The following is a 56,149-nucleotide window of genomic DNA, read 5'->3' on the forward strand; positions in this document are numbered from 1 at the left end:
CCGCAGTCTTCTGCCGGGTGTTCTCCGGCCTGCCGTCCCACCACGCTCCTGCTCATGACCCCGCAGCACTCGGACACCGCCCTGCCCCTCTCCGGCACGGAGCCCTCGCCACGCGAGAACGCCACACCCCTCACCGGCACGAGTGGCTGATGGCCAGGGCCACCGACGTCGCGCGCCACGTCCGGTGACACGCGGTGGTGGCAGGCGACACGGGCCGATGCCGGCCCGGGGAGTTCTCCGGGCCGGCACCTCCGGCGCCGACCCGCGGCGCCGATCTCCTGGAGTCCTCGGCGCCGTATGACCAGCCCCGATGGTCCGCGTCTCACTGAACGCGCGCGGCGATCCCGGTCGCCCTGCCCATCAGCCACTCCAGCGGTCCCCGTTGGAAGAAGCGGGACCAGAGGGTGGCGAGGACCGTCACGGTCGCGATGAAGCCGAGCAGGACGTAAAGGGGCTGGACGGTCGCTTCCCCGGTGTCCAGGAGCCAGATGGCGACGATGTGATAGACGTACGCGGTCAGCGACATCGAACCGACCGCGATGACGGGCCGTGCCAGGCGGCGCAGCCGGGGGAAGGCGTCCATGGCGGCCAGACACGCGGTGATCACCAGGATCGCCACACCGGTGTTGCCCACGATGGACAGGGTCGCCTCGCTGTGCGGGGAGGCGACCAGCAGCCCGGCCGGGCTGTCGCCGAAGACGCCGGCCATACCGGGTGACGGCGACGCCATCGACGACGCGGACGGCAGGGAGGCCATGGCCGATCCGGCCTCGTCCTCCCGGACGGCCGCGGCGGCCCCCGGCACGAGGCGCAGCGCCAGCCAGGAGCCGCCGTAGCCGGCGACGGCGAGCGCGGCACCGGAGAGGGCCAGGCGTATCCGGACCGCCGTGGCCGCCAGGTCGAGACGGGCGACGGCCATACCGGCGATGACGAACGGCACCCAGGTCAGGGCCGGGTAGCCGCCGGTGAAGAACAGCGAGACAAGGCCGTCGGCCTCGCCGACGGTGGGGAACGAGCGGCCGCCGACCACCGGCTTCAGCAGGTACAGCAGCGGCGGGCCGGTCAGGGCCCACCCCGCGGCGATCAGCGCCAGCGGCTTGGCGCCCAGCCGACGCAGCGGCAGCACGAGCAGGAAGAACAGGCCGTAGAAGGCGAGGATCGGCACGACCGGGGTGCCGGTCATCGTCAGGGCGGTGCCCAGGGCCACCAGGATCACGGCCCGGATGATCACCTTGGCGACGGCCTGTCGGCCGGCCCGGCCCGTCTTCGGTGTGCGGCGCCCGGTGATGAGGGCGACGGCGAAGCCGGCCAGAACGGCGAAGAGGGCGGAGGAACGGCCCTGCGCCAGCTCCATCAGGGAGTCGATGACAACGCCCTGGCCCGGAGCAGGGCCTACATGGACCGCGTACATGCCGAAGACGGCAAGGCCGCGGGCCAGGTCCAACCCGACCAGACGGCCGACGCCGGGCGCGTCCGTCGGGGGCTCGATGTGCTCGGACGCAGGTGACGGCGCGTCGGCCGTGGGCAGGGGGGTGTCGGGATGATGCGTCATGCGGCTCAGCCTCGAGACCGTGCCGAGCATGGGGTATCCGGCAGAAGGCTGTGACAGCCCTGCCGACCGGCGGGCAACACCCCGCCGTGTGGATGGAGTTGCCGCTCCCCGGGCCGCGGGGGCGCGCAGGGCTCACCCGTTGGTCGCCCGTACCGGGCCGCCAGGAGGCTCCGCCGATCGGCAGGGCGATACCCACCGACCGGCAGGGGCGGTCGCCTTCGTCGAGGTCGCCGGTCGTGTCATGCGCCCGACGACAGGAGGTTCGCCAGCTCCTGGGGGAGCGGGTACGGCCGCTCCGCGGGAATCAGCCGCTGCGCCCGGGCGGCGTGGCCGGTCCGGGCCAGTGCCGCCGCCTTGCGGACCTGGGGGGTGAGGTCGGTGAGGCTGACGATCCAGTCGTCGGTGAAGGCGCGGATCAGCTCGCGACCGATACCGACCTGGATGCTGTAGTGGTTCAACGCGGCTCCGCGCAGCGAGCGTTCCGGGTCCCACTGGACATGCACGGCCGCCCGGGCCACGGCTGCCGGATCCGCGGTCGTGAGCACGGCCCGCGACAGGGCCTCCTCCCAGCCCTGGCGGGTCATCCGCACGGCGAGCACGCGCTCCTGACCGGGTTTGCGGGCCCAGTTGCTGCGATGCATGAGCCACAGGAACGACGGCTTGATCCACGTCATCCTGTGAAACGAGAACGGCGTGACGAAGCGGCCCGCTCGCAGCGCCGCGTCTGCTATCGCGGGCGCGTAGGCCTGGTAGACCACGATCGTGTCGGCGTCGTGGTCCGCCCGGACCTGGTACTGGGGTGCCATGCGCCGTACCCTGCCATCCGGTACGCGCGCGTCGCGAAGGAATATCCCACCACCGGTTGCGGAACGTCCCGGCCCCAGCCACTGATCCACGGTCGGCGCGCGGCCCGGCCGCCCGACGGCGCTTGACCTCGGCGCCATCGTGGATCAAGGTCGAGGAAGTACGTCGGCCCGGCCGGCGTCGGCGACGGCTTCGTGGAGCGGGGTGGGTGGGTTGATCGGGATCTCCGGGATCCGGGCGGCGGCCGAGCGGATCGCGGATCACGTGGTGCGGACACCGACGGTACGGAGTCCGGGGCTCAGCGCGTTCCTCGGTGTGCCGGTGACCGCCAAGCTGGAGCTGTTGCAGCGCACCGGCTCCTTCAAGGCCCGCGGCGCCACCGCGAAGCTGCTGTCGCTGACCGAGGCGGAGCGGGCCGCCGGGGTGGTCGCGGTGAGCGGCGGCAACCACGGCATCGCCCTGGCCCACGTGGCGGCGGCGCTGCACATCAAGGCGACCGTGGTGATGTCCCGGACCGCGCCCAGGCGGTCCACGGACCTCGTCGAGGCGTCCGGCGCGTCGCTGCGGCTCACCGACGGCATGGCGGAGGCGTTCGCGCTCACCGAGCGGTTGCGGGCCGAGGGCCTCACCCTCGTCCACCCGTTCGACGACGAGGTGGTGATCGCCGGTCAGGGCACCGTCGGCCTGGAGTTCGCGGAGGACGCCGGAGAGGTGACGGACGTGCTCGTCAGCATCGGCGGGGGCGGTCTGATCTCCGGTGTCGCCGCCGCGTTCAGGGCGTTGCGGCCGCAGGTGCGTGTCTGGGGCGTGGAGACCGAGGGCGCCACCTGTATGAGCGAGGCCCTGGCAGCGGGCGGCCCCGTCACCGTCGACCTGTCCTCGATCGTCACCACGCTCAGCGCGCCCTCCGCCTCCCGCCTCACCTACGACCATGTGTCCGCGCTCGTCGAGGACGTCCTGGTGGTGCCGGACGCGGAGGCCGTCCGCGGTGTCCTCGACCTCGCCGAGCACGCCAAGGTGTGGGCGGAACCCGCCGCCGGCTGTCTGCTGCCCGCCGCCCGGCAGGTCGTGGAACGGGTCGGCGAGGGGGCCCGGCTCGGCCTGGTGGTGTGCGGCGGCAACACGACCCCGGCGGACGTCACGGAGTGGACGCGGCGCTTCGGGTTGTGACGCCGACCGTCGCCGTATGCCGGACCCCCGGGGACCCCTCGGCCGGTGGTCGGCGGCCGGTGGTCTGCGGCCGGCCGAGGGATCCGTGACACCGTGGTCGCTCAGTGGGCGTCGCAGCACCCGTCCCTGCGCATCAGTCGGCCCACCTCCAGCCAGTGCTCCTCGCTCTCGGCGGCCCTCGCCCGGCGTGCGGTCGGCCGGTACGCGGCCACCAGGTCCTCGGTGGTGTAGTGGGTACCGCCGCGGAGGACCGCCACCGTCCGCACGAGGCTGTCGAAGTCGGTGAAGGGGTCGCCGTCGACGACGGTCAGATCGGCGAGCCTGCCCGGTTCGACGGTGCCGAGGTGGTCGTCGAGACCGAACAGCCGGGCCGGCATGACCGTCGCCGTGCGCAGGGTCTCGGCGGGGCTGAGGCCCCCGGCGTGCAGGGCGCGCAGCGCGAGGTGGAGGAAGAGACCGACGGGGCCTAGCGGCTGATCGGTGCCGAGGGCCACCAGGCCGCCGGCTGCGAGTATCCGCCGGTACACATCGGTCTCGGTGCGCAGCGCGGCCAGTTGGGCGGGCGTCGGCGGAGTGGCCGCGGACTGCCGTACGGAGAGGGCGTCCCACGGGGGCATCACGACCGTGACCCGCGGGTCGTCCGCGAGGGCGGGGTCCGCGCCGAGGAGCGGGGCGGCGGTGAAGGGCGTGGCGATGAGGGAGAAGCCGACGCCGTGGGCGCTGTAGACCTCCTCCACGTCCTGGTGGGCCCGCCCGGTGGTGGTGATGGCGTGCCCGAACTCGGCGCGCTGGGTGGCCTGGAGATGGGTGGTGAGGTCCTGGCCGAGCTGGACTCCGGGGGACAGCAGATGGCTTCCGGTGCGCACGCCGAGCCGTTCGTGGGCGAAGCGCGCCGCCTCGCTCATCACCCAGCCGGGCGCCCGGACGTAGGTCTTGACGAAGTCCCAGTCGAGCGCGGCGCCCCGCTCCAGCGAACGCCTCAGGCCCGCCTCGGTCCGGTGGGCGCGTCCCATGCTGTACGCGACGCGCGCGCCGTCGAGGAGTTCCCCGGTGGTGAGCAGCCGGGGTCCGGCGAGGCGGCCTGCGGCGACCTCCTCGCGGATGCGGACCTGTTCGTAGGCGAAGCCGCCGAGGGAGACGGCGGTGGTGACGCCGTAGGTGAGCTGCCCGGCGGCCTGGCGGCTGCCGTAGGTGCTGTGCCAGGGGTGGGTGTGGGTGTCCCACAGGCCGGGGAGCACGGTGTGGGTGGAGGCGTCGACCCGGCGGAGGGTGGCCCTGCGGCCGGCCCGGTGGGGTTCCACGGCGGTGACGCGGCCGCCGCGGACGACGATGTCGACGTCCTCGCGGACGGTGTCGCCGGTGCCGTCCCAGAGCCGCCCGGCGTGGACGACGGTGTCGGCGGGGGTGGTCCGGGAGCGGTCGAGGGGCACAAGGACGGTGCGGGCGCGGCCGTCGGCGATGTCGAGGAGGCGGAGCCGGGTGCCGGACAGGTGCAGGAGGGTCCTGGAGTCGCCGGACCAGGTGGGGTGGTCGGCGGCTTCGGTGGTGAGGGTGCGGAGTTCGCCGCGCGGGGTGCCGTCGGCGGCGACGGGCAGCAGGCACAGCGCGGACTCGACGATCACGGCCATCCAGCGGCCGTCGGGCGACCAGACGGGCCCGGAGTCGTAGCGGTCGGCGACGGAGGTGTGCGGGGCGACGGCGTGCAGCCGGTCGGCGCCGGTCGTGGTGTCGACGACGCGGATGAGGTTGTAGCCCTCCCGGAAGCGGGCGCCGAGACGGTTGCGGTCGCACAGGGCGAGGTACCTGCCGTCGGGCGACCAGGACGGCCTGCCGGGCAGCCCACCCCCGCCGAGGGGGGTGGCCAGGACGCGTTCCTCGCCGCTTTCGAGGTCGCGGACGACGAGGCGTCCGGTCAGGTCGAGGCAGGCCAGCCGGCGTCCGTCGGGTGAGAGGGCGGGCATGACGCGGCCGCCGGTCGCGAGGGCGGTCTCCTCGCCGGTGGCGAGGTCGTGGCGGTACACGCCGAGCAGGCCGTCACGGTCGTCGGCGTACACGAGGGAGCGCCCGTCACGGGACCAGGAGGGCGCGAGGAGGTAGCGGGTCGGCGGGGACGTCCGCAGCCGCTTCGGGGGGCGTCCGCCCGAGGTGCCCGCCAGCCAGAGCGCGTTGAGGGCGGCGAACGCGACGCTCCGTCCGTCGGGCGACAGGGCGGGCAGGTGGATGCCGCGCACGGGCCGGACCCGGGCCTCCCCGAGGTCGTACTCCTTGACGCGGTAGCGCGGCCGGTCGACGGGGAGGACGGCCTCGAAGGGGATGGTGTCGGGCTCGTCGGGGTGGTCGGGGCGCAGCAGGGTGAACTGTCCGTCCAGGGTGATCAGCAGGGCCCCGTCGGGTGTCCAGCGCGGCGGCACGGGAGCGAGGTCGCCGCCGACGCGGACCGGCCGGCCGTCGACGACGAGGGTGCACGAGCCGCCCGGTGAGGCGGTGGTGCGCAGGTAGGCGAGACGGCGGCCGTCCGGGGCGAGGGCGGGCGTCATGACCTGCGCGGCCTCGGTCTCGGTGTGCTCGACGGTGACCGGGCCGGTGCCGTCGGCGGCCACGGCGGCGACGGTCCGGGACTCCACGCCGGTGCCCGCGGCGGAGGTGACGACCCTGGCCCGGACGAACAGCAGGCGGGTGCCGTCGGGTGACCAGGTGGGGTCGAAGTCCTCCCAGGCGCCGTCCTGGAGCGGGCCGTCCTGGCCGGGGAGGCCGGTGACGCGGGTGATGTCCCCGGTGGCCAGGTCGAGGACGTGGACCCGGTACGGGCTGCCGGTGACGGGGTCGCCACCGCGTTCGGAGCCGAAGGCGATGCGGGTGCCGTCGGGTGACCAGGCCGGGCCCCGGTCGTCCCAGGGGCCGTCGGTGCGCTGCCGCAGGCCGGAGCCGTCGGGGCGCATGGTCCACAGGTGGAAGCCGCCGTCCCGGTAGGCGCAGAACGCGACGAGGGACCCGTCCGGGGAGTACGTGGGCCGGTTGGGTTCCAGTCCCGCCGGGGTGAGGGGGACCGCCTTGCCGCCGCCTCGTGGCAGGGACCACAGCCCGCTCTGGACCTCGGCGATCAGGGTGTCGCCGCCGGGCGCGAGGGTGGCCGAGCCGTTGGTGGCCCGCGTGAAGGTGAGGGCGGTGGCGGCGGCCGCCGAGCGGTCTCGGGCGTCGGCCGGGGTGGTCGTGGCGGCGGCGCCGAGGACCGCTGCGGCGCCGCCGGCGGCGAGGAGTTGACGGCGGGTCAGGGAGGGGGTGGAGCTGCTGTGGTCAGGGTCCATGACAGGTCACGCTGGCGCACCACGCGCCCCAGCGGCAACACCACCATTCGCGCCAGTCACGATGTCACCCGCCGGAATGACGGCGGCGGATCCAGGCCGGCAGCGCGAACCAGCACAGCAGGTACCAGACGAGCACGCACGCCACCAGCCAGGGCACATAGCCGTCGTCGGTGGCCACGCGCAGGATCAGCAGCAGTGCGGCGGTCATCGTGGCGAGCAGCAGGATCAGGCCGATCACGGTCAGCCGGGCCGCCCACAGCACGGCGGCCGGTTTGATGCGGCGGCCGGCGACGATCCGGTGGAAGGAGACGGGGCCGATGAGGGCGCCGGTGGCGGCGGCGCCGAGGACGACGGTCACGATGTAGATGGTCTGCTCGGTCTGTTCCAGCTGTGCGTAGCGCGGGGTGAACACGACGGTGAGCAGGAAACCGAAGAGGATCTGCACGCCGGTCTGGGCGACCCGGACCTCCTGGATGAGTTCGCCCCAGCGGCGGTCGGCACGCTCGTCCGCCGTCTCGTCACGGCCCCGCTCGGGAGTGGCGTATCCGTTGTCGGTGCCGGGCACGGCGTCCTCCAGGCTCGGTCGGTGTCCCCTCTTCTGGATGGCGCCCGGCCCGGCACCGACAAGCGGGAAGATCCGCCGCTTCACTCGCACGAGTGGATCCACTGAGCCGAGCGGTCATATGTGCGACCCTCCTGCCCGGCGTGATCGCGTGATCGCGTGACCACCGGCCTGCCGGCCTGCCGACAGACGCCGTCGCCCCCGAGCCCGAGCGGCCCACGCCGGGGCCCGCGCCGGGGCCCGCGCCGTGGTCCCGCCGCGGGTTCCTCCTCGGCAGTGCCGCGTTCGCGCGGAGGCCGCGGTTCGTCCGCCAGGACCCGGCCTCGACGGTGGCCGAGCTGCCCGGCTTCGCCGTCCCGGCCTCGTACGACCGGTGGTTCGCGTGAGCGAATCTCAGACCCGGCGCCAGCGCGCCATCGCGAACGAGAAGAGCCCGAAGAGGACGAGGCCCGCCGCGACACAGGCGAGGAGCGCGGGGCCGGCGGGCGTGTCGGCGAAGGAGCGCAGGGTGTCGTCGAGACCCTTGGCCTTGTCCGGCTCGTAGTCGATGGCGGCGCGGACGGCGAAGACGCCCGCCGCGGCGAAGACCAGGCCCCGTGCGAGGCCGCCGCCCACCCCGGTGACGTCGACGGCCCGGCGGGTGCGGCGCGACATCTCACCGAGCCGCAGGTGCTTGTGGTACGAGCGCATCAGGGCCCGTACCGCGATCCAGACCCCCGCGACGATCACGCCGATCCCGGCCGCGCCCACCAGCCACTGGCCGGCGGGGAGTTCCAGGGCGCGGGCCGTCACGTCCTTGGACTGCTCGTCGCTGGAGCCCCCTCCCCCACCGCTCCCGCCGCCCGAGCCGGCCGCGAAGGTCAGCACCGAGTAGGCGACGAAGGTGTAGAAGACGAACCGGGCGGCCGAGGCCAGCCGCTTGGTCCACTTGCGGCCGTCCGGGCCCGCCGCGCCGAACACCGCCTCCGACAGCCGCCACAGGGCCATTCCGACCACGCCGATACCGAGGGCCCACAGCAGGACCGACCCCAGCGGCTTCTGAGATATCTCCTCCAGCGCGCCCTGCCGGTCCGCCTGCTGCCCGCCCTCGCCGAAGGCGATCTGCAGGGCCAGCGCCCCGACCAGCAGATAGATCACGCCGCGCGCCGTGAGCCCGGCCCGGGCGGCGCCCTCCGTCACAGAACCGCGGGCCGCGCGCCCGCTGCCCACCCCCACTGCCGTCATCAGCTCTCCTGTCGTCCTTCGAGCCGCAGTTGCAGGCTCACTTCCTGGTCACCGGCGTCCACACCCACCTGACGCACCGAGTAGCTCTCCTCCAGGGCCGCCCGCAGCGTCCGGACGGCGGGCGGACTGCCCTGCACGTCGACGGTGACGGGGCCGGACAGCCGTGCGGGAGGTTCCTCGGCGCCGGAGGGAACGGCCGCCGTGTCGTAGGTGCCGGTCCACATGGTGGGGCGGCCGCCCGCGGTCTCGTGCGGCGGGTCCTCGGGACGCCGGTCCGACTCGAAATGGGCGCACAGGCACGCGAAGACGCGCTCGGCGTCCTGTGCGGAGCAGTCGCAGAGCACGACCTCGACCTGTGACACGGGCAGACGGGGCAGAGTCACGAGCCTTCTCCCTGGTGTGGACGACAGGGTGCGTGTACCCCCATGGTGGGCCCGAAACGGGGGGCCCGCAGGTCGCGCGGCGGCTGCCGTGCCGAAGTGGTTCGCGAGCGCACCGGCCGACCGCCCCCGAGCGGTTTGCTCGCGCACCGGGCCGCGGGCGGGACGGCTGCGCCCCGCACCGGCCGCGCCCCGCCGCCGAGCGGTCCCGCCCGCGCCCGGCGTCCGGCCCGGAAGGGCTGCCGGGACGCGCCCGTGACCGCGCTGACCGTGGGCTATGTTGAGTGGTCGTGGGAGACGAAGAAGGCACGCGGGTGCCATCGCCGCAACAGGCACGCGCGCAGGCATCAGCGATCACGTCCGGGCGGACCGCCGAGGAGACCGAACCGTCACCCACGGCCCGGCTCAGGGAGCTGTTCGACGGGCCCCGCCTCTCCCCCGGGCAGCGGCGCATCGCCCAGTACCTGATCGAGCACATCACCGAGGCCGCGTTCCTGTCGATCACGGACCTCGCGGACCGCGTCGGTGTCAGCCAGCCCTCGGTGACCCGGTTCGCCGCCGCCGTCGGCTTCAGCGGCTACCCGGCGCTGCGGGAGCGGCTCCAGGCCATCGCGCTCGCCACCCTCGGCAGCGCGCCGGGCGCCCCCGCGGCGGACCGCAGCAACGAGCTCCAGGCCGCCGTGGACGCCGAGATCGAGAACCTGGAGAACCTCCGGCGCGACTTCGCGGACCCGGACCAGGTGATCGAGGTGGGCCGCGCCCTGTCCCGCTCGACCCCGCTGACCGTCCTCGGACTGCGGATCTCGGGCGCCCTCGCCGAGTACTTCGCCTACGCCGCCCGCCGTATCCACCCCGACGTCCGGCTCGTGACCAAGGGCGGCACGGTCGCCTACGACGCGCTGTTGCAGTCCCGTGAGGCGGGCGGCACCTGGCTGCTGGCGTTCTCCATGCCCCGGCACGCCCAGGAGACGCTCACCGCGCTGCGGGTCGCGCACACGGCCGGGCTGAAGGTGGCTCTCGTGACCGACCTGGGGCTCGGGCCACTGGCCGACGAGGCCGACGCCGTCTTCGCCACCGGCACCGGCTCACGCCTGGTGTTCGACTCCTACGCCGCCCCGGTGATGATGTCCTCGGCGCTCCTCCAGGCCATGACGGACGCCGACCCGGAACGGACCCAGGCCCGGCTGGAGGCGTACGAGCAGGTCTCCGAGCAGCATCAGTTCTTCCTCAGGGACTGAGTCCCGGCACGTCCTGCCGGCACGGGATTATTCAGAACTTTTCCGGCATGAATTTTTTCATGCCCTTGCAAACTCATCGGTATATATAAATACTGCTCCCGGATCGCGGCCCGGTGGGACTCCGGGACGCGTCGTCCGCCCGGGACCGTCCGCTCCTACCCGCCACGGCGCCCCGGGTGCGGCGGCCCCGGCCATCCCCTAGACCGGGGCCGCCCAGACTCCACCCGCAGGACTTCTTTCTCGTGTCGATGCAAGACCGGAGCGTTGAACATGGCCCTCACCTCCTCGCCGATCCGCACGGACTGGCCGTGCCAGGTCAAGACACCCGGTAGCTACGACTGGGAGCGGTCTGCGGCCAAGTGGTTGCGCGAGCTGGTGCCGGCGCGTTACGGCAGCTACCCGGCGATGCTGCGGCACCCCGTCCTGCTCGCCCGGCACGCCCAGATCCAGGTCCAGCACGAGATACGGGTCGCCCGCACGGCCCTGCAGACCGCCCGCTCCGAGCTGCCCGGCCTCGGGATGTCCGAGTCGGTCATCGAGCACACGATCAAGATGTACGCCGCCGAGGTCATGCAGCTGAGCCACATCGCCCGCTCCATCCGGGCCGTCAGCCAGGCCCTCGTGGACCACAACCACGCCCGCGCCTCCCACTGACACGTGCGACGTTCGCGATAGGCGACGCCCGTGCCGGGAACACGATGAGAAGGTACGGGTAGAGGTACGGACGAACGAGGGGCGGGACCGATGGACTCCTGGACCTGGGGTGTGATCGTCGCGATCGTGGTGGCCGGGGCCGCCGTCCTCGGCGTGGCCGTATGGCTGCTCCTGCGCCTGGTGCGCACCCGGCGCGACCTCCAGCGGGCCGGACTCCCCACCGGCCCCAAGTGGATCTTCTGGGGCGCTGTCCTCTATCTCGTCCTCCCGACGGACGTGCTGCCCGACCCGGTGTACCTCGACGACATCGGCGTCCTGCTGCTGGCGCTGAAGTCGATGCGCTCCGGACGACAGGACGCCCTGGCCGCCGAGCGTGGAGACGGCACGGGAACCGCCCTGCGGGGGTGAGACGTTGTCGGGCTGACGGTCACTGCGACGGACGGCCCCGATGAGCGAGCTGGTACCCGGGGGCAATGTGCCCCTGCCGCACGGCACCCTGACGATCAGGGTCCCCGGTCCCTTCGACGTCTCCGCCCTCGTCACCGACGACACGGGCCGGGTCGGCGGGGACGCCGACTTCGTCTTCTACAACCAGCCGGTGGCGCCGGGCGCCCGCCTCGCCGGCGGGACCCTGACGGTGGATCCGCCCCGGCTGCGCACCGGAGCGACCCGGCTCACCGTCGTGATCAGCCCGGCCGAACCGGGCACACCCCTCGGCGGCCTCCCGGCCCCGACCCTGTTCGTCACCGGCGCCGACGGCCGCGCCCTCGCCCGCTTCACCCCGCCGCGCCCCAGGGCGGAGACGGTCCTGCTGCTGGCGGAGCTGTACCGCCGGGGGCCGGGCTGGAAGCTGCGAGCCCTGGGACAGGGGTACGCCGACGGACTCGCGGGTGTGGCGAGGGACTTCGGCGTGGACGTCGAGGAGGACGCGACCACCGCGCCGGGCGGCGGCCCCGGAGCGGTGCCCCCTGGCGGACGTGGCACGGCGGCCACCGGCGGGCGCGGCGCCGCACCCCGTCCCGCTCCGCCTCCCGGGCGCGCCCCGTGCGCACCGGCCCGCACCACGCCCATGACCACGGCGGCGGCCCCCGACGGCTTCCTCGGGCTGGTGAACTCCGCCCGGGCCGCCACCGGTTCCCCCGCCGTCTCGCTCAGTCCCTACCTCATGTCGGCGGCCGGGGCGCATGCCGCCGCCATGGCGGCGCAGGGGCGGCTCGACTCGGAGGGGGCGGACGGGCTCTCCGTCCATCAGCGGGTCACCGCCGGGGGCTACCGCTATCTGACCGTCGGCGAGCACCTGGTGTCCGGTCCCCGAACCCCGGCCGAGTTCGTCGACTACTGTCTGTCCGACCCGCAGGCCCGGCGCACCCTCTGCGAGCCCGCGTGCAGCGAGGCCGGGCTCGGGCAGGCGACCGACCCGCGCACGGGCACCGTCTACTGGACCGCGCTGTGGGCCCGGCCCTTCTCCGCCGAGGGACTGCGGCGGACGGCGGACGAGGTCATCGCTCTCACCAACGCCCGGCGGACCGCAGCCGGGCTACGCCCGCTGGCCCTCGACCCGCTGCTCACCGTCGCGGCCCAGGCGCACTGCGACGACATGGTGGCGCGGGCGTTCTACGCGCACACCTCCCCCGACGGCGGGGAGCCCTGGGACCGCGCGGCGGCGGCCGGATCCACCCGGCGGACGATCGGGGAGAACATCGCGTGCGGGCAGCGTTCCGCCGCCGAGGTGGTGGAGGGCTGGATGAACAGTCCGGGCCACCGCGCGAACATCCTGAAGCCCGACTTCACCCATCTGGGCGTCGGATTCACCGGAGGCGGCGGCGCGGGCACCTACTGGACCCAGCTGTTCGGCGGCTGAAACCGAACCTCCGTGCCTTTCCTTCTTTTGAGTCGCTCAACTCGGCACCCCCACCAGCTACTTGACTGCCCGTGATCACTGGTCTCCAATGCACCCTGTCGATGGACAGAAGGCAACGGGAGACGAATCAGATGGTTTCAAGAACGGTGGGCGCCGGCGCGGTTGCCCTGGGCGCGGTCGTGTTGTCCCTGCTGACGGTTCCCGCGCAGGCGGCGACCCCGCCCCCCGCACCCGACACCGGGGGCCCGGACCCCACCGTGGTCACGGCCCCCCTGGCCGCCCCGGACACGGCGGAGCTGCGCAAGGCGCTGCGTACGGCACTGTCACAGGGCGCGCCGGGGGCGTTCGCGCGGGTCGACGACCACGGCAAGACCATCCATCTGGCGGAGGGTGTCGCCGACCGGGGCACCGGGCGGGCCATCGGCACCGGGGACCGGATCCGCGTCGGCAGCGTCACCAAGACCTTCACGGCGGTGGTCCTGCTGCAGTTGGTCGACGAGGGCAAGCTGAAGCTCGACACCTCGGTGAACACCTATCTGCCGGGGCTGTTGCCCGACCGGCGGATCACCGTGCGTCACGTGCTCAGTCACCGCAGCGGTCTGTACGACTACGCCAACACCCTCTTCGCCCAGTCGGTGCAAGGGTTCGAGAACGTCCGCAACCGCGTCTACACCTACCGTCAGCTGATGGACCTGTCGCTCGCGAAGCCCCTCACCAACAAGCCGGGCGCGGTGTACTCCTACTCCAACGCCAACTTCGTCGTGGCGGGCATGCTCATCGAGAAGCTCACCGAGAAGTCGGTGGCGACGGCGTACCAGGAGCGCCTCATCAAGCCGCTGAAGCTGACCGACACGTACTACGTCCATCCGAAGAACACGATCCCCGGCCGGTACGCGCGCGGATACATGACCGCCGACTCCTCCGGCCGGAAGATCGACTCGACCCGGCAGACCGTGTCCTGGGCGCAGAGCGCGGGGGCCCTGGTGTCCAGCGGCAAGGACCTCAACACGTTCCTCTCCGCGCTGATGCGGGGCGAACTGACCTCCGCCGCCCAGCTGAAGCAGATGCTGAAGTGGACGCCGGTGAACAGCACACAGGCGTACGGGCTGGGGCTGCGTCGGCGTGATCTGTCGTGCGGCTCGGTGTACGGGCACACCGGCACCGTGCAGGGCTACTACACCTGGGCGTTCACCTCGAAGGACGGCAAGCGCGGTCTGACGTCGTTCGCCAACACCTCCAACAACGGGACGGTGTACGCCACCATGAACAGCACACTGGAGGCCGCGTTCTGCGGCTGACCTCTCACGGCTGACCCCTCACGCTCCGCGCCTCCCGCGCCGACCGGGTCGCCGGTGCGGCGGCTGTTCCGGCGGCGGACCGGCAGGTCGCGGAGCCGGGATGTCCAGCCGCCGGGGTTTCTCCCCGTCGAGGGTGACCGGCTCGCCGTAGTGGCGGACGGTCAGGGAGTCACCGCCGACCAGCTCGTACGTGGCGTGGCGGGGTGTGATCTCGACGCGCAGACAGGTGTCCCGCAGTCCGAGGCTGAAGGCGAGCCTGCTCAGCCGCTCGGGGAGCCGGGGCTCGAAGTCGACGACGGGCCCCTGGTGGCGCATGCCGCCGAAGCCCGCGACGAGCGCCGTCCAGGTACCGGCGAGGGAGGCGATGTGCAGTCCGTCGCGGGTGTTGTTCTCCAGGTCCCGCAGATCCATCATCGCCGCCTCGGTCAGATAGTCGTAGGCCAGGTCGAGATGGCCGACCTGGGCGGCGATGACCGCCTGGCAGCAGGCGGACAGGGAGGAGTCGCGGACCGTGAGCGGCTCGTAGTAGGCGAAGTCGCGTGCCACCTGCTCCTCGTCGAAGCGGTCGCCGCACTTGTACAGGGCGAGGACCAGGTCGGCCTGTTTGACGACCTGTTTGCGGTAGAGGTCGAAGTACGGGAAGTGCAGCATCAGCGGGTACTGGTCGGCGCGGGTGCCGCGGAAGTCCCAGCGCTGGTGGCGGGTGAACCCGGCGTGCTGCTCGTGGACGCCGAGTTCCGGGTCGTAGGGAAGGTGCATGGCGTGGGCGGCGTCCCGCCAGGCGGCGCTCTCCTCGTCGTCCACGCCGAGCCGCTCGGCCCGCTCGGGATGGCGTTCCGCGGCGTCCGCGGCGGCCAGCAGGTTCGCGCGGGCCATGAGGTTGGTGTACGTGTTGTCGTCCACGACGGCGCTGTACTCGTCCGGACCGGTCACCCCGTCGATGTGGAACGCGCCGTGGGGGTCGTGGTGGCCGAGGGAGCGCCAGAGCCGGGCCGTCTCCACGAGGAGTTCGAGGCCGGTGTCGCGTTCGAAGTCGGTGTCGCCGGTGACGAGGGTGTGGCGGACCACGGCGTCGGCGATGTCGGCGTTGACGTGGAACGCGGCCGTGCCGGCGGGCCAGTACGCGGAGCCCTCCGAGCCGTCGATGGTCCGCCATGGGAACGCGGCCCCCTTGAGGCCCAGTTGGGCGGCCCGGTCGCGGGCCGCGGGCAGGGTGTTCTGCCGCCAGCGCAGGGCCTCGGTGACCGCGCCGGGCGCGGTGTAGGTGAGCAGGGGCAGCACGAAGGTCTCGGTGTCCCAGAAGGCGTGCCCGTCGTAGCCGGAGCCGGTGAGGCCCTTGGCGGGCAGGGCCCGCCGCTCGGCGCGGGCACCCGCCTGGAGGACGTGGAACAGGGCGAACCGTACGGCCTGCTGGATCTCCTCGTCGCCGTCGACCTCGACGTCCGCGCGCGCCCAGAAGTCGTCCAGGTAGGCGCGCTGTTCGTCGACGAGGCCCTGCCAGCCGCCGTACGCGGCGGCGGACAGCGCGGCGTCGACCTGGTCGGCGACGGCGGGCAGCGAGCGGGTGCCGGACCAGCCGTGGGCGACGAGCTTCTCCACGCGCAGGGTCTGGCCGGGCTCCAGCACGGTCGTCGCGGTGAGGCGGGCCACGTCGTCGCGGCTCTCGCCGCTGGTGGTGACGGAGCCGGGCGCGGTGACGAGGTGGTCGGCGGCGGCGCCGACACGCAGTCCGGTGCGCCGGGTGCGGTGGACGAGCCTCAGCCGGGGCCCGTCCGCGAAGTGCTCCTCGGGTTCCAGCGGTGACTCCAGGGCGACGGCCGCCCGGGGATCACCGTCGCGTTCCGGGAGTTGTTCGTTGGCCACCAGTTCCGACTGGACGACGACGCGTGCCTCGCCGTCCACGGCCTCGACCTCGTAGGCGACGGCGGCGATCGCCCGCTGGGTGAGGGAGACGAGGCGGGTGGAGCGGACACGGACGGTCGTCCCGGCCGGGGAGGTCCATTCGCAGGTGCGCCGCAGTACGCCCTCGCGCAGGTCGAGGACGCGTTCGTGGGAGCGGAGGCGGCCGTAGCGCAGGTCGAAGGGCTCGTCGTCGACGAGCAGGCGGATGATCTTGCCGTTGGTGACGTCGATGACGGTCTGCCCGGACTCCGGGTAGCCGTACCCGGCTTCCGCGTACGGCAGCGGATGCGTCTCGTGGACGCCGTTGAGGTAGCTGCCCGGCAGGCCGTGGGGTTCGCCCTCGTCGAGGTTGCCGCGCCAGCCGATGTGGCCGTTGGACAGGGCGAACACCGATTCGCTCTGCGGCAGGAGGTCGAGGTCGAGGTGCCGTTCGCGCAGGGCCCAGGGGGCGACGCCGTACGAGCGGTGGGTGATCACGCCCAGTCCCCCAGTTCCGTCAGGTCCGGTACGACGACGTCGGCGCCGTGGGCGCGCAGGGCGTCCGCCTGACCGACGCGGTCGACGCCGACGACGTGCCCGAAGCGGCCCGCGCGTCCGGCGTCCATGCCGGCGAGGGCGTCCTCGAAGACGGCGGCCTCGGCGGGTTCGACCCCGAGGTCGCGGGCGGCGGCGAGGAAGGTGTCCGGGGCCGGCTTGCCGGGCAGACCGCGCTCGGCGGCGACCACGCCGTCGATCCGCACGTCGAAGAGGTGCTCGGCGCCGATGGAGCGCAGGACGTCACGGCAGTTGGCGCTGGAGGAGACGACCGCGGTCAGCAGCCCCCGGGCGCGGGCCCGCTCGACGTAGCGCAGGGTGCCGTCGTAGGCCTCGACGCCGTCGGTGCGGATGAGGTGGAGGAGCAGGTCGTTCTTGCGGTTGCCGAGGCCGTGCACGGTGGCCGCGTCCGGCGGGTCGTCGAGGCTGCCCTCGGGCAGGTGGATGCCGCGCGAGGCGAGGAAGGTGCGGACGCCGTCGGCGCGGGGGCGTCCGTCCACGTACTCGTCGTAGTCCTTGCCGCGGTCGAAGGGGCGGAAGGAGTCGCCGTCGTGGCGGCGCAGGAACTCGTCGAACGCCTGCTTCCAGGCGGCGGCGTGCACCACGGCGGTCCGGGTGATGACGCCGTCGAGGTCGAAGAGGCAGGCCCGGACGTGCCGGGGAAGGCCCAGGTCCGTCGGTTCGGTGGTCTCTGTCATGGAAGGGGGGTTCCCCGTGCGGCGGGAGTCAGTGGGAGTCAGGGGCCGAAGATCGCGGAATTCGTCAGCGGCGCCGGACGCGGCTGCCGCTGTGGGCGCGGCCGAGGGCGTGGAGGTGTTCCAGTGCGTCCAGGACGACGGTGCGGTCGTACCAGGCGAGCCATTCGCCGACCTCGGCACCGACGACCGCCAGGGCCTTGAGCTGGGCGCGCGTCAGCTCCCCGACCGGATGCTCGAGATGGGCCGAGACCATGCCCACGCACAACCCGGACGCGGTGGTCAGGGGCACGCTGTGGCAGGCGCGGCTGCCCGCCAGGAGGATCGCCTGCCGGGCGTCCTCGGTGAACACCGGGTGCGTCCCCACGTCCCGGACCGTCACCTGGGTGATGTCGCGGGCGGCCAGCGCGCAGGAGGTTCCCTCCTCACCGACGAACGCGAAGAAGTCGACGAAGTCGTCGGTGAGACCCGTGTGCCGCTCGATGCGCAGTCCGCGCTCGGCTCGGTCGGCGATCTGGACGTTGCCCATGTCGGTGCCGACGACCGCGAGGGTCTGGCTGAGCACGGCGGTCAGCACCTCGCTGCGGTTGCCGCGTCCGGTACGGCGGTCGCGTCCCTCCGTGAAGGTGAGGGAGGGCTCCGCGCGACGGGCCCGGCCGGGGAACCACAGGGCGCCGCGCCCGTCGGGTCTCGGCGCGTTCACGGCGGCTTCGGCGAGGGTGCGCAGCTTGACGTTGTACTGCTGCGAGGCGCGCTGGAGCAGGGCGAAGGCGGTCTCCACGTCGGGCAGCGCGTAGCGTTCCCGCAGCATGCCCTGGGCCTGCGCGATCAGGGGACGGCTCGCCATCCTGGTGCGCAGTTGCCGGACCTCCGCCCGCAGCCGGGCCACTTCCTCCCGCGTCGCCTCGACGTCGCCCAGCGACGCCGGCTCGCGCTCCTCCCCCATGGTCACCTTCCACGTCCCTGTCCCGCTCGGCCACAGCACCGCTCGCCTGCCCCGTCCGGGCCCGGGCAATCCGCTGTGGTCTACCGTCGTCCGCATGTCCCTGACCTTCGACGACCTGCTGGAGCGGGCCGCCTCACTCGTCCGCCCCGGCCGCCGTGCCCTGCTGGGCATCACCGGCAGTCCGGGAGCCGGCAAGACCACCCTCGCCGAGCGGCTGACCGGGGCCCTCAACGGCGACGGGGAGCCCTGGGTGGCCCATGTGCCGATGGACGGCTTCCACCTCGCCGACGTGGAGCTGGACCGCCTGGGCCGCCGGGACCGCAAGGGCGCGCCGGACACGTTCGACGCGGCCGGGTACGCGGCTCTGCTGCGTCGGCTGCGGGACGACGAGCACGACGTGGTGTACGCGCCGGGCTTCGAGCGGACGCTGGAGCAGCCCCTGGCCGGGGCGATCCCGGTGCCGCCCGCCGCACGTCTGGTCGTGACGGAGGGGAACTACCTGCTCCTGGAGGAGGGGGCCTGGGCCCGCGTCCGTGCCCGGCTGGACAAGGTCTGGTTCTGCGCGCTCGACGAGACCGAACGCGTACGGCGCCTCGTCGCCCGCCACGAGGAGTTCGGCAAGGGGCACGACGAGGCGGTCGCGTGGGTGCTGGGCACGGACCAGCGCAACGCCGACCTGGTGGCGGCGACACGGGATCGGGCGGACCTGGTGGTTCCGCCCGCGGCGATGCCGGCGGTCGGCGCGGCGGCGCGGTGAGGGGTGCGGCGGTGCGGTGGGAGGCGAGGGCGGCCCGCCGTGTCAGGTAGCGGGCCGCCCTCGCGTTCGGGGGCTCAGCCGCGCAGGGTGAGCAGCGGCTCGCCGTGTTCGTCGCCCGCCGGGTCGCCGATGACGGCGGTGAACGCCTCCGTGCGGACCGTGAGGCCGTCCGGGGTGTGGGCGAAGGACGCCCGGAAGGTGTCGCCGGGTCCGTAGCGGACCGCGAAGACGTCCAGGTCGTGAGGACCGCCCGGTACGGGGGTCGCCTCGACGGCCGTGGACGCCACCAGGTGGGACCAGCCCTCGTCGGGGTTGCCGTAGCCGCGCGGGTCGGCGGCGAGGATGAAGGCGGCCTGCTCCTGCGTGGTGTCGGCGCGGGCGTCGAAGTACTCCGGGCCCTCGGCGGTCGGATGGGTCAGACGCAGGCCGCCCGCCGAGGCCACCTCGGCCTCGGCGACACGGCGCAGCCTGTCGCCGTCGTCCGACACGTACGGCAGGCCCGCCAGGAGGTACGGCTCGCCGGGGAGGCGTTCGACGGCCACCGTGGTCCACAGCCGGGTGCCGTCGGTGACGTACAGGGACCGCACGTGCCGCAGGACGTGGTCGCGGGTGACGACGGGCTTGGTGACGAGCTTGGCGGCCAGCCCGCCCGCCCGGACGTCGCGGACGCGGACCTCGCCCATCGGGCGGCACAGCAGGAAGCCGTCGACGACCGGGCCGAAGCCGTGCTGGCGGTTGACGGCGGCCGGCAGGAGGTACGTCCTGTCGGCCTCGATCAGCGACGGCGTCATCCGCGAGTCGAAGGCGACCGAGACGCCGCCCGCCCGCAGCTGGTGCCGGACGGGTTCCGTGGACGGGGTGCGGTGCCAGGGCGTGGTGTCCTGGATCTGCCAGACCAGCATCCACGCGAAGTGGCCGTCGACCCCGCCGTCCGGCTTGACCGCGTACCGGCCCCAGCTGGTGTCGCCCCGGTAGCGGCCGAGGTCGGCGCCGACGCGGTGGCCGAAGTAGCGCAGGCCGAGCACGGACTCGAAGCCGGAGTGCTGTTCGCTGTAGCGGGGGCCGCCGACGTCGAAGCCGCCGGTGGTGAGGCGGGCGTCGAGGTAGCGGGCGACGGCCTCGCCGTCCTCGGCGAAGATCTCCGCGCCGCTCACCCGGTGGGCCTGGGCGAGGAAGGACAGGGAGATGGGGCCGTAGTTGTTGTCGTAGGCGCCGCCGTGCTCCGGCGGCAGGAGCGCGCCCCGGTCGCGGACCCGGTGGGCGCGGATCTCGTCGGTGTACAGGGCGATCGCCCGCTCCCGGACCCGCTCGCCCTCCTGCGGGGGCAGGTGCCGGGCGAGCATCAGGCCGCCGACGACGCAGCCGATGGCCTGGTTGCCGGCCTCCTGCGGGTTGAAGAAGGTCGCCTCGGTCAGCCAGCGCCAGTAGCCGCGGGCCGTGTCGCGCAGGGCGGCGGTCCGCTCGTCGTCGAGGAGTCCTTCGGCGAGGTCGAGCAGGTTGACGGCCTGGAGCAGCGACCACACCGTGCTCGGCCAGTCGCCGATGGGGTGGGCGCCCGCCTCCAGGACGTACCGGGCGTAGGGGAGGCCGGAGCCCCGGACCCTCAGGTTGGGGTAGCCGGGGTTGTCGTCGGTGTAGACGCGCTCGCGCAGGTGGAAGTCCGTGCTGCGGCGGACGGCCTCGGGGAGCCGGGGGTCCTTGGTGCGCTGCCAGGCGAGCGCCAGCAGTGAGGTGATGCCGAGGGAGGTGTCGCCGATGTCGTCGTCGCAGTCGGGGTGTTCGAGGTTGCCCTCGGGCGTGAGCCGGGCCAGGGCCTGCTCGGTGACGTCGGCGAGGACCTCGTCGTAGGCCTCGGGGGAGTCCGGGAGGTCGTGCAGCGGGCCGAGCTGGCGCGGGAGGTGCACGGATGGACGCACGGGTGGATCAGCCCTTCGTACCGGAGGTGGCCATGGCGTGGGTCGTCGGAGTCATACGGCGGGGGCGGGTCGGCGGGCGCGCAGCGCGACCGTCAGGGTCTGTGGGCCGAGTCCACCGAGGTACACGCGGTTGCCGGTCGTGGCGTCGGTGCCGCCGACCACGGTGTGGTCCTGACCCGGGTCGTACCGCAGGACGTCGCTCCGGTGGGGCCCGGCGAGCGGGTCGCCCGCCTCGACGGCGGCCTCGACCCGGATCTCGTCGTCACCGGCCCGGTAGGTCATCGGCCCGCCGGTCAGGCACCAGCGCCCGTCGCCGAGCGGTACGGCGCCCTCGGGGGCGCCGCCCGGCCTGAAGGTCAGTTCGAGGGACCAGGGCACCGGGGGGCCGCTGATGTCGATCCGCAGGTCGGCGCCGTCCTCCCGCAGGTCGACCTCGACGCGGGTCGTGTGGGTGACCTCGTCGCGGGGGCGGTCGGGGAACGCCATGGCGGCGGAGAAGCGGCCCTCGTCGACCAGCCGGTAGTCGCCGTCGTCGCGCCTGTCCTCCTTCGGGAGCGGCTGGTAGTAGGCGGCGGTGAGGGTCTCGGTGAGCCGGTAGCGGTGGTCGGCGACCTGTTCCATGGCGGCGGCGCGGAAGGGACCCAGGTCGAAGAACCCCCGCGACAGACGGACCGCGTCGAGGACGGCGTCGCCGGCGAACAGGCGCAGGAAGGTGGGGTTGCAGGCGAGGCCCGAGCGGACGCGCCGGTGCGCGGGCACGTCGGAGCCGCCGTACAGCACCGTGTGCGCGGTGGTCGTCGCGCGGGCGGCGAGACCGGCGGTGGTGAGGTACCGGTGGCGCGGAAGTGTCTCCGCGGCCGGGGACGGCAGGACGCGGGCCAGGTCCGGGGTGAGGAGGGTCCGGGCGAGCAGGTCGGGGTCGTCGATGCCGTCCGCGGCCGCCAGGCGTGCGGCCCGGGCGAGGTCGCCGCGGCCGGTGCGGACCGCGAGCAGCCGGTAGTACGGCAGATAGGGCGCCAGCGGGAACGGGTGGCGCTGGTCCTGCCGTCGCGAGTGGACGGTCTCCACCGTGCCGTCGGGCCTGATCAGGTCCAGGGTCGTGGTGAGGTTGCGTTCGACGGCGTCCGACAGGTCGGCGCGGCCGAGGACGTCGGCGAGGAGCAGCAGCGACGGGTTGGACACATGCGCCGCGTAGTTGGCGCTCCGTTCCGAGTACTGGCCGTCCGCGTCGATGTCGACGCCCTCGGCGAGCCACTCCTCGACGCGGGCGAGGAGCCGCTGGTCGGGGAACGACCGGTGCAGCCGGGCGAGCGCCGCGCACAGTTCCCAGCGGTGGTTCGGGGTGTGCACCCCGCCGGTCAGGAGACTCTCCGTGGCGGCGCCGGCGATCTCGGCGAGCGCCGTCGTGACGTCGTGCAGGTCCGGTCCCGCGCCGGCGGCGAGGACGTGCGCGTCGCACACGTCGTTGACGGTGAACGCGGAGTCCGGTGGTGACTGCACGTTGTCGCCGCCGGCGAAGAGACCGGTGGTGGTCTGCGCGGCCCGTAGGGCGGCGAGGTGGGTCGTCGCGGCGGCGACGGCCCGCTCGCTGCCGTGGAGTGCCGAGTCCGGGGACCGGTGGGCGGCGACCAGGGTCTTCACCCGGCGGGCGAGTGCGCGGTGGGGCTCACCGACGGGCTCCTCGTCGGGGCGGGCCGCGAGCGGGGCGGCCCACCGGTCGGCGGCACGGGCCGCCGCGCGGAGGAACTCGTGGTCGAGCGGGGCGGGCAAGGTCAGTCCTTCAGTCCGGCGTTGATGTCGGCGTTCATGACGTAACGCTGGAACACCAGGAAGACGACGATCAGCGGGATCATGGAGATGACCGAGGCGCCGAGCAGGACCGACCAGTTGATGTTCTGCGCGCCGACGATGCTCTGGATACCGATCTGCACGGTGAACTTGTTGGGGTCGTTGAGCATCAGCAGCGGCCAGATGTAGTCGTTCCACCGCCACTGGAAGGACAGGATGGCGAGGGTGAGCATGATGGGCCGCGAGATCGGCACCATGATCCGCAGGAAGATCGACAGCTCACGCGCGCCGTCGATGCGCGCCGCTTCCACGAGTTCGTCGGGGACCGTCAGGAAGAACTGGCGGAACATGAAGCAGCCGGTCGCGGTGAGCACCGCCGGCAGGATGATGCCGGCGAACGAGTTGTAGAGGCCGAGGTCGCGGACGACCAGGAACGACGGGGCGAGCATGACCTCACCCGGCAGCATGGTGGTCGCGAGGATGCAGAGGAAGAAGGCCTTGAGCCATCGGTTGTCGTACTTGGCGAGCGCGTACCCGGTGCAGCAGCTGACGCCCACCGTGAGGATCGTCGTGATCACGCACACGAGGGTCGTGTTGATGAAGTACTGGGAGAAGTTGGCGCTGCGCCACGCCGTCAGGTAGCCGGACAGGGTGGGGTCGTCCGGCACCAGCGACAGCGGATAGGAGAACAGGTCGCTGGCGGGCTTGAGGGAGCTGAGGATGAACCACAGCACCGGCACCCCGTACAGGCAGGCCATGATCCACAGCAGTGTCGTCGCGGGCACTGCCCGCCGCAGCCCTCCGGTGGCCGGCTTGCGCGGCCCCTTCTTGGAGACGGCCCGTCCGGGCCCGGCGTCGACCGGGCGCGGCATGTCTGTGGTTGTCATCGGTTCTCCATCCGCCGGTTGACGATCAGCTGGATGATCGCGACGGCCATCAGGATGAGCATGAGCACGAAGGACGCGGCGCTCGCGTAGCCGATCTGGCCACGCTTGAATCCGGTCTCGTAGATGTACTGGACGAGCAGGTTGTTCGAGGTGCCGGGTCCGCCGTTGTTGAGGGCGACGAACACCGGGTACTCCTTCATCGCGTTGATCGTGTTGAGCAGGATCACGATGAACGAGGTGGGTGCGATGCTCGGCAGGGTGATGCTGAAGAACTGGCGCCACGGGCCGGCGCCGTCGAGCGAGGCCGCCTCGTAGTACGACACCGGCACGTTCTTGATCGCCGCGATGAACAGCAGCATCGTGAAGCCGGTCCAGGTCCAGGACGACGCCATCACCACCACGAGCAGCGACAGGTCCGCGTTCGACTGCCAGGGGACGGCGCTGCCGCCGAGCTCGCCGATGACGTAGTTGACCAGTCCGAAGTTCTCACCGAACAGCCACCGCCACAGGACGCCCACGACGATGGGCGACAGCAGCCAGGGGATGAAGAAGATGATGCGGGCGACGGAGGCGCCCTTGGCGTGCTTGCTCACCACCAGGTTGGCCGCGAGCAGCGAGAGCGCGAAGTTCAGCGGTACGAAGAGAACGGTGTACAGCAGCGTCCGGGTCAGCGCGTGGTAGAAGGTGGAGTCCCCGACCAGGTTGCTGTAGTTCTCCAGTCCCGTGAACTGGGGAACCCCCACACCGGTGTAGTTGGTGAACGAGTAGACGAGCCCGATGACCGCCGGCCAGACGAAGAACAGCGCGAAGAGCACGACATTGGCCGCGATGAGGACGAGCGGCGCGAGGGTGTACTTGCTGCGTCTCCTGGGCGGGCTCACGGACACGGGGGAGGCGTCCGAGGCGCGTTTTGTCATGTTCCTGACTCCGTGCTGGTGGATGGGGTTCCGGTGGGCCCGGGCCATGAGCCCGGCAGGGCGCGGGCCCGACGGCCCCGGGCGGCGGTGTCCGGCTCCCGCCGCCCGGGGCCGTCGGCCTGCGTCAGCCGCCGACCTGCTGGTTGTAGCCGGCCACGATGTTCTCCAGGGCCTTGTCGGCCGACTGCTGGCCGTTGATCGCCTTGCCGAGCTCCGTCTTGGTCGGGTCCTCGGTCAGGCTCTTGCCGTTCAGCACCCACTGCGTCTGCGCGTTGTTGAAGTAGCCGGAGATGGGGTCGTAGAGCGGGATGGACTCGTTGTACAGCTTGTACGCCGCCTGCGCCGCCTCGGACTTGAAGGGGTACTTCGGGTTCAGACCGCTCTCGACCGGCAGGAAGCCGGAAGCCTCGCACAGGGCCCGGTAGTGGTCCGGCTCGTACAGCCAGGACAGGAACTTCTTCGCGGCGGCGGCCGCGTCGGCGTTGTTGTTGAAGCCGACCGTCATGCCGCCGCTGTTGACGTCACTGGCCTGCACCGGCTGGGCGGGGGTCGGGACGCTCGCCCACTCGAACTTCTTGATGCTCTCCGCGAAGGCGGGCACCTGCCACACGCCGGACCAGTAGGCGACGACGTCACCGCTCTGGAACATGGCCGACGGGTCGGCGCCGCTGGTCCACACCGACTTCGGCATGGTCTTGTCGTCGTTCCATCCGACGAAGGTGTTCACGGCCTTCTTGGTCGCCGCGTCCACCGAGAACTTGCCGGAGTCGTCCGCGTGGACGTACTTGCCGCCCATCTCGTAGACCATGGCGCGCAGTCGGGACGGCGACTGGTCGAAGGTGAGGGAGTACTTGGCCTTGGTCTTCTCGCGGACCTTGTTCGCCGCCTTGATGAACTCGGTCCAGGTCCAGGTCTTCTCGGGCGAGGTCGGGAAGGAGACACCGGCCTTCTCGAAGAGGGACTTGTTGATGAACATGCCGGACGCGGTGACGTCCGAGGGGATGGACAGCACCTTCCCCGACTTGTCCTTCGCCAGGAAGTTGGCGTTGATGTTGTTGCTCTTCTTGTCGGCGATGGAGCTGAGGTCGATCAGCTTGTTCGACCAGATCGGGTCCAGCGCGGGGACGGCCGCCACGTCGGGCAGGGAGTTCGCCTGCGCGGCGTTGTGCAGCTTGGTCGTGTAGCCGTCGTAGGGGATGTTGACGAGCTTGACCTTGACGCCCGTCTCCTTCTCGTACTGCGCCACCATCTTCTTCCAGCCCGCGTCCTGCCCCGGAACCGTGGAGATCCAGAACGTCAGCGACTTGGAGGTCCCGCCCGATTCGGATCCCCCGCCGCAGGCCGAGAGCAGCAGGCCGCCCGCCGTGGCGACGGCAGCGAGGGGAACCAGGCGGCGCATACCGCCGCGGCCGAGTCGGCGGGAGCGCCGCACACCCACAGTGATCATCTTCGTTCCCTTTTTCGTCGTAGGGGACAGAGCACGGCGCCGACCGAGGCGGCACAGGTGCAGTTTGCAGGTGAAGTCGCTTTCCGGGGGCCGCGGCCTCGCCCGGCCGCGTCGTCCACGCGGAGCGGTATCCCCGGCCGCTGTGGCCGTCACCGCACGGGCACGCCCTCGTGCGGTTGCCGTACGTCTCGTACAGGCTGGGAGACTCGCCCCAAGCCGGCGTCCCGGCCGACTTAGAAAGCGCTTGTCCGGACATTGGCAGATGTCCATGGAGTCCGTCAATCCTCCACTCGCACCCCTCCGGTCACGGTTTGGATTCCTCGGGCCACGGCCAGCCGACTGGCCCCCACGACCGTGCCACTTTCGCCCAGCGCGCTGCTCACCACCTCGGTGGGCCAGCTCAGCCGGGCCAGCTCGGCCCGCACACCGGGCAGGAGCTGCGGGTTCGACCCGACGGCGCCGCCCAGGACGATCAGGCCGGGGTCGAGCACGGCCGTGGCCGCGGCGGCGAGCCGGCCCACGTCCGCGGCGTGCCGGCCCACCACCTCGCACGCCCTGGGGTGACCCTCGTCGGCCAGGGCGAACAGCCGCTCGGCGGTGCTCGGACAGGGCCCGTCGGCGTCCTGCCAGGCGCCCGCCGCCCGCCGGAGCAGGGAACCCGCCCCGAGGTGCGCCTCCAGACCCTCGTGGCGCGGTTCCCGGTCCGCGTCCCACGGGTAGGGCAGCCGGGCCACCTCACCGGCGGCGTGGTTCGCCCCGCGCAGCACCTGGCCGCCGATGACCACACCGAGGCCGATGCCCACGCCGATCCGCAGGTAGCCGAAGGTGTCCCGGCCGCGGGCGGCGCCCTCGTGGAGCTCGGCGAGCGCGGCACAGTTCACGTTGTTCTCGAGGTGGACCGGGACGCCGGGCGGCAGGGCGACGGACATGGCGTCGAAGACGGGGCCCGCCTTGGCGGTCGCCGGGCGCTCCCCGCCGCCCTCCCTCCGGGTGGTCACGTCGCCGACCGCCACGACGACGGCCCGCAGCGGGGCGTCCGGCGGCAGCTCGGCCAGGGCCCCGCTCACCACCGCCGCGGCGTCGGGCCGGGAGCCGGCGCCCTCGGCGAGCAGGGTGCCGTCGAGGGCGCAGCCGCGTACCCGGGTGCGGCTCGGGCCGAGGTCGACGGCGAGCACGGCGCCGGCGGCGGGCCCGAGGGCGTAGACGGCGGCGGAGCGGCCGGTGCCACCGGAGGCGGTGCCCGAGCAGGCGGCGAGGCCGGCCGCCTCCAGCTCGGCCACGGCGGACGAGACGGTCGGCTTGGACAGGCCCGCCCCGGCGGCCAGTTGGGGGCGGGTGGCGGTGCACGTGGCCGCCAGCACGGCGAACACGGTGCGGGCGCTCTCGCTCAGGTACATGGTCTCCCCAGTCGTGCCGCGGCAGTCCGCACGGGTCGTGCGGCATCCGGGGCCGAACCTCTTGACGCTCCCTAATTCGTTAGTTAATTTCCTAACGAAGTCAAGCGGTACTCGCCTGCCGCACCAGCAGAGGCCCGTCCCGGGGCTTCCCGAGCACCCCCCACAGACTTTTCTGTGTCCAGGCACGGTTCGCCCGCCGTCGCAGCGCCATCGCAACGCAACGACGAGAGAGGCCTGCCGTGCAGGAGTTCAGACCCGCGGTCGGTATCGACGTGGGCGGCACCAAGACCCATCTGCGCGCTGTCACGGCGACGGAGACCGTCGCCGACCACGTCCGAACGAGCCGCGGCTGGCGACCGCACGACCCGGCGGCGGCCACCGAGTGGCTCGCCGCGCTGGTCGAGGAGGTGCTGCCCGCGCGGGTCGCGCCGGCCGCCGTGGCGGTCGGCGCGCACGCCTGCGAGACCCCCCGGCAGTGCGAGGACGTCCGCCGCGCGCTGGAGGCTCGGCTTCAGGTGCCGTGCCTGGTCGTGGGCGACGCCGAACTGCTCGTGCCGGCCGCCGGTCTCGACAAGGGCGCCGCGCTGGTCGCCGGCACCGGTTCGGTGGCGGTCGGGCGCCGTGCCGACGGCACGCCGGTGCAGGTCGGCGGCTGGGGTGCGGCCCTCGGGGACGAGGGCGGCGCGGCCGGCCTGGTCCGTGAGGCGGCCCGTGCCGTCTGGGCCGCGCACGATCGCGGCGAGGACCCCGACCCGCTGGCCCGGCTGCTGATCGCCTCGTTCGACGTGCCCGAGGTCCCGGCGCTCGGCGCGGCCCTGGAGAACGCCACGGACATGTCCGCCGAGTGGGGCCGGCACGCTCCCGTGGTGTTCGAGGCCGCCGAGCAGGGGTCCGTCCTCGCGCACCGGGTGATCGACGACGGGGGCCGCGCCCTCGCCTCGCTCGTCGAGCGGCTCGCCGCGCGCGGTGTCGCCGTCGACGACGTGGTGGTCGCGGGCGGCACGATCCTCTCGCGGCCCGTCCTGTACTCGGCGTTCGCCGTCGCCCTCACCCACACACTCCCCCTCGTCCGGCCGCAGCCCCTCCAGGTGCCGCCGGTCGAGGGGGCGGTCGCGTTCGCGCGATCCCTCCTTCGGCCGGCCGGTTCCTGATCACCGGCCCGTCGCCGACCGGACACGCGCCGGTCATACCTCAGCTCCACGCTCAGCCCGCACGATCACCCCATCGCGAAAGGAGCGGCACCTCCATGCCGTCATCTGCCGGGCACCACACGTTCAACCGGCGTCACTTCCTCAGGAACTCCCTCGGCGTCTCGGCCGGCGTCCTCGCCGCTCCGACCCTCGTGAACCTGTGGCAGGCTCCCGAGGCCAAGGCCGCCACCGCGTTCGCCGCGTTCGTCGACGACTACAGCACCAACATCACGTCGAACCGGACCCCCGAGACCAACGCCGTGGTCCGGGCGCTCGGCGGTTTCGCCGAGATCTGGAAGACCGGCGACGCCTGGAACACCGGCACCCCGCTGCTGCCGGAGATCCTGCGCGCCAACATGCGCTACTGCGCGCGGCTGACCCACCGCCGCACCGAGGCCCAGGCCCGCGAGGCCTTCGTCTACGACCGGCAGCACCAGAGCTACGCGATGATCGGCGCGCTCGGCCCGCTGGCGGACCTGTACCGCACGGGCGCCAAGGCGGTCACCTCGATCACCGCCGCCCCGGACGGCATTCCGGCGACGAAGATCAACGACGCCGTGCCCGCCGACGCGCCCGCCGGCTCCGCGCTGGGTGCCGGTTCGTACGACTCCGACCTCGGCCTGGTGGCCAAGCTCGTCGACACCGTGCGCGGGGACTTCACCTCCAGCAACCCGGCCAAGTTCACCTTCCAGTACCCGCGGCCGTGGCGGATGAACGAGGACAGCCAGATCGTCGACACCGGCGAGAAGGACGAGCTCGGGTTCCCGGTCTACGACTCCGACGTCGTCGTCGTGAAGCAGCTGCTGCGGCAGCGCAGCGACGTCCCGGCCGAGGACGGCGGTTTCCCCAGCGGCCACACCAATGCCTTCCACCTGGCGGCCCTGGCCTACGCGTACGCGGTCCCGGAGCGCTTCCAGGAGATCATCACCAGGGCCTTCGAGCTGAGCCACACCCGGATCATGTCCGGCATGCACTCCACGGTCGACGTCATGGGTGGCCGGATCATGGCCACCGCGCTCGCCGCCGCCGTGCTGTACAAGCCGGAGAACACCGCGCTCAAGGCCGCCGCGCGCAAGCAGGCGGCCGAGTACTTCCAGGCGAGGACGGGCACGACGGCGGACACGTTGTTCGCCTACGCGCACTCGGACCCCGACGACCGGTACGCCGACCGCGGGGCCAACGCGCGGCTGGTCGAGCCCAAGCTGACGTACGTGCTGACCCGGCGGGGCCGCTCGCAGGACCTGACCGTGCCCAAGGGCGCCGAGGTCCTGCTGGAGACGCGGCTGCCGTACCTCGACGCGGCGCAGCGGCGCGAGGTGCTGCGCACCACCGCGCTGCCGTCCGGGTACGTGCTGCTGGACGGCTGGGAGCAGTGGGGGCGGCTCAACCTGTTCGCGGCGGCGGACGGCTACGGCGCCTTCGACTCGGACGTCACGGTCACGCTGGACGCCGCGCTCGGCGGTTTCCACGGGGCCGACACCTGGCGCAACGACATCGCGGGCCCGGGCGGGCTGGTCAAGCGGGGCGGCGGCACGCTCACGCTGACCGGCGCGAACCGGTACACGGGCGGCACCACGGTGGAGGCCGGTGTGCTCGCGGCGGGCTCGAAGGGGGCCCTCGGCCGGGGTGACGTGCGGGTGCAGGGCGGCACGCTCGGCACGGGCGACCACACGGTCCGGGTCCGCGGCGGCTACACGCAGGCCGGGGTCCTCGACGTGACGCTGGACCGGGGCGCCGACCCGGCCCTGGTGGTGGACGGGCGCGCGGTCCTGGAGCGGGGCAGCAAGCTGGTGGTCCGCTTCGACGCCGGGCAGCCGCCGCGTCCGGGCAGCACGGTGGCGGTGCTCGGGGCGCACTCCCTGCGGGGCCGGTTCTCCGAGGTGACCGTCGCCGTCGAGGGCTGGACGGCCGAGCAGGTCTGCACCGGCCACGGTGTGGCGGTGCGGCTGCGGAGGAAGTAGCACCGCGCGTGGGGGGGCACCGCACGGCGGTGAGGCGGTCGGGGGCGGCGCGATGCCGTCCCCCGACCGTCGTCTCAGGGGGCCGGCGGCAGCGCCTGTTCGGCCCAGATGGTCTTGCCCGCGCCGCTCGGGCGGCTGCCCCAGCGGTCGGTGAGCTGGGCGACGAGGAGCAGGCCGCGGCCGCCCTCGTCGAAGGTGCGGGCCCGGCGCAAATGGGGTGAGGTGCTGCTGGCGTCGGACACCTCGCAGATGAGGGTGCGGTCGCGGATGAGCCGCAGCTCGATGGGGGCGCCGCCGTAGCGCATGGCGTTGGTGACGAGTTCGCTGACGACGAGTTCGGTGACGAACACGGCGTCCTCCAGGCCCCAGCGCACCAGCTGGTCGGTGGCGAGCTTGCGCGCGTCGGCGACCAGCGAGGGGTCGTCGGCGAAGCTCCAGACGGCCACCTGTTCGGCGTCCAGGGCACGGGTGCGGGCGAGCAGCAGGGCCACGTCGTCGGCGGGGGTGTCCGGCAGGAGGTCCCTGAGCACGGTGTCGCAGGCGCGCTCCAGGCTGCCGAGGGGCCCGCTCAGGGAGGCACGGAGTGCGGCGGTGCCGGTGTCGACGTCCCGGTCCCGTGCCTCCACCAGGCCGTCGGTGTAGAGGGCGAGGACCGAGCCCTCGGGCAGGTCCAGCTCCGTCGACTCGAAGGGCAGACCGCCGACGCCCAGCATCGGTCCGGCCACCACGTCGATGACGTCCACCTGGCCGTCGGGCCGTACGACCACGGGCGGTACGTGGCCCGCCGAGGCGATCGAGCAGGTGCGGGCCACCGGGTCGTACACCGCGTACAGGCAGGTGGCGCCGATCTCCCCGCCGCCGCTGTCGTCGCCCGCCGCGAGGTGTTCGACGAGGTCGTCGAGGTGGGTGAGGAGTTCGTCGGGCGGCAGGTCGACGTCGGCGAGCGCCCACACCGCCGTGCGCAGCCGCCCCATGGTGACCGAGGCGTGGATGCCGTGTCCGACGACGTCCCCGACGACCAGGGCCACCCGGGTCCCGGACAGCGGGATCACGTCGAACCAGTCGCCGCCCACTCCGGCCTGCGACAGCGCGGGCAGATAGCGGGAGGCGAAGTGGACGGCCGCCTGGCCCGCCACCGCCCTCGGCAGCAGGCTGCGCTGGAGGGCGAGCGCGGTGGAGCGTTCCCGGGTGTACCGGCGGGCGTTGTCCACGCAGACGGCGGCCCGGCTGCACAGCTCCTCGGCGAGGATCATGTCGTCCTGGTCGAAGGCGTCGGGATGCTCGGGGGTGAGGCTGCGGACGAACACGGCGACGCCGAGGGTCGTGCCGCGCGCCACGAGCGGTACGGCCATGAGGGACAGTTCGTGCTCCGTGGTCTCCCGGAGCTTGGCCGAGCGGGCGTCGTGCCGGGCGAACCAGGTGTCGAGGTCGTGGTCGCCGGTCCTCGCGAGGACGGGCTCGCCGCTGAGGAGGGCGCGGGCGGGCGGCGAGGAGGGCGGATAGAGGTCGGCGGAGCCCAGGCCGATCGCCGCCTCGGGGACGCCGGGCGTGGCGGAGTGGTGGGCGGCCCTGCGCAGTTCGACGCCGCCGTCGACCGGGCCCATCTCGGGTTCCTCGCCCTGGAGCACGGACTCCAGGAGGTCGACGCTGGCGAAGTCGGCGAGCCGGGGCACGACCAGTTCGGCGAGCTCGCGGGCCGTCCGGACCACGTCGAGCTTGGTGCCGATGGATCCGGAGGCCTCGTTCAGCAGCGCCAGGCGCTGGCGGGCCCGATGCTGCTCACTGCTGTCGAACGCGGCGAGAGCGGTGCCGATCAGGGCTCCGGTGCGGTCCCGCACCGGCCACATCTCGAGGTTCCAGGCGTGCATACGGCGGCCGGACGGTGAACGGGTCCAGCTCTCGTAGTGGACCGGCCGGCCGGTCTCCACGACCATCTCCAGGTGCCGCAGGAAGCCGCGGCTGTGGTCGGCGTCGTCCACGGTCGTCGCGTAGTGCCGGTGCCGGAACTCGGACTCCGACCGGCCCATGACCCGGCACGCCGCGTCGTTCATCCGCAGATAGCGCTGCTCCGTGTCGAAGACCGACATGGACATGGACGCCTGCTGGAAGGCCAGCTCACCGAGGTCGCTGTCGGGCGGGTTGGGACCCGCGACCACGACGAACCCCCGCCGGCCGTCGGTCCCGCCCAGCAGGGGCACCATCCGCACGGCCGTCCGCTGCGGCCGGCCGTCCCGGTACCGCAGGGTCAGCAGCGTCTCGCCGCGCGTGAGCAGCGCCCGCCGGGCCGTCGTCGCGTCCTCTTCGACCAGGTCGGCCGCCGGCTGTCCGACGACGTCGGCGGCGGTGTACCCGGTGAGCCGGCGCGCGCCCTCGCTCCAGTCCGAGACGAGGCCGTCGGCGTCGACCACCGCCATCGCCTCGCCGGCCGCGGCCGCCCGACGCGCACCGGACGCCTTCGTCACCATATGGCCAGGATGGTCCGATCGTGGCGGGGCAACAACCCGGATGGGCCGGGGCCACAGGGCCCGGAACCGCCGTGCGGCGGGCGGTTCCGGTCCCGGCGGGTGTTCCTAGGCCGTGGTGCGGGATTCGAGGTCCTTGCGGGTGTCGTCGCCGTACACGCCGGTCTCGTCCCCGCGGATGCCGTACCAGAGCTGGAACCGGGCGACGGCCTCCCTGAGGACGACGTCGTACTCACCCGAGGTGGGGCCGTTGTCGTACACGTTGGGGATGCGCCGCAGGCGCTGCTGGAGTTCGGAGACCTCGGGGCCGCTGTCGCCCTCGCGGAGGGTGCCGGGCCCGTCGGGGTCGGCGGCGGCGTCACGGGCCGGGGCGGAGGGGGCGGGGGCGTCGGCGGCCGGTGCCGACGGGGCCGGGGTGGTGGGGCGGGCCTCGGGCCGGGCCTCACCGCCGGGGAGGAGCAACGCGGCGCCGAAGCCCAGGAGGGCCGCCGCGCCGACGCCGACGACGACCGCCGCGCGTTTGAGGCCCGCTCCCCCGCCGGGTGCCGGGCGTCTCCTCGGCCGCCGCTCGCGGCGCGGGGCGGCGCCGGTGGCGAAGTCCTCGCCGACCCGCACCGGCGGGAGTTCCTCGGTCTCGTACTCGTCCGTCCGGGGCAGGAGCCGCCCGGGGGCGGGTTCGGGGTCCGGTGCCGCCGACCGGTCCGGGGCGGGTGCGGGCGGCACGGCGACGGTCTCGTACTCCTCCTTGGGAGCCGTCGTCCCCTTGTACAGCTCGAACTCACGCAGCAGCTCCGCCAGGGCCTCGGTCCGGCGGCGTCGCATCACGTACGTGGGTTCGATCGTGGGACGCTTCGTCGTCTGCCCTGGTTCGGGCGGCATCGACACGCTGTTCTCCTTCCGTGCGAGCGGTCTCCCGCCATCCCCGTGAGGAGATACGGGCGGACCGGGCGGAGGGTTCAGCTCATCAGCCCCTCGGCGCCGCGGACGGGAGCACGGCGACGACCTCCCAGCCGGGCCCGTCGGCGCGGCCGCGGGCCTGGATCCGGCCGCCGAGCGCGGTGACGCGTTCGCTGAGCCCGACCAGTCCGAAGCCGCCGCCCCGGGCCGCCTCGGGCAGCACGGCCCCGCCGCGGCCGTCGTCGCGCACCGAGACCTCCAGGGCATCGTCGGCCCAGCGGAGGGCGACGGTGACCTCGGTGGCGTCGGCGGCATGGCGGCGGACGTTGGTCAGGGACTCCTGCACCACGCGGAAGGCGGCGGCCTGCACCTCGTGGGGCAGGTCGTGCGGGACCGAGGGATCGTGGTGGAGCAGGGCCGTGCGGCCGTCGACGCCGCCGACGCCGTCGAACCCGCGCACCAGGTCGTCGATGCCCGCGAGGTCGCCCACCGGCCGCCGGTCGACGGCCGCGGTCCCGGTCCCAGTCCCGTCGTGTTCCCGCAGGACCCCGACCGTGCGGCGCATCGACGCGAGCGCCTCGGTCGCGGCCCGTTCGATGTCCGCGAGGACGGGGTCCAGCCGTTCGGGCCGGTCGGTGCCCATCATCCGCGCGACCTGCGTCTGGACGAGGATGCCGGTGACATGGTGGGCGACGAAGTCGTGCAGGTCGGCGGCCATGGCGAGCCGTTCGGCGCGGCGGGTCTCGGTGACGGCCCGGGTGCGGCGGTGGTCCAGGGTGCGCAGATAGGCGGCGAGACCGGCCGTGATCCCGGTCAGCAGCAGAAGCAGCGCCAGCACACCCAGGGCGCTGTCCTCCCAGTGGACGAAGAGGTACGGCAGCGGCAGCGCGAGCAGCACGACGCCGTCGAGCACTCCGCAGGCCAGGGCCCAGCCCGGGGTGCAGGTGCGGACGGCGACCATCAGCAGGGACAGCAGGACAGCCGCCTGTCCGGGGCCGAAGCCGCCCTGTCGGCCGGTGGCGATCAGCGTCAGCACGTTGGCGGCGGCGACGAGCGCCGGGACGCCCGCCCGCAGCTGCGGGGTGAGCCAGTCCGGCCGGTGGCGCACGGGCCACAGCAGCGCGGCGAGGCCCACCAGCAGGGAGAACAGGTGCAGCCAGAGGAAGCCGGTGTGGTCCTCGCCCCCGAGGACGAGGAAGTCGGTCCCGCAGGCCGGCAGCAGGACGACGATGCCGCCGACGCGGAGGCAGCCCCGCCGCGCGGCCCGCGGCGGCGAGCCGTCGCCGCCGGCGGATTCCTTGGTGTCGAGCGCGAGGTTCACGCGGATCACAGTAGGCAGCCGGTCCGTGCGCCGTATCGGCCGTACGGCCGAGGCAGGGCGCGCGGCGGGTGGGAACCCCGGCCGTTCGGCCGAGGTGGGCGCACGTGTCGCCGGGAGAGGTTGGAGCCACGACATCACCCTCCCGGCAAGGAGAGCACCCCATGAACCGCACACCCCTTGTGGTCACCGGCGCCGCCGTGGCGGCCGTGGCCGTCGGCCTCGGGGCCCTCACCTACGCGATGAGCGGCACCGAGTCGACCACCGGCCTCGACAGCGTCACCACCGCCACCGTCGACGGGCACAAGGCGTTGAGCGGCGACGTCGTCGCCGGCCGCACCCGGTCCAGGTACAGCCCGCTGCCCTGGATCGGCGGTGACATGTCCGTCGTCACGTGCCCCGACCTGAAGGCGGTGGCGGGCACGGAGGTGACGTGCGCCGGGAAGGACGGCGACGGCAAGGACGTCTCCATACCGGTCACCGTCGTCAAGGCCGACGCCACCAGCGTCACCTGGAAGTTCGAGCGCGCGTAGAAGGGGCCCACGCGGACCATGAGCACCGTCCTGGCCGGCAACGGCCTCGTCAAGAAGTACGGCACCACCACCGCCCTGGCGGGCGTGGACGTGGTGGTCGCCGAGCGCGAGTCCCTCGCGATCATGGGGCCCTCCGGCTCCGGCAAGTCCACCCTCCTCCATACGCTCGCGGGCATCGTCCGCCCCGACGACGGTCAGGTCCAGCTGCGCGGTGAGCGCGTCGACCACTGGGGCGAGAACAGGCTCAGCGCGCTGCGCCGCACGCGCTTCGGGTTCGTCTTCCAGTTCGGCCAGCTGCTGCCGGAGCTGCCCGCCGAGGAGAACGTCGCCCTGCCGCTGATGCTGGAGGGCGTGCCGCGCCGGCAGGCCGTGCGGCGGGCCCGCCGCTGGTTCGCGCCGCTCGGCCTCGCGGGTCTGGAGCAGCGCCGCCCCGGCCAGCTGTCCGGCGGGCAGGCGCAGCGCGTCGCGATCGCCCGCGCCCTGGCCGTCGAACCGGACGTCGTCTTCGCCGACGAGCCCACGGGCGCCCTCGACCAGAGCACCGGCGAGGAGGTCATCCGCCTCCTCACCTCCGTCACCCGCGACCAGGGCGCCTCCCTCGTCATGGTCACCCATGACGCCGACGTGGCCGCCCACTGCGACCGCGTCCTCCAGGTCCGCGACGGCCGGATCAGCGGCTACAGCCAGTACACGGTGGCCTGACCGGCCATCCGTGGCCCACCCGGCCGACCGGGGCCCGCCCTGGCCCGCCCCGGTTTCGTCGTGGCCCGCCCCGGCCCGCGGTCCGTCGTGGCCCGCCCCGGCCCGCCCCGGCCCACCCCGGGTCCGTCGTGGCCGCCCCGACCCGCCCCGTCCGTCGTGGCCCGCCCCGGCCCACCCCGGGTCCGTCGTGGCCCGCCCCGGCCCACCCCGGGTCCGTCGTGGCCCGCCCCGGCCCACCCCGGCCCGTCGTGGCCCGCCCCGGCTCGCTCCGGGGCGCGCCGGACCGCACGCCCGGCCCCGGACAACCACCGCACCCGCAGACGCACACGCGCCCGCACCCGCACCCGCCGGCCCACCGGACCGACCGACCCTCAGGCACGAGCACCGCCTCCCGCACCCTCTCCCGGAGACCCAGCATGCGCTCCTCCCCCGTCCTGTCGCTCACCTGGCACCTGGCCCGTTCCTCCGGCCGGCGCGGCCTCCAGAGCCATCTCCTCTCGGCCGCCGCCGCGGCGGTCGGCGCCCTCGTCCTCCTGCTGCTCCTCGCCTCCTACCTCGGTTCCGGCGTCCGCGCCGACCGCACGGCCTGGCGGCAGCCGGACGCCGTCGCCGCGCGGGCGGCGACCGCCGTCCAGACGACGGGCACCACGTTCGTCGACCACCGCCCCGTGACCGTCGTGTCGCTGGCCCGGCTGCCGGGCCGGGCGGCCACCCCGGCCCCGCCGGGTCTGGACCGGTTCCCCGCCCCCGGCCAGGTCTCCTTCTCCCCCGCGCTGGCGCGGCTGATGAAGGAGCTGCCCGCCGAGCGGCTCGCGGACCGCTTCCCGTCCGGCCGTGACCACGGCACGATCGGCGTGGCCGGTCTCGCCGCCCCCGAGGAACTGGTCGCCGTGATAGGCCGGGCGCCCGAGGACCCCGCGATCACCCGCGCGCCGGAGGGCGGCGACTTCGACACGCTGGACGCCCACGCCCTGATCTCCGACTTCGCCGGGACGAAACCCAGCACGTTCACCGCCTTCGACCAACCGGCCACGCTGCTGGGCGGGGGCTTGCTCGTCGTCCCGGTGGTCGTGCTGGCCTCGGCGGCCGGGCGGCTCGGGGCCGCACGGCGCGAACAGCGGCTGGCGGCGCTGCGGCTGGCGGGAGCGACACCGCGGCAGATCCTCACGATGACCGGCGCCGAATCCGCGGCGGTCGGACTTTCCGGGGCGTGCGCGGGCGCGCTCGCCTACGTGGTGCTGCTGCCGCTGCTGGCGCGGATGCCCTATGGCATCGGGACCTGGTACACGGGGCAGTTGTGGGTCGGCCTGCCCCGGCTGCTGGCGACGGTGGCGGCCGTGGCGGTGCTCACCTCGGTCAGCGCGGTGACCACACTGCACGGGGTGGCCCGCTCCCCGCTGGGTGTCGCCCAGCAGGCGAACCCGCGCCGGACGCGGCTGATCCGGCTGGTGCTGTTCGTCGCGATCGGGCTGTACGTGGTGGTCCGCGCCCACGGCGGCGAGCTGACCACCGGCCAGGCCCTCGCGCTGGTCACCCTGGTGTACTCGGCGTTCTGGATGCTCGGCCCCTGGGTGGTCGACATGCTGGGCCGGCTGCTGAGCCGCTTCGCGCGGGGCCCTGCGACGCTGCTGGCCGCACGCCGGCTCAGCGACGATCCGCGCGGCGCCTGGCGCACCGTCAGCGGGCTCGTGCTGGCAGGTCTCGTCGCCGGGTTCTTCACCGTGGGCCAGGTCGGCATCATCGGCACGGGCTACCCCGGCCAGGTCGCGGTGCGCGCGGCCGACTCGTCCCCCCGTGAACTGGCGGCGCGGGCAAGGGAGGCGCTCGCCGAGGCCGGGGTCCGGGCGAGCGTACGGACGGTGAGCGAGGACGACTTCGACGGGCTGCTCACCGGCGAGGCGGGCATCGTGGCCCGGGTGCGCGGCGGTGACGCCGAGCTGGACACCGCCTTGACGGCGCTGTCCTCCCTCTCCCCGGGCAACCTGCCCTTCACCGAGCAGTACGCCAACGCCGAGAACGACGCCGTCACCCGCGGCATCGGACAGATGGGGCTCGCGGTCCTGTCCCTGGGCTTCCTCGTCGCCGCCGCCTCGGCCGGGCTCACCGCGGCGGCCACCGTCCTCGACCGGCGCCGGGTGTACGGCCTGCTGCGGCTGGCCGGGACCCCGCTGAAAGTGCTGGACCGGGCGCGGATCCGGGAGACGGCGCTGCCGCTGGTGGTCCTCGCCGGGGGGACGACGGCGACCGGGATCTACGCCGGTACGAAGCTCAACGAGGCGTTCCACGTGGAGGCGGACTCCGCGGGTGTCCTGCGGCTCGTGTTCTGCGTCGGCCTCGGCACGGTCACCATGTTCGCGGCGCTCGCCGGGAGCAGGCCGCTGCTGCGGAGGGTGACGACGGAGCGCTCCCAGGACCCCGACTGAGCCGGACCGTCCCTCTCGCCCCCCTCCTCCCCCTCGTCCCTTTCCTTCCTCCTCTCAGGCATGATGCGCGCATGAACGACCGCAGCCCGATCCGGGTCCTGATCGCCGACGACCAGGACATGGTCCGCACCGGCTTCCGCTTCTTCCTCGACGCGCAGCCGGACATCACGGTCGTCGCCGAGGCCACCGACGGCGAGGCGGCCGTGCGGCTCGCCCGTGAGGTGCGCCCCGATGTGTGCCTGCTGGACATCCGCATGCCGAAGCTGGACGGACTGGAGGCCACCCGGCTGCTGGCGGGGCCGGGCGTGGCCGAGCCGCTGCGGGTGGTCGTGGTGACCACGTTCGACCTCGACGAGTACGTGTACGGGGCGCTGCGGGGCGGCGCCTGCGGCTTCCTGCTGAAGGACTCGGGGCCGACGCTGCTGGCGGAGGCGGTGCGGGCGGCCGCGGTGGGCGACTCGCTGGTGTCGCCGTCGGTGACGGTCCGTCTGCTGAAGCACGTCACGGCGGAGACGGAGCGTGCCGCCGGGGCCGAGGCGCCGCGCACCCGGGAGCCGTTGACCGACCGCGAGCTGGACGTCGTCCGGCTGGTGGCACTCGGGCGCACGAACGCCGAGATCGCCGCATCGATGTTCGTGTCCCTTTCCACGGTCAAGACCCATCTCGGCAGCATCCAGCTGAAGCTCGCCGCCCGGAACCGCGTCGAGATCGCCGCGTGGGCCTGGCGGACGGGCCTCGCCGACGACGGTGCCTGACACACGGTCGGGGCATCCGGCGTCAGGCGTCAGGCGTCAGGCGTCAGGGTGACGCGGATGCCGAGGGTGCCGTCCGTGCCCCGGCGGAGCCGGCTGCCCAGGAGGGTGAGGCGGCCGAGGACGCCGTACTTGCGGGCGATGAGCCGGCGGTAGGCGGCTGAGCCGGCCGCGTCGAGGATCTCGGCGCGGGCGGGGACGGAGTCCCCGGTGGGATTGCCGCGGACGTCGCAGGGGCCGACGACGACGTCGGCGCGGTTGCGGATCCGCTTGACCTTCCAGGAGTCGGCGACCGTCCAGACGCCGAGCGCGTCACCGTCCCGCACCACCCACACGGGGGTGGGGACGGCGGTGCCGTTCTTGCGGTAGGTGGTGATCAGCAGGTACTTGCCCGCGCCGAGCGCGTCGAGTGTGGTGTCGGCCATGGGCGGAGTGTAGGGGTACGGCCGCCGGTCGGACCGGCGGCCGTACCGCGGTGAGCGGCTCGCGGGGGTGGGGCCGCGTCAGTCGAGCAGGCCGTTGTAGTCCGGGAGCTTGAACGTGCGCTCGGCGTGGCCGCCGACGAGGTCGGTGGTGTTGTTGCCGACGTTCGCGATGATCGTGTAGCCGTCCGACTCGATGTCCGCGCGGGAGGCGGTCTTGTAGGCGGAGACCTCGGCGAACAGATCGGGCAAGTCACGGACGTAGAGGCCGTCGACGGGGTAGCCGACGGACTTCAGGTTCCACTCGGTGATGCTCTCGATGATGCCCGGGCGGGCGGTGACGAAGAAGACGGAGACGCCGCGGGACTTGGCGTACTGGGCCAGCTGGAGGGAGGGCTTCAGCGCCGGGGTGGGCAGCTTGTACCAGGGCGTGTAGTGCGTCTCCAGCGTGGTGTTGTCGATGTCGAAGACGATGGCGAGCTTGCGCCCGGACGTGTTCGTGGTGCGCTGCTGCACATAGGGCGTCGCCGTGTCGACGACGGCCTTCACGTCCTTCTGCCAGGTGGCGTAGTCGACCTCGGCGGCCGCGGCCGCGCTCACCCCCGCCCGGCTCGGGGCGGCGGCCGCCGGCACCGCGGCGGTCAGCGAACCGCCCAGACCCAGGACGGCCACCGCGGCGACCGTCGTGACGCGGCGTCCCACACCGCTAGCTGTCATGTTCGTCCCCTTCGCATGTGAAAGCGGCGAGGTCGTTCCGAACCGTCGCCGCACTCGTCATGGTCATGCCCATCAGTGGCCGGGAGACTACCCGAGAGTTACTGATTGGTAGAGGGGTCGCGACGATCAAAAAACGGCGGACTCGGAGCAGGGACGGCATCCGGTCGCGGTGAAGATCGCAGAAGACTCGGCAAAGGCCAACCAACGGGTCTACATTGCCCGTTGACTCTGCTTGTGCCACAGAAGATCCAGGAGCTGATGCTGTGACGGACAACCCGGCAGCCTCGGATGACTTCCCCTCCTCCTCGCTGAACAGCCGTATCGTCACCACCCGGCCGGTCGCGGCGCGGATCTGGAACTACTGGCTCGGCGGCAGGGACTACTACGAGGTCGACCGGAAAGCCGGGGACGAGATCAGCCGGATGCACCCGAGCATCCACGACTACGCCCGCGCGGACCGGCAGTTCCTGGGGCGGGCCGTGCGTCATCTGGCCGCCGACGTGGGTATCCGGCAGTTCCTGGACATCGGCGCGGGGCTGCCCACCGCGGACAACACCCATGAGGTCGCCCAGCGGGTCGCGCCGGACGCGCGGGTCGTCTACGTCGACAACGACCCGCTGGTCCTGGTGCACGCCCGCGCCCTGCTGACCAGTTCGCCCGAGGGCCGCACGGACCATGTCGACGAGGACGTGCGCAATGTCGACTCGGTCCTCGAACACACCGCGCGGACCCTGGACCTGAGCCGGCCGGTCGCGCTGATGCTGCTCGACGTGATGGCGTTCGTCGGCGAGGACGAGGACCCCTACGGCATCGTGCGGCGGCTGATGGACGCCCTGCCCGCGGGCAGCCATCTGGTGCTGTCGCACACCATCACGGGGCCGGGGTGGGCGGATGTCGACGCGGCGGCGGCCTGGTGGAACGTGCACGGCACGCCTCGGCTGAAGCAGCGCACCCCGGAGGCGGTCACCCGCTTCTTCGACGGGCTGGACCTCCTCGAACCGGGCGTGGTGTCGTGCACGCGCTGGCGCCCGGAGAGCACCGGCGACGACACCGGGGAACCGGAGGAAGTGGCCATGTACTGCGGAGTGGGGGCCAAGCGCCGATGACGATCGACTGGGTTCGCCTCCAACTGGATGTCACCGACTTCGACCTGGGCCGTTTCCAGCCGTATGTCGACAAGTGCCGTACGGCCGGCGTCCGGCTGACCACGCTCTCGGAGCTCGGCGACACCCCGGAGCACCGCCGCGCCTTGTACGCACTCAACAAGGAGTGCTCGGCGGACATCCCGGGCCGCGGCACCTTCTACGACTACGACGAGTACCACCGGCTCCGCTTCGAGGTTCCCGCCTACGACCCCCGCGGTGTCGTCCTGGCCCTCGACGGGGGGACGTGGATCGGGATGGCGGCGACGTCGGACCGGCGCGCGTCCGGGTTCGTGTTCAACGAGATGACGGGGGTGCGGGCCGGCCACCGGGGGCGAGGCCTGTCCGTCGCGATGAAGACGTTCGGCATCGGCTTCGCGGGGATGTGCGGGGTCAGCCTGGTCCGCACGGTGCACCACCCGGACAACACCCGGGCGATCGCCATGAACCGGACGTTGGGGTTTGTCGACGCCGACTGGTGAACACGCGCCCGTCACCGCACGTATAGGGGAAGGGCGCTCAAGGACCGGACGCCCTCGCGGTGTTGACGCCGTGTCGTACGGGGTTCGGGAGCCAGGTAATGAGGCACGCACGACGACGAGTCGTGAAGCGAGTGGCACGGCTTGCGGCCGTGGGAGGACTGCTCTGCGGGGGCCTGATGGTCACCCAGGCGGCGATGGCGACCGAACCCACCACCTCCCCGCCCGCGACCCGCAGTTCGGTGCTGGCGGCCTCCGGAACGGGCACGGGCCTGGTGAGCAGACTCGGCTCCTCCCGTACGGCGGGCACCTGGATCGCCGACGACGGGCGCCCTGTCGTCGCGGTCACCGACGAGAAGGCGGCGGCCGAGGTGAAGGAGGCCGGCGCCCGCCCCAAGATGGTCCGCTACAGCGGCGAGGAGCTGAAGTCCGCCACGGCGGCCCTGCGGTCGGCGCCCCGCGTGCCGGGCACCTCCTGGGCCATCGACCCGGCCTCCAACGAGGTCGTGGTGCGCGCCGACAGCACGGTCTCCAAGGGTGACTGGGCCGAGCTGACGGATCTCGCCGAGGAGATCGGCGGCTCGGTGCGGATGGAGCGCACCAAGGGCGCGTACACGATGCGGCTCAACGGCGCTCAGCCGATCTTCGGTACGGGAGGACGCTGTTCGATCGGCTTCAACGTCACCGACGGGGAGAACGCGTTCATGCTGACCGCCGGGCACTGCGGCCCGAAGGGCTCGGTGTGGTTCTCCGACAACCAGGGCCGGGAGGAGATCGGCCGGACCGTCGAGTCGAGCTTCCCCGGCGCCGACTTCTCGCTCGTGCAGTACCTCAAGGACGCGCCGAGCAACGCGAGCAACGTCGTCGCCGTCGGTGACGGGCGCGGGGTGCGGATCACGGGGATCGGTGACGCGGCGGTCGGTCAGCGGGTGTTCCGCAGCGGCAGCACGAGCGGCTTCCGCAACGGTGAGGTGACCGGTCTCGACGCGACGGTCAACTATCCGGAGGGCACGGTCTCGGGGCTCATCGAGACCACGGTCTGCGCGGAGCCCGGCGACAGCGGCGGCCCGCTGTTCTCGGAGGGAGTGGCCCTCGGCGTCACCTCGGGCGGCAACGGTGACTGTGCCCAGGGCGGCACGACCTTCTTCCAGCCGCTGGGGGACGCCCTGGACGAGTTGAACGTCCAGTTGGCGGGTGTTCCGCAGGTCCAGGCGACCGCCGGTGCCGACGCGCCCTCCGACGACGGGGAGCAGGGGGCCTCCACGCCTGGGGCCGTGGAGCCGGGGGCGGTGGGGCCGGTGGACGCGTCCGGTGCCGCGTCGGATCTGATCGACCGGCTCGCCGACCCCCGCAATGTGGGTCCTGGCCTTCTGGTCGTCGCCGGGAGCATGGTCGCTCTGGCGGCGACCCGCTTCATCCGTACGGAACAGGACCGGCAGGCCTACCGCCGCCAGTACTCGCAGACGTGGGGCTGAGCGCCCCGTCACGATCAGCCACGAGTCAGCCGCGGCCGGGGGGAGCTACTGGGCCGCGGCCCACTCGAGGACGAGGCGCTCGTACTCGCTGCGCTGCTCCGTGTTCAATGTCCCGCCGCTCCGGAACCAGAGCGCCCGGATCTCCTCGTTGACCTCGGCGGCCGTGCGTACCGGTCTTTCCGCTCTTTCCAGGACGACATCAGGGGTAGTGGACATGGTGTAAACCCTATGTCGTCGGACGTGAAGCCGATGTGAGTAAAGATCCCAGTTCGGACATTACGGACCGTGAAGCTGATCACTCTGCGTGGAGGAGTCGGCGGCCCCCAGTACCAGGACCTGGATGGCGAGCACGGCGGCGCCGCGCGCCCAGTCATGGAAGTCGGACACCTTGGTCTCCAGAGGGACCGGGGCGGCGAGGGGGTGCCGGTTGGCGCGGACGGCGTCGTCCACCGCCCGGCCCGCGACCCCCATCAGCCCGACCCCTTCCCCGGCGAGCAGGATCTTCTGCGGCATGACGAAGTTGGCGATCTGGGCGACGAGCGTGCCGAGCGCCCGGCCGGCCTCGCCGATGACGCGCGCGCACATCGGGTCGCCGGCCGCCGCCCGCGCGAGGATCTCCTCGTACGTCACCTCGCGCCCTGTCGCCGCCTGGACCTGGTAGCGGATGGCCGGGATGGTGAGCATGGCCACGGCGCTGCCGCGTTCGCCGGTGGGGGTGAGCGGGCCGCCCGGGTCGATGATCCAGTGGCGTCCGAAGCCCCGGTCCTCCTCGCCGCTGCGGACCCGGGTGCCGCCGAGGACGAGTCCGTAGCCGAGGCCGGCGCCGATGGTGAGGACGACGAAGCGGTCGAGGCCGCGACCCGCGCCGAACCAGGTCTCGGCCTCGACGAGCGCGGCCACGTCGTTCTCCACGACCACGGGCAGGCCGGTGCGCTCCTCGACGAGCCCCGCGAGCGGGACGTCGCGCCACGACAGGAAGGGTGACTCGCCCACCACGGCCTGGTGCTCGACGAGTCCGCCGACACCGATGCCGATGCCCGCGAGGGAGGGGTGACGGCCGGCGAGTTCCCCGGCCATCTCGGCGAGCAGATCGGCGACCCGCTCCGGCTCGTGCGAGGTGAGCGGGCGGTCGTGCCGGGCGACGATGTCGCTCCTGAGGGTGGTGACCACGCCGTACACCATGTCGTCGGTGATCTTGAAGCCGAGGAAGGTACGGGACTCGGCGACGATGTCCAGCGGCTGAGAGGGACGCCCCTGCCGGGCCTCGGGGAGCGCGGCACCCTCGGCGGTCTCGACCAGGAGACCCGACTCGATCAGCGGTTTGGTCAGCCGGGTGAGGCTTCCCGCGGACAGACCGAGTCGACGGGCGAGGTCGGTGCGCGAGAGCGGGCCGTGCACGAGCACCTCGATCGCCACGGCGCGTTCTCCGGCGCTGAGCGGCAGCCAACTGGCAGCGAGAGCGGTCATGGGGTCACACTCCCACACCCAATTATTTTCACGACGGAATCAACAACGTCATCGTAGCGCGCCTTCTACCGCCCCCAGAAGATGTCTACCGACCTCTTGACGGCCGAATATTTTCGCGACGAAAGTAAGTGCCGAGCTTTGAGGCCGAGCCGCCGACGAGGGAGCCTCCGATGACCGTCGCCTCCAGCAGCCCGCCGTCCCGCCTTCCCCTGAGTGGAGCCGAACCCCTGGAACCGACGAAGAAGGCGAGAGCGCGGGCCCGGGGCGACGGCCCGGTCGCGGCCCTGTTCATCGCCCCGGCGATGCTGGGCTTCCTGGTGTTCCTGCTGTGGCCGACCCTGCGGGGCGTCTACCTGAGCTTCACCCGTTTCAACCTGCTCACCCCGCCGCAGTGGGTCGGCCTCGACAACTACGTCCGTATGGTGAACGACCCCATCTTCTGGGATTCGTTGACGGTCACGGTCGAGTACGTCGTCATCAACATCGGGGTGCAGACGGTCGGGGCCCTCGCCGTCGCCGTCCTCCTCCAGCGGCTCACCCGGTCCGCCCTGCTGCGCGGGATCGTGCTCACGCCGTATCTGATGTCCAACGTGGTCGCCGGTCTGGTCTGGCTGTGGATCCTCGACACCCAGCTCGGCATCGGCAACGAGATCGTCGGCGCCCTCGGCGTCGACCGCATCCCGTTCCTCGCCGACGAGACCTGGGCGATCCCCACCATCGCCCTGATCAACGTGTGGCGGCACGTCGGCTACACCGCGCTGCTGATCTTCGCCGGTCTCCAGGCGATCCCCGACGACGTGTACGAGGCGGCGCGGGTGGACGGCGCCGGCGAGTGGCGGATGTTCTGGCGGATCACCATGCCGCTGCTGCGCCCCGTGCTCGCGGTCGTGCTGATCATGACGGTGATCGGCTCGTTCCAGGTCTTCGACACCGTGGCGGTGACCACGGCGGGCGGCCCCGCGAACGCGACCAACGTGCTCCAGTACTACATCTACGGCTCCGCCTTCGGCCGCTTCCAGTTCGGCTACGCCTCGGCCATGTCCGTCGCCCTGCTCGTCGTGCTCAGCGCGATCACCGTCCTGCAGTACCGGCTCACCCGGGCCGGCCGGAGCGACCTCGGCTGACGGAGAGGAGACACCGACATGGCCACCGTGACCACACCATCGACCTCTGCCCCCGCGCCCACCCCGGCTCCGGCCGTACCCCTCGCCCGGCGCCGCTTCTCCCTCGGTCGGGCCGCCGCCTGGACCGCGATGGGCCTGATCGTCCTCGTCACCCTGCTGCCCTTCTACTGGATCCTGCGCACCGCGCTGTCCAGCAACGCCGGACTGAGCGCCGATCCCTCCGACCCGTTCCCCGTGGACCTCACGACCAGCGGCTTCGAACGGGCCCTCGGGCTCCAGTCGGCCGAAGAGGCCATCGCCCAGGGCGGGGCGGGCGGCGGGCTCGACTTCTGGCGGTACCTGCTGAACTCGGTGATCGTCTCGACCCTGATCACCGGCTGCCAGATCTTCTTCTCCGCCATGGCCGCCTACGCCTTCGCCCGGCTGCGCTGGCGGGGCCGGGACCAGGTGTTCGGGCTGTTCCTCGCCGGGCTGATGGTGCCGACCATCTTCACGCTGCTGCCGAACTTCGTCCTCATCAAGGAGCTCCACCTGGTGGACTCGCTGCTCGGCATCGCGCTGCCCAGCCTGTTCATGACGCCGTTCGCGGTGTTCTTCCTGCGCCAGTTCTTCCTGAACATCCCGCGCGAGGTGGAGGAGGCGGCGCTGCTCGACGGCGCCGGGAAGATCAAGATCTTCTTCCGGGTGGTCCTGCCGATGGCGTCCACACCGATCATCACACTGTCCGTGCTGACGTACATCACCGCCTGGAACGACTACTTCTGGCCGCTGATGGTCTCCTACAGCGACAGCTCACGCGTCCTGACCGTGGCGCTGGCGATCTTCCGGGCGCAGACCCCGGCGACCGGTGTCGACTGGTCGGGGCTCACGGCCGCGACGCTGATCGCCGCGCTGCCGATGCTGGTGCTCTTCGGCTGCTTCGCCCGCCGCATCGTCAGCTCCATCGGCTTCACCGGGATCAAGTGAGGGACCACTGATGCGACTTCGTACGCTGACCGCTCTCGCCGGAGCGCTGACACTGTCCCTGGTGACCGGCTGCGCGCAGGGCGGCGCCGCCGGCGCGTCCTCGGACACGGTGACGTACTGGCTGTGGGACGCCAACCAGCTGCCCGCCTACCAGGCCTGCGCGAAGGGGTTCGAGAAGGAGAACCCCGGACTGGACGTGAGGATCACGCAGTTGGGCTGGTCCGACTACTGGACCAAGCTCACCGCGGGATTCATCGCGGGTACCCAGCCCGATGTGTTCACCGACCACATCCAGAACTTCGGCCAGTTCGCCGACCTGAAGGTCCTCGAACCTCTCGACGACCTCGGCATCGACGACTCCGCCTACCAGCCGGGGCTCGCCGCCAACTGGATCGGCAAGGACGGACACCGCTACGGCGCCCCCAAGGACTGGGACACCGTCGGGCTGTTCTACAACTCCGAGATGGCCGCCGACGCCGGGTTCACGCCCGAGGAACTCAACAGCCTCTCCTGGAACCCCGAGGACGGCGGCACCTTCGAGAAGGCCATCGCCCACCTCACGATCGACCGGAACGGCAGGCGGGGCGACGAACCGGGCTTCGACAGGCGCAACGTGAAGGTGTACGGCCTGGCCACGGGCGGCGGCGGCTACGGCGACGGCCAGACCCAGTGGAGCAACTTCGCGGCCTCCGCCGGGTGGAACTACCTCGACAAGGCGCGCTGGGGCACGAAGTACCAGTACGACAGCAGGACCTTCCAGTCCGTGATCAAGTGGTACTTCGGCCTCGCGAAGAAGGGGTACATGCCGCCCCTGACGGACTACAACGTCCAGTCCAACCAGCAGAACACCCAGATCGCCGCGGGCAAGGCCGCCACCGCCTTCGACGGGGCCTGGATGATCTCCACCTACGCCGGCTTCAAGGGCAAGGACATCCGGACCGCCCTGACGCCGGTCGGCCCGACCGGCAAGCGCGCCACCATGATGAACGGCCTCGCCGACTCCATCACCAAGGCGTCCAGGAACAAGGAGGGCGCCCGCAAGTGGGTGTCCTACCTGGCCTCGGACACGTGCCAGAGGGTCGTCGGCGGGTACGGCGTCGTGTTTCCCGCCACCCCGGCCGGCACCGAGGCCGCCGTGGCCGCGTACCGGAAGAAGGGCATCGACGTCTCGTCGTTCACCGAGCCCGTGGCCGACAAGAAGCGCTTCCGGACGTTCTCCTACCCGATCGCCAGCTACTCGGCCGACATGAAGGCCCTGATGCAGCCCGCGATGGAGGACATCTACGGGGGCGGCAAGCCGGTGAGCAGCCTCGACGAGACCAACGACCAGATCAACCTCATCCTCTCGCAGTGACCTGTCGATCCATGAAGGGCATCTCTTCCATGACGTTCTCCCTCGGCATCGTGGGCGCCGGCCAGTTCTCCGGCCAGTTCGCCACGCTGTTCCAGGCCCACCCCGGCGTCGGCGACGTGTACGTCACCGACCTGCTGCCCGAGCGGGCCGAGCACCTGGTCGCCGCCCAGGGCCTGGCCGGCACCTTCCCCTCGTACGAGGCGATGCTGGAGTCGAAGGCCGTGGACGCGGTCGCGATCTTCACCCAGCGCTGGACGCACGGGCCACTGGTACTGAAGGGCCTCAACGCCGGCAAGCATGTGTACTCCGCGGTCCCCATGGCGATCACCACGGAGGAGATCGCGGCGATCATCGACGCGGTGAAGGCGACCGGGCTGACGTACATGATGGGTGAGACCAGCCAGTACAACCCGGCGACCGTGCACGCCCGCAACCAGATCGCCGAGGGCGCCTTCGGGCGGCTGTTCTACGCCGAGGGCGACTACGTCCACGACATGGACCTCGGGTTCTACGAGGCGTACCAGTACAGCGGCGGCGAGAACTGGAAGCAGACGGCGAGCTATCCCCCGCTGCTGTACCCGACGCACTCGGTGGGCGGGGTGCTCGGCGCCTGGCAGACGCACGCGGTGAGCGTCTCCGCGATCGGTGTCGTCGACGGGCGCGGCGACGGGGTGTTCGACAAGGACGTCAGCCAGTTCGGCAACGACTTCTCCAACGCGACCGCGCTGTTCGAGGTGGCGGGCGGCGGCTCGTTCCGGACGAACGAGTTCCGGCGGGTGGGCTACCCCTCGCACATACGGGAGTCCCGTTTCCGCTTCTTCGGGACGGAGGCGAGCATGGAACAGCTCGCCACGGTGGCGCTGTGGCAGGACAAGAAGGGGGTGAAGGACATCAGCGAGCTGCTCGAACCCAAGCAGACGCTGTCCCCCGACGATCCGTCCCTCCAGCACATCGCGCCGGATCTGCGGGCCGCGTTCACCTCCGGTTCGGCGCCGGTGCACGACCGGACGCGGCTGCCGCGGGCCTTCGACAACCTGCACAACGGCCACGAGGGCAGCCACCACTTCCTGGTGGACGACTTCGTGACCGCCGTGAACTCCCGCACCCTTCCGTCGGTCAACGCGTGGGTGGCGGCCCGCTACACCCTGCCGGGGATCGTCGCGCACGAGTCCGCGCGGCAGGGTGGGGTGCGGTTGGAGATCCCGGACTTCGGGGACGCGCCCGAGGCGTGACGTGCACGGCGGTCCGTGGGCCGGGCTCCTGGCGGTGCGTCAGGTGCCCGGCTTGCGGCCGTACACGTAGACGTCGTCGCCGTTCTTCAGCAGGGACCAGTACTTCTTGGCGTCGGCCGTGGTCATGTTGGCGCACCCGTGGGAGCCCGGCGGGTTCCACACGCTGACACCGACGGCGTGGAAGGCCTGGCCGCCGTCGAAGAACTGGCTGTAGGGCATCGGCACGTGGTAGATCGACGACACGTGGTCGATGTGCCGCCAGTAGATCTTCTTCAGACCGGTGCGGGTCTCGTAGCCGTCGCGGCCGGTGCGGACGGGCACGGGCCCGTACACGAGCTTGCTGCCGTCCTGGATCCAGCTCAGCTGGAGGGTCAGGTCGACGCAGGCGATGCGGCCCTTGTTGACCGGGCACTTCCCGGCCTTGTTCGGGTTCTTGCCGACGGCCTTCTGCTTGTTCATCAGGTCCATCACGCCCCAGGTGACGGAGCCCGCGTAGCCGATGTTCGGGCTGATGCCGTGCTTGGTCTGGAACGCCTTGATGGCCCGGCAGTCGGCGGCCGACTGCCTGCCGTCGACCGGTCGGCCGAGGAACTTCTCGACCTGCTTCTGGTACGGCCCGGCCGATGTCGTGCAACTCGCCGCCTGCGCGGGCGTCGTGCCCAGCGCGAGCGTGAGCGGTGCCAGCAGTCCGGTGACGGTCAGTGCGATGGCGCCTCTTCTTCCTATGTCCCCCATGGCGGGCCTTTCCCTTTCACGCGATTTGTAGGTTGTGTGGGGGTAGACAGCCGGCGTCGGCCGGCGGTTGTGGTCCGGGCCGCTTCGAGACGAAACAGTTACACGGCGAGTAATTCGCATATAGAGTTCTCCCCATGAGCAACAGCGATTCCCTATCTCGCGTGGCCCTCAAGAAAATCACCCCGGATGTGTCCGCGGCAATGGGCTCCCTGCACTCCGCCGCCGTTTCCGCGGCGCGGGACGCGAAGGTCGAGCCGGAGATCCTCGAACTGATCCGCATTCGCGCCTCACAGATCAACGGCTGCGCCTTCTGTCTGGACATGCACACCAAGGACGCCCGCGCCCAGGGCGAGACCGAACAGCGGATCTACGCACTGAACGCCTGGCGCGAGACGCCCTTCTTCAACGCCCGGGAGCGGGCCGCGCTGGCCCTCACCGAGGCTGTGACCTCGGTGGACGAGGGACATGTGCCGGACGACGTGTACGCGGCCGCGGCCGGGGTGTTCGACGACGAGCAGCTCGCGGCACTGATCTGGGCGGCCACCGTCATCAACGCCTACAACCGGATAGCGATCGCGACCCGGATGGTCCCCGGCGCCTATCAGCCGGTAACGAAGTGAAATTTCACAGGTAGGGTGGCATGGAATGCGCCGGGCCGTTTCCATTCGGCCCGGCGCTTGTCGTCGCTCCCCTGTTTCCTATGTTTCGGGAAGCGGCTCCATAATGCTGTCGAGCCATTCCCGCCATTGTGGTGCGTGGACCGCCCGGCCGGCGGTCATGGGTCTGCCGGTCCAGGCGGCGACGGGGCGGATCCCGTGCAGGGCGTTGACGAGCCACACCTCGCGGCCGTCGAGGCCGGCCAGGGAGCGCTCGCGGTGGGCGACCCGGACCCCGGTGCGGGCCGCGCGCTCCAGGACGAGCGCCGTGGTCACCCCCGGCAGGACGGGCAGCCGGGGCGGCGGCAGACAGAGCGTGTCGTCCTCCCACCACAGCAGGCTGGAGTTGGCGGCCTCCAGGACCAGCCCGGACGGCGCGATCAGCACGGCCTCGTCGGCCTGCGCGCCGGAGGCCCGGCCGCGCACCCGGGCCAGGGCGTCGAGGTCGGGTCCCTTGCGGCGGGGCACGGTGCGCGGGTCGGGCTGCCCGGCCGCCCATACCCGCACCTCGGCACCGAGGGGCGGGGCAGGCCGCAGCCGCAAGCGCAACTCCAGTGATCCGGAGGCGAGTTCCACCCGGGGGAACCACTCCCCCGTGCGGGGCAGCGCGGCCGTCATGTCCGTCCAGAAGTCGACCACCCGGCCGAGCGGAGGTGCGCCGCACTCACCGCAGGACCGCAGGAACCGCTCCCGGTGCCGGTCGAAACCGCGCACCCGCCCGTCGCGCAGCAACCAGGAGTCCGCGACGAGCAGCCGCCCGCCCTGGGCCTGACCGGGGGTCAGGCCGTGTTCGGGGGACCAGGTCGACAGACCTTCCGCGATGGCCGGTTGTGTCACTCAGTGCTCCTGTGTTGGTTCGATCCCGGTTCAGTACTTGCGGCCCGCGACGGCCGGGGCGCCGTGCCGGGGGCCGTACGGCGCGTGTTCCAGCCAGGCGCCGCACCGGGGGACGACGGGGGCGAGGGCCGCCGCCGCGCGCTGCTTGACGCGGACGATACGCCGCCGCGGCCGCAGATGGTCCAGGGCGGTGCCCGCGGCGGCGCTGTTGAACAGGCCCGCCGCGCGCCGGACCTCGGCGAAGCCGGCGACGGCCTCGGGCGTGCCGTCGGCGATCGCGCGGGCGGCCGCGGCCGCGTCGGCGATCCCGCTGTTCATGCCGCGCGCCCCGAACGGCGGGAAGAGATGGGCGGCCTCACCGGCGAGCAGCACCCGGCCGTGCGGGTCGGTGAAGACGGCGGCGACCTTGCGCAGGAAGCGGTAGGTGGAGACCCACAGGACGCGGTCGCCGTAGCCGTCGCCGACGACCTCGGGCAGCCAGCGGCGTACGGCGTCCTCGGTGCCGTACTCCTCGGCCGTGTCGTCGTCCCGGCACTGCAGGTCGAGTTGGAAGCCGCCGGTGAACGGCACGCGCATGACGCTGCGGTGGCCGAGCGCCGGGTGCTCGTAGTGGAAGACCCGCTCCAGGGGCAGTTCGGCTCCGGGGATGTCGGCGACGTCGACGACGACATGGAAGCCCTCGCCGTGGGTGCCCTCCAGGGGGATGCCCAGTTCGCGGCGTACGGCGGAGCGGGCGCCGTCGGCGGCGACGGCGTGCGTGCCCTCCCAGGTGCGGCCGTCGGCGTCGGTGAGCCGTACCCCGGCGGGGTCGGTGTGCACGCCGGTGATCCGCGCGTCCCACACGAACTCCACTCCTGCGTCCTCGCAGGCGGCGAGCAGGAAGCGCTCGGTGTCGACCTGGCGGAGGCTGGTGAAGGGCGGGGTGCCGGTGGACGGCGGGAAGGTGCGCGCGTAGACCTCGCGGCCCCGGTAGAGGGTGCGCTTGGTGTGCCAGGTCTGCCCGAACGCGGCGATCGTCGACGCCAGGCCGGGGCGCATGCCCTCCAGGAGTTCCAGGGTCTCGCGGTGGACGAACAGGGCACGGCTGCCCGGACGTTCGCGGCTCTCGGGGTCGGCTTCGAGCAGGACGACGGGGATACCGTGGGCGCGCAGCGCGAGGGCGGCGGCCAGGCCGACCGGGCCGGCGCCCACGACGAGTGCCGGGGTCGTCATGTGCGGGCGCCCTCGGCGAGCAGGCGGGTGATCTCGACCCGCTTGACCTTCCAGGTGGAGGTCATGGGCAGGTCCTCGAACCGCCACTGCCTCGGCTCGGCCATGGCCGGCAGGTCCGCGGTGGCCTCCTGCCAGCGTCGCGGGTCCAGGGGGCGTTCGCCGCGTACGCAGACCACGGGGACGGGTTCACGGTAGGCGCCGGGGACGATGACGACCTCGCGCAGCTCCTCCAGGCGGGACATCAGGGTGTCCTCGACCTCCAGGTTGCTGTGCACGGAGTCGATCTGGTCGATCTCGCGGTCGATGAGGTGGAGGGCGCCCCAGCGGCTCTGGTAGCCCATGTCGCCCATCTGCCACCAGCCGCCGTCGAGTTGGCGTAGATAGCGGTCGCGGGCGCCCAGGTAGGTGAGGATGCGGCCGCGGGTGCGGGCCTCGATGCGGCCGGGGGTGCCGGGGGCGACCCGGCGACCCGTCTCGTCGGCGACGCGGACGCGGGTGAAGCCGGGGATGCCGATGCCGACCCTGCGGCCGTCCGCGCGGGCGGCGCTGCGGCGGGTGAACCACTGGAAGGCGACCGGGCCGGTCTCGCTCTGCCCGTACAACTGGATCAGCCAGGGCGAGCGCCGGTGGGAGGCGTCCAGCAGCCTGCGCACGGTCCGTGGGTGGATGGCGTCGAAGGTGGAGCCGTAGGAGCGGACGCGGGACAGCGGGGCGCCCGGCGCGTCGGCCAGTTCCTCCCACAGGACGAAGGTGTTGGGGTGGGTCTCTACGATGCCGGGGCGGTGGCGGGCGAGGAGCGGGCCCACGTTCGCCGGTTCCGGGTCGAGGATGAGGACCAGCGGGCTGCCGAAGTGCAGCAGGACACCGAGCAGGTGGTAGAAGCGCGAGTGCACGAACGACATGTGCAGCGCGGCGGTCTCGCCCCGGGTGGGCCAGCCCATGGCCTTCTGCGGGACGAGCCGGTTCCACATGGTGTTCGGGCAGTGCACGGCGAGCTTGGGGACGCCGGTCGTGCCGGAGCTGTGGGTGATCAGGGAGGGATCGCGGGGGTGGAGGCGCACGGCGGCGGGAGTCGCCGCGCCCGCGTACTTCCCCAGCGGTTCGGCGCCCGGGGCGTCGTCGACGCAGAGGGCGCGCCGGACGGCGCCGGTGAGGTCGACGTCCCGCAACGGGCCGTCGAGCTTGGCGCGGTCGGTGATCAGCCAGGGCCGGTGGAGACGTTCGAGGAGCTGTGCGACGACAGGGCCCGCGAGGCCGGGCGACAGCAGGACGGGAACGGCGCCGATACGGGAGATCGCGCAGGTCAGCAGGACGATGTCGACGTTGTCCGTCTTGTGGACGGCGACTTCCTCGGAGGGGCGCACGCCCGCTTCCCAGAGGCGGCCGGAGAGTTCGTCGACCAGGTCGGCGAGGGCGGCGTACGTGAGGTCGGTCCCGGCGGCGGGGGCCACGTCGAGGGGCCGGTCGAGGGTGACGAAGACCTGCCCGTGACGGTCGGCGGCCTCCCGGAGCATCGAGCCCAGGTAGAAGCCGCGCCCGGCCAGCACGGGCGGCGCGCTCGGCCCGGCATGCTGCTGGTGTCGCATGGTTCCCAACCTTTCTGCGGGGGCGGGGGCGGACGTGACGGCCATCGCTCACCACGCCCCTTGGCGGACGAGGTGCCGGCGGAGTTTTCCGGTCGCGGTGCGGGGCAGGGTGGGCACGAAGCTCACACTGCGGGGGACCTTGAAGGCGGCCAGGTTGTCGCGGGCCTTGCAGATGAGTTCGGCCTCCAGGCCCACCCCGATGGGCGGGACGGGAACGACGAAGGCCCGCAGCCGGCTGGCGCCGCGTTCGTCGGTGACGGCCACGACGGCGACGTCCCGTACCCCGGGGTGGGTGCGCAGCAGGGCCTCCACCTCCAGCGGGGAGACGGTGATCCCGCCGACCATCTCCATGTCGTCGGCGCGGCCCAGGTGCCGGTAGGTGCCGTCGGGTTCGCGGCGGGCCCGGTCCCGGGTGCCCAGCCAGCCGCCGACCAGGGCCCGTTCGGTCTCCTCGGGCCGGTTGAGGTAGCCGGGCGTCACCGTCGGCCCGCGCACCCAGAGTTCGCCGGTCTCGCCGTCGGGCACGGGGTTGCCCTCGCGGTCGCGCAGTTCGATCTCGAAGCCGGGGACGGGGCGGCCGACCGTGCCGGGGTGGTTGTGGTCGAAGCCGTTGGCGCAGAAGGCGTGGCCCGCCTCCGTGGAGCCGATCTGCTCCAGGACGGGGGCGCCCAGCAGGTGGGTGACCTGCTTGCCGATGCCGGCGGGCATGCCCTCGCCGGCGGAGATCGCCGCGCGTACCGAGGCGAAGCAGCTCTCGTGCCCGTCGGCCAGGTCGGTGACGAGGGCGGCGTACGCGGACGGCACCGAGTACAGCAGGGTCACGCGGTGGCGGGCGACGAGTTCGTCCACGACGGCGGGGGTGGGGCGGCGGTCGGTGAGGACCGCGCTGGAGCCGGAGAAGAGGGGGAAGACGAAGGCGTTGCCGAAGCCGTAGGCGAAGTAGAGCCGGGAGACGGAGAGGGTCACGTCGTCGGGGGTGACGCGCAGGACCCGGCGGCCGATGAGGTCGTGGTAGGTCCTGGGGTCGCCGTGGACGTGGACGACACCCTTGGGGCGGCCCGTGGTGCCGGAGGTGTACTGGATGTAGAGCGGGGTGTGGGCGTCCACCGGGTGCGCCGTGCGCATGGGCCGTGCCGTGGCGGTGAGCGCGGTCAGCTGGTCGGAGCCGAGGCGCGGCGCTCGGGGCGCCGCGGGGGGAGTGGTCGTGCGGGCCGGGAGGCTCCGGTCCAGGCCGGGTCCCGTCACCCACAGCACGGCCTCGGTGTCGTCCGCC

At 72.5% G+C, this 56,149-nt stretch carries 48 protein-coding genes (1 of these 48 cut by a window edge); 21 read left to right on the forward strand and 27 right to left on the reverse strand.

The features are described 5' to 3' along the window. Nucleotides 1-322: 322 nt before the first annotated feature. Nucleotides 323-1,552: a DUF418 domain-containing protein gene (locus tag SMA5143A_RS39105; protein ID WP_181362236.1), complete on the reverse strand. Its 1,230-nt coding sequence runs from the start codon at nucleotides 1,550-1,552 to the stop codon at nucleotides 323-325. 239 nt (nucleotides 1,553-1,791) lie between these two features. After that, nucleotides 1,792-2,358 carry a DUF4291 domain-containing protein gene (locus SMA5143A_RS39110; RefSeq protein ID WP_107467548.1) on the reverse strand — a complete coding sequence of 189 codons (567 nt, stop codon included), beginning with the start codon at nucleotides 2,356-2,358 and terminating at the stop codon, nucleotides 1,792-1,794. 211 nt (nucleotides 2,359-2,569) lie between these two features. Between SMA5143A_RS39110 and SMA5143A_RS39115 the strand changes: the two genes are divergently transcribed. Further along, the gene (locus tag SMA5143A_RS39115; protein ID WP_107467549.1) at nucleotides 2,570-3,526 is read left to right on the forward strand and encodes a threonine/serine dehydratase; all 957 of its coding nucleotides are present in this window, start codon (nucleotides 2,570-2,572) and stop codon (nucleotides 3,524-3,526) included. Nucleotides 3,527-3,627: 101 nt separating this feature from the next. Here the strand turns inward: SMA5143A_RS39115 and SMA5143A_RS39120 are convergent, their stop codons facing one another. From SMA5143A_RS39120 to SMA5143A_RS39135, 4 genes are all read right to left on the reverse strand, one after another. Further along, nucleotides 3,628-6,831: an amidohydrolase family protein gene (locus SMA5143A_RS39120; RefSeq protein WP_107467550.1), complete on the reverse strand. Its 3,204-nt coding sequence runs from the start codon at nucleotides 6,829-6,831 to the stop codon at nucleotides 3,628-3,630. Nucleotides 6,832-6,895: 64 nt separating this feature from the next. Next, complete coding sequence (locus SMA5143A_RS39125; protein WP_055716955.1) at nucleotides 6,896-7,396, reverse strand: DUF6328 family protein; 501 nt, start codon at nucleotides 7,394-7,396, stop codon at nucleotides 6,896-6,898. A 390-nt stretch (nucleotides 7,397-7,786) separates the two neighbouring features. After that, on the reverse strand, nucleotides 7,787-8,617 hold the full coding sequence (locus SMA5143A_RS39130) for a DUF1206 domain-containing protein (protein ID WP_181362237.1): 831 nt from the start codon (nucleotides 8,615-8,617) through the stop codon (nucleotides 7,787-7,789). Next, nucleotides 8,617-9,000 carry a hypothetical protein gene (locus tag SMA5143A_RS39135; RefSeq protein WP_107467551.1) on the reverse strand — a complete coding sequence of 128 codons (384 nt, stop codon included), beginning with the start codon at nucleotides 8,998-9,000 and terminating at the stop codon, nucleotides 8,617-8,619. Before SMA5143A_RS39135 ends, SMA5143A_RS39130 begins: the two co-directional genes overlap by 1 nt. Before the next feature lie 311 nt (nucleotides 9,001-9,311). Here SMA5143A_RS39135 and SMA5143A_RS39140 point away from each other — a divergent pair, with 311 nt between their 5' ends. The 5 genes from SMA5143A_RS39140 (at nucleotide 9,312) to SMA5143A_RS39160 (ending at nucleotide 14,048) form a co-directional block, all read left to right on the forward strand. Next, entirely contained in the window at nucleotides 9,312-10,235 is a 924-nt protein-coding gene (locus SMA5143A_RS39140; RefSeq protein ID WP_107467552.1) for a MurR/RpiR family transcriptional regulator, read from the forward strand. 270 nt (nucleotides 10,236-10,505) lie between these two features. After that, a complete protein-coding gene (locus tag SMA5143A_RS39145; protein ID WP_107467553.1) occupies nucleotides 10,506-10,889 on the forward strand; it encodes a hypothetical protein in 384 nt (127 codons plus the stop codon). Nucleotides 10,890-10,979: 90 nt separating this feature from the next. Continuing rightward, nucleotides 10,980-11,297: a DUF1232 domain-containing protein gene (locus tag SMA5143A_RS39150; RefSeq protein ID WP_107467554.1), complete on the forward strand. Its 318-nt coding sequence runs from the start codon at nucleotides 10,980-10,982 to the stop codon at nucleotides 11,295-11,297. A 40-nt stretch (nucleotides 11,298-11,337) separates the two neighbouring features. Beyond that, nucleotides 11,338-12,750, forward strand: coding sequence for a CAP domain-containing protein (locus SMA5143A_RS39155; protein WP_107467555.1), 1,413 nt, complete (start codon nucleotides 11,338-11,340; stop codon nucleotides 12,748-12,750). 131 nt (nucleotides 12,751-12,881) lie between these two features. Further along, the gene (locus tag SMA5143A_RS39160; RefSeq protein ID WP_107467556.1) at nucleotides 12,882-14,048 is read left to right on the forward strand and encodes a serine hydrolase domain-containing protein; all 1,167 of its coding nucleotides are present in this window, start codon (nucleotides 12,882-12,884) and stop codon (nucleotides 14,046-14,048) included. A gap of 18 nt (nucleotides 14,049-14,066) precedes the next feature. On the opposite strand, the gene SMA5143A_RS39165 is transcribed toward SMA5143A_RS39160, so the two are convergent. The 3 genes from SMA5143A_RS39165 to SMA5143A_RS39175 all read right to left on the reverse strand — a co-directional run bounded on the left by SMA5143A_RS39165 (nucleotide 14,067) and on the right by SMA5143A_RS39175 (nucleotide 18,125). Then, nucleotides 14,067-16,427: a glycoside hydrolase family 65 protein gene (locus SMA5143A_RS39165; protein ID WP_107467557.1), complete on the reverse strand. Its 2,361-nt coding sequence runs from the start codon at nucleotides 16,425-16,427 to the stop codon at nucleotides 14,067-14,069. Then, entirely contained in the window at nucleotides 16,424-17,182 is a 759-nt protein-coding gene (locus SMA5143A_RS39170) for an HAD family hydrolase (protein ID WP_107467558.1), read from the reverse strand. Before SMA5143A_RS39170 ends, SMA5143A_RS39165 begins: the two co-directional genes overlap by 4 nt. Before the next feature lie 64 nt (nucleotides 17,183-17,246). Further along, nucleotides 17,247-18,125 (reverse strand): ANTAR domain-containing protein, encoded by an 879-nt coding sequence (locus tag SMA5143A_RS39175; RefSeq protein WP_258193995.1) that lies wholly within the window; start codon nucleotides 18,123-18,125, stop codon nucleotides 17,247-17,249. A gap of 94 nt (nucleotides 18,126-18,219) precedes the next feature. On the opposite strand from SMA5143A_RS39175, the gene SMA5143A_RS39180 reads away from it, so the two are divergent. Beyond that, complete coding sequence (locus tag SMA5143A_RS39180) at nucleotides 18,220-18,882, forward strand: nucleoside/nucleotide kinase family protein (protein ID WP_107467560.1); 663 nt, start codon at nucleotides 18,220-18,222, stop codon at nucleotides 18,880-18,882. Between the two features lie 74 nt (nucleotides 18,883-18,956). Here the strand turns inward: SMA5143A_RS39180 and SMA5143A_RS39185 are convergent, their stop codons facing one another. From SMA5143A_RS39185 to SMA5143A_RS39210, 6 genes are all read right to left on the reverse strand, one after another. After that, nucleotides 18,957-20,786: a hypothetical protein gene (locus SMA5143A_RS39185; protein ID WP_107467561.1), complete on the reverse strand. Its 1,830-nt coding sequence runs from the start codon at nucleotides 20,784-20,786 to the stop codon at nucleotides 18,957-18,959. Nucleotides 20,787-20,849: 63 nt separating this feature from the next. Further along, a complete protein-coding gene (locus SMA5143A_RS39190) occupies nucleotides 20,850-22,568 on the reverse strand; it encodes a hypothetical protein (RefSeq protein WP_107467562.1) in 1,719 nt (572 codons plus the stop codon). A gap of 2 nt (nucleotides 22,569-22,570) precedes the next feature. Then, the gene (locus SMA5143A_RS39195) at nucleotides 22,571-23,473 is read right to left on the reverse strand and encodes a carbohydrate ABC transporter permease (RefSeq protein ID WP_107467563.1); all 903 of its coding nucleotides are present in this window, start codon (nucleotides 23,471-23,473) and stop codon (nucleotides 22,571-22,573) included. Beyond that, complete coding sequence (locus tag SMA5143A_RS39200; RefSeq protein ID WP_107467564.1) at nucleotides 23,470-24,390, reverse strand: carbohydrate ABC transporter permease; 921 nt, start codon at nucleotides 24,388-24,390, stop codon at nucleotides 23,470-23,472. The genes SMA5143A_RS39195 and SMA5143A_RS39200 overlap by 4 nt, the downstream gene beginning before the upstream one ends. A 124-nt stretch (nucleotides 24,391-24,514) precedes the next feature. Beyond that, nucleotides 24,515-25,837, reverse strand: a complete 1,323-nt coding sequence (locus SMA5143A_RS39205) for an extracellular solute-binding protein (RefSeq protein ID WP_107467565.1) — start codon at nucleotides 25,835-25,837, stop codon at nucleotides 24,515-24,517. Between the two features lie 278 nt (nucleotides 25,838-26,115). After that, nucleotides 26,116-27,234 carry an ROK family protein gene (locus tag SMA5143A_RS39210; protein WP_107467566.1) on the reverse strand — a complete coding sequence of 373 codons (1,119 nt, stop codon included), beginning with the start codon at nucleotides 27,232-27,234 and terminating at the stop codon, nucleotides 26,116-26,118. Nucleotides 27,235-27,473: 239 nt separating this feature from the next. Here SMA5143A_RS39210 and SMA5143A_RS39215 point away from each other — a divergent pair, with 239 nt between their 5' ends. After that, entirely contained in the window at nucleotides 27,474-28,385 is a 912-nt protein-coding gene (locus SMA5143A_RS39215) for an N-acetylglucosamine kinase (RefSeq protein WP_107467567.1), read from the forward strand. 95 nt (nucleotides 28,386-28,480) lie between these two features. Continuing rightward, complete coding sequence (locus SMA5143A_RS39220) at nucleotides 28,481-30,385, forward strand: phosphatase PAP2 family protein (RefSeq protein ID WP_107467568.1); 1,905 nt, start codon at nucleotides 28,481-28,483, stop codon at nucleotides 30,383-30,385. A gap of 74 nt (nucleotides 30,386-30,459) precedes the next feature. Here the strand turns inward: SMA5143A_RS39220 and SMA5143A_RS39225 are convergent, their stop codons facing one another. The 3 genes from SMA5143A_RS39225 to SMA5143A_RS39235 form a co-directional block, all read right to left on the reverse strand. After that, on the reverse strand, nucleotides 30,460-32,850 hold the full coding sequence (locus SMA5143A_RS39225; protein ID WP_107467569.1) for a SpoIIE family protein phosphatase: 2,391 nt from the start codon (nucleotides 32,848-32,850) through the stop codon (nucleotides 30,460-30,462). A gap of 105 nt (nucleotides 32,851-32,955) precedes the next feature. Next, on the reverse strand, nucleotides 32,956-33,732 hold the full coding sequence (locus SMA5143A_RS39230) for a peptidoglycan-binding domain-containing protein (RefSeq protein WP_181362238.1): 777 nt from the start codon (nucleotides 33,730-33,732) through the stop codon (nucleotides 32,956-32,958). 79 nt (nucleotides 33,733-33,811) lie between these two features. After that, nucleotides 33,812-35,065 (reverse strand): sensor histidine kinase, encoded by a 1,254-nt coding sequence (locus SMA5143A_RS39235; protein ID WP_107467604.1) that lies wholly within the window; start codon nucleotides 35,063-35,065, stop codon nucleotides 33,812-33,814. Between the two features lie 161 nt (nucleotides 35,066-35,226). On the opposite strand from SMA5143A_RS39235, the gene SMA5143A_RS39240 reads away from it, so the two are divergent. From SMA5143A_RS39240 to SMA5143A_RS39255, 4 genes are all read left to right on the forward strand, one after another. Next, the gene (locus SMA5143A_RS39240; RefSeq protein WP_107467570.1) at nucleotides 35,227-35,595 is read left to right on the forward strand and encodes a hypothetical protein; all 369 of its coding nucleotides are present in this window, start codon (nucleotides 35,227-35,229) and stop codon (nucleotides 35,593-35,595) included. A gap of 18 nt (nucleotides 35,596-35,613) precedes the next feature. After that, entirely contained in the window at nucleotides 35,614-36,297 is a 684-nt protein-coding gene (locus SMA5143A_RS39245; RefSeq protein WP_107467571.1) for an ABC transporter ATP-binding protein, read from the forward strand. A 416-nt stretch (nucleotides 36,298-36,713) separates the two neighbouring features. Further along, nucleotides 36,714-38,720: an FtsX-like permease family protein gene (locus SMA5143A_RS39250; protein WP_107467572.1), complete on the forward strand. Its 2,007-nt coding sequence runs from the start codon at nucleotides 36,714-36,716 to the stop codon at nucleotides 38,718-38,720. Nucleotides 38,721-38,791: 71 nt separating this feature from the next. Further along, nucleotides 38,792-39,475, forward strand: a complete 684-nt coding sequence (locus tag SMA5143A_RS39255) for a response regulator (protein WP_107467573.1) — start codon at nucleotides 38,792-38,794, stop codon at nucleotides 39,473-39,475. A 29-nt stretch (nucleotides 39,476-39,504) separates the two neighbouring features. Here SMA5143A_RS39255 and SMA5143A_RS39260 read toward each other — a convergent pair whose 3' ends face one another. Both SMA5143A_RS39260 and SMA5143A_RS39265 read right to left on the reverse strand, forming a co-directional pair. Continuing rightward, nucleotides 39,505-39,897: a PPOX class F420-dependent oxidoreductase gene (locus SMA5143A_RS39260; protein ID WP_107467574.1), complete on the reverse strand. Its 393-nt coding sequence runs from the start codon at nucleotides 39,895-39,897 to the stop codon at nucleotides 39,505-39,507. Between the two features lie 78 nt (nucleotides 39,898-39,975). Beyond that, nucleotides 39,976-40,611: an HAD family acid phosphatase gene (locus SMA5143A_RS39265; RefSeq protein WP_107467575.1), complete on the reverse strand. Its 636-nt coding sequence runs from the start codon at nucleotides 40,609-40,611 to the stop codon at nucleotides 39,976-39,978. 263 nt (nucleotides 40,612-40,874) lie between these two features. Here SMA5143A_RS39265 and SMA5143A_RS39270 point away from each other — a divergent pair, with 263 nt between their 5' ends. The 3 genes from SMA5143A_RS39270 (at nucleotide 40,875) to SMA5143A_RS39280 (ending at nucleotide 43,707) form a co-directional block, all read left to right on the forward strand. Next, nucleotides 40,875-41,717: an SAM-dependent methyltransferase gene (locus SMA5143A_RS39270; RefSeq protein ID WP_107467576.1), complete on the forward strand. Its 843-nt coding sequence runs from the start codon at nucleotides 40,875-40,877 to the stop codon at nucleotides 41,715-41,717. Beyond that, on the forward strand, nucleotides 41,714-42,235 hold the full coding sequence (locus SMA5143A_RS39275; protein WP_181362240.1) for a GNAT family N-acetyltransferase: 522 nt from the start codon (nucleotides 41,714-41,716) through the stop codon (nucleotides 42,233-42,235). The genes SMA5143A_RS39270 and SMA5143A_RS39275 overlap by 4 nt, the downstream gene beginning before the upstream one ends. A 98-nt stretch (nucleotides 42,236-42,333) precedes the next feature. Continuing rightward, nucleotides 42,334-43,707 carry a S1 family peptidase gene (locus tag SMA5143A_RS39280; RefSeq protein ID WP_181362241.1) on the forward strand — a complete coding sequence of 458 codons (1,374 nt, stop codon included), beginning with the start codon at nucleotides 42,334-42,336 and terminating at the stop codon, nucleotides 43,705-43,707. A gap of 45 nt (nucleotides 43,708-43,752) precedes the next feature. Here the strand turns inward: SMA5143A_RS39280 and SMA5143A_RS43335 are convergent, their stop codons facing one another. Next, a complete protein-coding gene (locus SMA5143A_RS43335) occupies nucleotides 43,753-43,923 on the reverse strand; it encodes a hypothetical protein (RefSeq protein ID WP_167738864.1) in 171 nt (56 codons plus the stop codon). A gap of 60 nt (nucleotides 43,924-43,983) precedes the next feature. Then, on the reverse strand, nucleotides 43,984-45,174 hold the full coding sequence (locus SMA5143A_RS39285) for an ROK family transcriptional regulator (protein ID WP_107467578.1): 1,191 nt from the start codon (nucleotides 45,172-45,174) through the stop codon (nucleotides 43,984-43,986). A gap of 170 nt (nucleotides 45,175-45,344) precedes the next feature. Here SMA5143A_RS39285 and SMA5143A_RS39290 point away from each other — a divergent pair, with 170 nt between their 5' ends. Genes SMA5143A_RS39290 through SMA5143A_RS39305 form a run of 4 tightly spaced genes read left to right on the forward strand, consistent with a single transcriptional unit; the run spans nucleotide 45,345 to nucleotide 49,850 of the window. Beyond that, nucleotides 45,345-46,298, forward strand: coding sequence for a carbohydrate ABC transporter permease (locus SMA5143A_RS39290; protein ID WP_107467579.1), 954 nt, complete (start codon nucleotides 45,345-45,347; stop codon nucleotides 46,296-46,298). An 18-nt stretch (nucleotides 46,299-46,316) separates the two neighbouring features. Next, nucleotides 46,317-47,264, forward strand: coding sequence for a carbohydrate ABC transporter permease (locus SMA5143A_RS39295; protein WP_107467580.1), 948 nt, complete (start codon nucleotides 46,317-46,319; stop codon nucleotides 47,262-47,264). Nucleotides 47,265-47,274: 10 nt separating this feature from the next. Beyond that, nucleotides 47,275-48,618: an ABC transporter substrate-binding protein gene (locus SMA5143A_RS39300; protein ID WP_107467581.1), complete on the forward strand. Its 1,344-nt coding sequence runs from the start codon at nucleotides 47,275-47,277 to the stop codon at nucleotides 48,616-48,618. A 29-nt stretch (nucleotides 48,619-48,647) separates the two neighbouring features. Then, on the forward strand, nucleotides 48,648-49,850 hold the full coding sequence (locus SMA5143A_RS39305) for a Gfo/Idh/MocA family protein (RefSeq protein ID WP_107467582.1): 1,203 nt from the start codon (nucleotides 48,648-48,650) through the stop codon (nucleotides 49,848-49,850). 39 nt (nucleotides 49,851-49,889) lie between these two features. On the opposite strand, the gene SMA5143A_RS39310 is transcribed toward SMA5143A_RS39305, so the two are convergent. Further along, on the reverse strand, nucleotides 49,890-50,585 hold the full coding sequence (locus tag SMA5143A_RS39310; RefSeq protein ID WP_099968360.1) for a L,D-transpeptidase family protein: 696 nt from the start codon (nucleotides 50,583-50,585) through the stop codon (nucleotides 49,890-49,892). 134 nt (nucleotides 50,586-50,719) lie between these two features. Between SMA5143A_RS39310 and SMA5143A_RS39315 the strand changes: the two genes are divergently transcribed. Continuing rightward, nucleotides 50,720-51,205 carry a carboxymuconolactone decarboxylase family protein gene (locus SMA5143A_RS39315; protein ID WP_107467583.1) on the forward strand — a complete coding sequence of 162 codons (486 nt, stop codon included), beginning with the start codon at nucleotides 50,720-50,722 and terminating at the stop codon, nucleotides 51,203-51,205. Nucleotides 51,206-51,283: 78 nt separating this feature from the next. Here the strand turns inward: SMA5143A_RS39315 and SMA5143A_RS39320 are convergent, their stop codons facing one another. The 4 genes in view from SMA5143A_RS39320 to SMA5143A_RS39335 are tightly spaced (at most 48 nt apart) and all read right to left on the reverse strand, a layout consistent with a single transcriptional unit that may run on beyond the window. Beyond that, nucleotides 51,284-52,078, reverse strand: coding sequence for an aminotransferase class IV (locus tag SMA5143A_RS39320; protein ID WP_107467584.1), 795 nt, complete (start codon nucleotides 52,076-52,078; stop codon nucleotides 51,284-51,286). Between the two features lie 30 nt (nucleotides 52,079-52,108). Continuing rightward, complete coding sequence (locus tag SMA5143A_RS39325) at nucleotides 52,109-53,290, reverse strand: FAD-dependent monooxygenase (protein WP_107467585.1); 1,182 nt, start codon at nucleotides 53,288-53,290, stop codon at nucleotides 52,109-52,111. Further along, nucleotides 53,287-54,876 carry a class I adenylate-forming enzyme family protein gene (locus SMA5143A_RS39330; protein ID WP_107467586.1) on the reverse strand — a complete coding sequence of 530 codons (1,590 nt, stop codon included), beginning with the start codon at nucleotides 54,874-54,876 and terminating at the stop codon, nucleotides 53,287-53,289. The genes SMA5143A_RS39325 and SMA5143A_RS39330 overlap by 4 nt, the downstream gene beginning before the upstream one ends. A 48-nt stretch (nucleotides 54,877-54,924) precedes the next feature. After that, nucleotides 54,925-56,149, reverse strand: partial view of a benzoate-CoA ligase family protein gene (locus SMA5143A_RS39335; protein WP_107467587.1) — the 3' portion only. 383 nt of this gene lie beyond the right edge of the window; only the last 1,225 of its 1,608 coding nucleotides appear in the window; its start codon lies off the right edge, out of view; it ends in the stop codon at nucleotides 54,925-54,927.

This window comes from Streptomyces sp. MA5143a (assembly GCF_900290235.1).
GTDB lineage: Bacteria > Actinomycetota > Actinomycetes > Streptomycetales > Streptomycetaceae > Streptomyces.

Bases quoted from the DNA above. Each gene is read 5' to 3' on its own strand.
- SMA5143A_RS39105 (WP_181362236.1), bottom strand. From the start codon at position 1,552: ATGACGCATCATCCCGACACCCCCCTGCCCACGGCCGACGCGCCGTCA.
- SMA5143A_RS39110 (WP_107467548.1), bottom strand. From the start codon at position 2,358: ATGGCACCCCAGTACCAGGTCCGGGCGGACCACGACGCCGACACGATC.
- SMA5143A_RS39120 (WP_107467550.1), bottom strand. From the start codon at position 6,831: ATGGACCCTGACCACAGCAGCTCCACCCCCTCCCTGACCCGCCGTCAA.
- SMA5143A_RS39130 (WP_181362237.1), bottom strand. From the start codon at position 8,617: ATGACGGCAGTGGGGGTGGGCAGCGGGCGCGCGGCCCGCGGTTCTGTG.
- SMA5143A_RS39145 (WP_107467553.1), top strand. From the start codon at position 10,506: ATGGCCCTCACCTCCTCGCCGATCCGCACGGACTGGCCGTGCCAGGTC.
- SMA5143A_RS39150 (WP_107467554.1), top strand. From the start codon at position 10,980: ATGGACTCCTGGACCTGGGGTGTGATCGTCGCGATCGTGGTGGCCGGG.
- SMA5143A_RS39155 (WP_107467555.1), top strand. From the start codon at position 11,338: ATGAGCGAGCTGGTACCCGGGGGCAATGTGCCCCTGCCGCACGGCACC.
- SMA5143A_RS39160 (WP_107467556.1), top strand. From the start codon at position 12,882: ATGGTTTCAAGAACGGTGGGCGCCGGCGCGGTTGCCCTGGGCGCGGTC.
- SMA5143A_RS39170 (WP_107467558.1), bottom strand. From the start codon at position 17,182: ATGACAGAGACCACCGAACCGACGGACCTGGGCCTTCCCCGGCACGTC.
- SMA5143A_RS39175 (WP_258193995.1), bottom strand. From the start codon at position 18,125: ATGGGGGAGGAGCGCGAGCCGGCGTCGCTGGGCGACGTCGAGGCGACG.
- SMA5143A_RS39180 (WP_107467560.1), top strand. From the start codon at position 18,220: ATGTCCCTGACCTTCGACGACCTGCTGGAGCGGGCCGCCTCACTCGTC.
- SMA5143A_RS39195 (WP_107467563.1), bottom strand. From the start codon at position 23,473: ATGACAACCACAGACATGCCGCGCCCGGTCGACGCCGGGCCCGGACGG.
- SMA5143A_RS39200 (WP_107467564.1), bottom strand. From the start codon at position 24,390: ATGACAAAACGCGCCTCGGACGCCTCCCCCGTGTCCGTGAGCCCGCCC.
- SMA5143A_RS39205 (WP_107467565.1), bottom strand. From the start codon at position 25,837: ATGATCACTGTGGGTGTGCGGCGCTCCCGCCGACTCGGCCGCGGCGGT.
- SMA5143A_RS39210 (WP_107467566.1), bottom strand. From the start codon at position 27,234: ATGTACCTGAGCGAGAGCGCCCGCACCGTGTTCGCCGTGCTGGCGGCC.
- SMA5143A_RS39220 (WP_107467568.1), top strand. From the start codon at position 28,481: ATGCCGTCATCTGCCGGGCACCACACGTTCAACCGGCGTCACTTCCTC.
- SMA5143A_RS39225 (WP_107467569.1), bottom strand. From the start codon at position 32,850: ATGGTGACGAAGGCGTCCGGTGCGCGTCGGGCGGCCGCGGCCGGCGAG.
- SMA5143A_RS39240 (WP_107467570.1), top strand. From the start codon at position 35,227: ATGAACCGCACACCCCTTGTGGTCACCGGCGCCGCCGTGGCGGCCGTG.
- SMA5143A_RS39245 (WP_107467571.1), top strand. From the start codon at position 35,614: ATGAGCACCGTCCTGGCCGGCAACGGCCTCGTCAAGAAGTACGGCACC.
- SMA5143A_RS39250 (WP_107467572.1), top strand. From the start codon at position 36,714: ATGCGCTCCTCCCCCGTCCTGTCGCTCACCTGGCACCTGGCCCGTTCC.
- SMA5143A_RS39255 (WP_107467573.1), top strand. From the start codon at position 38,792: ATGAACGACCGCAGCCCGATCCGGGTCCTGATCGCCGACGACCAGGAC.
- SMA5143A_RS39260 (WP_107467574.1), bottom strand. From the start codon at position 39,897: ATGGCCGACACCACACTCGACGCGCTCGGCGCGGGCAAGTACCTGCTG.
- SMA5143A_RS39265 (WP_107467575.1), bottom strand. From the start codon at position 40,611: ATGACAGCTAGCGGTGTGGGACGCCGCGTCACGACGGTCGCCGCGGTG.
- SMA5143A_RS39275 (WP_181362240.1), top strand. From the start codon at position 41,714: ATGACGATCGACTGGGTTCGCCTCCAACTGGATGTCACCGACTTCGAC.
- SMA5143A_RS39280 (WP_181362241.1), top strand. From the start codon at position 42,334: ATGAGGCACGCACGACGACGAGTCGTGAAGCGAGTGGCACGGCTTGCG.
- SMA5143A_RS43335 (WP_167738864.1), bottom strand. From the start codon at position 43,923: ATGTCCACTACCCCTGATGTCGTCCTGGAAAGAGCGGAAAGACCGGTA.
- SMA5143A_RS39285 (WP_107467578.1), bottom strand. From the start codon at position 45,174: ATGACCGCTCTCGCTGCCAGTTGGCTGCCGCTCAGCGCCGGAGAACGC.
- SMA5143A_RS39290 (WP_107467579.1), top strand. From the start codon at position 45,345: ATGACCGTCGCCTCCAGCAGCCCGCCGTCCCGCCTTCCCCTGAGTGGA.
- SMA5143A_RS39295 (WP_107467580.1), top strand. From the start codon at position 46,317: ATGGCCACCGTGACCACACCATCGACCTCTGCCCCCGCGCCCACCCCG.
- SMA5143A_RS39300 (WP_107467581.1), top strand. From the start codon at position 47,275: ATGCGACTTCGTACGCTGACCGCTCTCGCCGGAGCGCTGACACTGTCC.
- SMA5143A_RS39305 (WP_107467582.1), top strand. From the start codon at position 48,648: ATGACGTTCTCCCTCGGCATCGTGGGCGCCGGCCAGTTCTCCGGCCAG.
- SMA5143A_RS39310 (WP_099968360.1), bottom strand. From the start codon at position 50,585: ATGGGGGACATAGGAAGAAGAGGCGCCATCGCACTGACCGTCACCGGA.
- SMA5143A_RS39315 (WP_107467583.1), top strand. From the start codon at position 50,720: ATGAGCAACAGCGATTCCCTATCTCGCGTGGCCCTCAAGAAAATCACC.
- SMA5143A_RS39325 (WP_107467585.1), bottom strand. From the start codon at position 53,290: ATGACGACCCCGGCACTCGTCGTGGGCGCCGGCCCGGTCGGCCTGGCC.
- SMA5143A_RS39330 (WP_107467586.1), bottom strand. From the start codon at position 54,876: ATGCGACACCAGCAGCATGCCGGGCCGAGCGCGCCGCCCGTGCTGGCC.